Annotated in this window: 63 protein-coding genes and 3 pseudogenes (1 of these 66 running past the window's edge); 35 read left to right on the top strand and 31 right to left on the bottom strand. The window is 69.3% G+C overall.

The window, feature by feature from the left end; all coding sequences use genetic code 11:
- Window positions 1–772: the 5' portion of a S41 family peptidase gene (locus ACIRO3_RS30440; RefSeq protein WP_404142086.1), read on the bottom strand. Its footprint begins 134 nt before the window's first position; 772 of the gene's 906 nt are visible here — the first part of the coding sequence; its start codon is at window positions 770–772; its stop codon lies off the left edge, out of view.
- A gap of 57 nt (window positions 773–829) precedes the next feature.
- Between ACIRO3_RS30440 and ACIRO3_RS30435 the strand changes: the two genes are divergently transcribed.
- The gene (locus tag ACIRO3_RS30435; protein ID WP_361783584.1) at window positions 830–1,372 is read left to right on the top strand and encodes a winged helix-turn-helix domain-containing protein; all 543 of its coding nucleotides are present in this window, start codon (window positions 830–832) and stop codon (window positions 1,370–1,372) included.
- 78 nt (window positions 1,373–1,450) lie between these two features.
- Here the strand turns inward: ACIRO3_RS30435 and ACIRO3_RS30430 are convergent, their stop codons facing one another.
- Entirely contained in the window at window positions 1,451–2,395 is a 945-nt protein-coding gene (locus ACIRO3_RS30430) for a MerR family transcriptional regulator (RefSeq protein WP_404142084.1), read from the bottom strand.
- A 177-nt stretch (window positions 2,396–2,572) separates the two neighbouring features.
- Here ACIRO3_RS30430 and ACIRO3_RS30425 point away from each other — a divergent pair.
- Window positions 2,573–3,211: pseudogene (locus tag ACIRO3_RS30425) on the top strand (phosphatase PAP2 family protein); the annotation flags it as partial.
- Between the two features lie 39 nt (window positions 3,212–3,250).
- Here ACIRO3_RS30425 and ACIRO3_RS30420 read toward each other — a convergent pair.
- Window positions 3,251–3,946, bottom strand: a complete 696-nt coding sequence (locus ACIRO3_RS30420; RefSeq protein WP_404142082.1) for a response regulator — start codon at window positions 3,944–3,946, stop codon at window positions 3,251–3,253.
- Window positions 3,943–5,442: a sensor histidine kinase gene (locus ACIRO3_RS30415; protein ID WP_404142080.1), complete on the bottom strand. Its 1,500-nt coding sequence runs from the start codon at window positions 5,440–5,442 to the stop codon at window positions 3,943–3,945. The genes ACIRO3_RS30420 and ACIRO3_RS30415 overlap by 4 nt, the downstream gene beginning before the upstream one ends.
- 403 nt (window positions 5,443–5,845) lie before the next feature.
- On the opposite strand from ACIRO3_RS30415, the pseudogene ACIRO3_RS30410 reads away from it, so the two are divergent.
- Window positions 5,846–6,480: pseudogene (locus ACIRO3_RS30410) on the top strand (transposase family protein).
- A gap of 69 nt (window positions 6,481–6,549) precedes the next feature.
- Here ACIRO3_RS30410 and ACIRO3_RS30405 read toward each other — a convergent pair.
- Window positions 6,550–7,089, bottom strand: coding sequence for an SMI1/KNR4 family protein (locus tag ACIRO3_RS30405; RefSeq protein ID WP_404142252.1), 540 nt, complete (start codon window positions 7,087–7,089; stop codon window positions 6,550–6,552).
- A 339-nt stretch (window positions 7,090–7,428) separates the two neighbouring features.
- On the opposite strand from ACIRO3_RS30405, the gene ACIRO3_RS30400 reads away from it, so the two are divergent.
- The gene (locus tag ACIRO3_RS30400; RefSeq protein WP_404142078.1) at window positions 7,429–8,748 is read left to right on the top strand and encodes a hypothetical protein; all 1,320 of its coding nucleotides are present in this window, start codon (window positions 7,429–7,431) and stop codon (window positions 8,746–8,748) included.
- Window positions 8,749–9,701: 953 nt separating this feature from the next.
- On the top strand, window positions 9,702–10,097 hold the full coding sequence (locus ACIRO3_RS30395) for a hypothetical protein (RefSeq protein ID WP_404142076.1): 396 nt from the start codon (window positions 9,702–9,704) through the stop codon (window positions 10,095–10,097).
- A 1,503-nt stretch (window positions 10,098–11,600) separates the two neighbouring features.
- On the opposite strand, the gene ACIRO3_RS30390 is transcribed toward ACIRO3_RS30395, so the two are convergent.
- The gene (locus ACIRO3_RS30390; RefSeq protein WP_361783605.1) at window positions 11,601–11,951 is read right to left on the bottom strand and encodes a hypothetical protein; all 351 of its coding nucleotides are present in this window, start codon (window positions 11,949–11,951) and stop codon (window positions 11,601–11,603) included.
- 993 nt (window positions 11,952–12,944) lie between these two features.
- Window positions 12,945–13,433 carry a MarR family winged helix-turn-helix transcriptional regulator gene (locus tag ACIRO3_RS30385; protein ID WP_404142074.1) on the bottom strand — a complete coding sequence of 163 codons (489 nt, stop codon included), beginning with the start codon at window positions 13,431–13,433 and terminating at the stop codon, window positions 12,945–12,947.
- A gap of 128 nt (window positions 13,434–13,561) precedes the next feature.
- On the opposite strand from ACIRO3_RS30385, the gene ACIRO3_RS30380 reads away from it, so the two are divergent.
- Together ACIRO3_RS30380 and ACIRO3_RS30375 are read left to right on the top strand one after the other, a co-directional pair.
- Window positions 13,562–14,161, top strand: a complete 600-nt coding sequence (locus tag ACIRO3_RS30380; protein WP_404142072.1) for an SgcJ/EcaC family oxidoreductase — start codon at window positions 13,562–13,564, stop codon at window positions 14,159–14,161.
- Complete coding sequence (locus ACIRO3_RS30375) at window positions 14,158–14,928, top strand: SDR family NAD(P)-dependent oxidoreductase (RefSeq protein ID WP_404142070.1); 771 nt, start codon at window positions 14,158–14,160, stop codon at window positions 14,926–14,928. The genes ACIRO3_RS30380 and ACIRO3_RS30375 overlap by 4 nt, the downstream gene beginning before the upstream one ends.
- 217 nt (window positions 14,929–15,145) lie before the next feature.
- Here the strand turns inward: ACIRO3_RS30375 and ACIRO3_RS30370 are convergent, their stop codons facing one another.
- Window positions 15,146–15,895, bottom strand: a complete 750-nt coding sequence (locus ACIRO3_RS30370; protein WP_404142068.1) for an MBL fold metallo-hydrolase — start codon at window positions 15,893–15,895, stop codon at window positions 15,146–15,148.
- A gap of 78 nt (window positions 15,896–15,973) precedes the next feature.
- Window positions 15,974–16,954 carry a GlxA family transcriptional regulator gene (locus ACIRO3_RS30365; protein ID WP_404142066.1) on the bottom strand — a complete coding sequence of 327 codons (981 nt, stop codon included), beginning with the start codon at window positions 16,952–16,954 and terminating at the stop codon, window positions 15,974–15,976.
- 1,114 nt (window positions 16,955–18,068) lie between these two features.
- Here ACIRO3_RS30365 and ACIRO3_RS30360 point away from each other — a divergent pair.
- The 5 genes from ACIRO3_RS30360 to ACIRO3_RS30340 all read left to right on the top strand — a co-directional run bounded on the left by ACIRO3_RS30360 (window position 18,069) and on the right by ACIRO3_RS30340 (window position 23,132).
- Window positions 18,069–18,314 (top strand): hypothetical protein, encoded by a 246-nt coding sequence (locus ACIRO3_RS30360; protein ID WP_404142064.1) that lies wholly within the window; start codon window positions 18,069–18,071, stop codon window positions 18,312–18,314.
- A 55-nt stretch (window positions 18,315–18,369) separates the two neighbouring features.
- Window positions 18,370–20,010, top strand: a complete 1,641-nt coding sequence (locus ACIRO3_RS30355; protein ID WP_404142062.1) for a GMC family oxidoreductase — start codon at window positions 18,370–18,372, stop codon at window positions 20,008–20,010.
- 332 nt (window positions 20,011–20,342) lie between these two features.
- The gene (locus ACIRO3_RS30350; RefSeq protein WP_404142060.1) at window positions 20,343–21,179 is read left to right on the top strand and encodes an inositol monophosphatase family protein; all 837 of its coding nucleotides are present in this window, start codon (window positions 20,343–20,345) and stop codon (window positions 21,177–21,179) included.
- Between the two features lie 41 nt (window positions 21,180–21,220).
- Window positions 21,221–21,817, top strand: coding sequence for an NADPH-dependent F420 reductase (locus tag ACIRO3_RS30345; RefSeq protein WP_404142058.1), 597 nt, complete (start codon window positions 21,221–21,223; stop codon window positions 21,815–21,817).
- A 331-nt stretch (window positions 21,818–22,148) separates the two neighbouring features.
- Window positions 22,149–23,132 (top strand): helix-turn-helix domain-containing protein, encoded by a 984-nt coding sequence (locus tag ACIRO3_RS30340; protein ID WP_404142056.1) that lies wholly within the window; start codon window positions 22,149–22,151, stop codon window positions 23,130–23,132.
- Window positions 23,133–23,263: 131 nt separating this feature from the next.
- On the opposite strand, the gene ACIRO3_RS30335 is transcribed toward ACIRO3_RS30340, so the two are convergent.
- Window positions 23,264–24,280 (bottom strand): helix-turn-helix transcriptional regulator, encoded by a 1,017-nt coding sequence (locus tag ACIRO3_RS30335; protein ID WP_404142054.1) that lies wholly within the window; start codon window positions 24,278–24,280, stop codon window positions 23,264–23,266.
- Between the two features lie 96 nt (window positions 24,281–24,376).
- On the opposite strand from ACIRO3_RS30335, the gene ACIRO3_RS30330 reads away from it, so the two are divergent.
- A complete protein-coding gene (locus ACIRO3_RS30330) occupies window positions 24,377–25,615 on the top strand; it encodes an FAD-dependent oxidoreductase (RefSeq protein WP_404142052.1) in 1,239 nt (412 codons plus the stop codon).
- A 141-nt stretch (window positions 25,616–25,756) separates the two neighbouring features.
- Here ACIRO3_RS30330 and ACIRO3_RS30325 read toward each other — a convergent pair whose 3' ends face one another.
- The 5 genes from ACIRO3_RS30325 to ACIRO3_RS30305 all read right to left on the bottom strand — a co-directional run bounded on the left by ACIRO3_RS30325 (window position 25,757) and on the right by ACIRO3_RS30305 (window position 28,291).
- Window positions 25,757–25,912 (bottom strand): DUF6131 family protein, encoded by a 156-nt coding sequence (locus tag ACIRO3_RS30325; RefSeq protein WP_361783740.1) that lies wholly within the window; start codon window positions 25,910–25,912, stop codon window positions 25,757–25,759.
- Between the two features lie 151 nt (window positions 25,913–26,063).
- Window positions 26,064–26,651 carry a hypothetical protein gene (locus ACIRO3_RS30320; protein WP_404142051.1) on the bottom strand — a complete coding sequence of 196 codons (588 nt, stop codon included), beginning with the start codon at window positions 26,649–26,651 and terminating at the stop codon, window positions 26,064–26,066.
- A gap of 88 nt (window positions 26,652–26,739) precedes the next feature.
- The gene (locus ACIRO3_RS30315; RefSeq protein WP_404142049.1) at window positions 26,740–26,970 is read right to left on the bottom strand and encodes a hypothetical protein; all 231 of its coding nucleotides are present in this window, start codon (window positions 26,968–26,970) and stop codon (window positions 26,740–26,742) included.
- A gap of 128 nt (window positions 26,971–27,098) precedes the next feature.
- The gene (locus ACIRO3_RS30310) at window positions 27,099–27,755 is read right to left on the bottom strand and encodes a hypothetical protein (RefSeq protein WP_404142047.1); all 657 of its coding nucleotides are present in this window, start codon (window positions 27,753–27,755) and stop codon (window positions 27,099–27,101) included.
- On the bottom strand, window positions 27,746–28,291 hold the full coding sequence (locus ACIRO3_RS30305; RefSeq protein ID WP_404142045.1) for an RNA polymerase sigma factor: 546 nt from the start codon (window positions 28,289–28,291) through the stop codon (window positions 27,746–27,748). The genes ACIRO3_RS30310 and ACIRO3_RS30305 overlap by 10 nt, the downstream gene beginning before the upstream one ends.
- 278 nt (window positions 28,292–28,569) lie before the next feature.
- Between ACIRO3_RS30305 and ACIRO3_RS30300 the strand changes: the two genes are divergently transcribed.
- From ACIRO3_RS30300 to amaP, 5 genes are read left to right on the top strand one after another with little or no spacing between them, the layout of a single operon-like run.
- Complete coding sequence (locus ACIRO3_RS30300) at window positions 28,570–29,046, top strand: Asp23/Gls24 family envelope stress response protein (protein ID WP_404142043.1); 477 nt, start codon at window positions 28,570–28,572, stop codon at window positions 29,044–29,046.
- 51 nt (window positions 29,047–29,097) lie between these two features.
- The gene (locus ACIRO3_RS30295) at window positions 29,098–29,277 is read left to right on the top strand and encodes a DUF2273 domain-containing protein (protein ID WP_073907229.1); all 180 of its coding nucleotides are present in this window, start codon (window positions 29,098–29,100) and stop codon (window positions 29,275–29,277) included.
- On the top strand, window positions 29,274–29,684 hold the full coding sequence (locus tag ACIRO3_RS30290; protein ID WP_404142041.1) for an Asp23/Gls24 family envelope stress response protein: 411 nt from the start codon (window positions 29,274–29,276) through the stop codon (window positions 29,682–29,684). Before ACIRO3_RS30295 ends, ACIRO3_RS30290 begins: the two co-directional genes overlap by 4 nt.
- 34 nt (window positions 29,685–29,718) lie before the next feature.
- Window positions 29,719–30,369 carry a DUF6286 domain-containing protein gene (locus ACIRO3_RS30285; RefSeq protein WP_404142039.1) on the top strand — a complete coding sequence of 217 codons (651 nt, stop codon included), beginning with the start codon at window positions 29,719–29,721 and terminating at the stop codon, window positions 30,367–30,369.
- 47 nt (window positions 30,370–30,416) lie between these two features.
- The gene (amaP, locus tag ACIRO3_RS30280; protein ID WP_404142037.1) at window positions 30,417–31,016 is read left to right on the top strand and encodes an alkaline shock response membrane anchor protein AmaP; all 600 of its coding nucleotides are present in this window, start codon (window positions 30,417–30,419) and stop codon (window positions 31,014–31,016) included.
- Window positions 31,017–31,218: 202 nt separating this feature from the next.
- Here the strand turns inward: amaP and ACIRO3_RS30275 are convergent, their stop codons facing one another.
- The 4 genes from ACIRO3_RS30275 to ACIRO3_RS30260 form a co-directional block, all read right to left on the bottom strand.
- Window positions 31,219–31,446, bottom strand: a complete 228-nt coding sequence (locus ACIRO3_RS30275; protein ID WP_404142035.1) for a hypothetical protein — start codon at window positions 31,444–31,446, stop codon at window positions 31,219–31,221.
- A gap of 323 nt (window positions 31,447–31,769) precedes the next feature.
- The gene (locus ACIRO3_RS30270) at window positions 31,770–32,036 is read right to left on the bottom strand and encodes a hypothetical protein (protein WP_404142033.1); all 267 of its coding nucleotides are present in this window, start codon (window positions 32,034–32,036) and stop codon (window positions 31,770–31,772) included.
- Between the two features lie 499 nt (window positions 32,037–32,535).
- The gene (locus ACIRO3_RS30265; RefSeq protein ID WP_404142031.1) at window positions 32,536–32,808 is read right to left on the bottom strand and encodes a GlsB/YeaQ/YmgE family stress response membrane protein; all 273 of its coding nucleotides are present in this window, start codon (window positions 32,806–32,808) and stop codon (window positions 32,536–32,538) included.
- A gap of 80 nt (window positions 32,809–32,888) precedes the next feature.
- On the bottom strand, window positions 32,889–33,710 hold the full coding sequence (locus ACIRO3_RS30260) for a VOC family protein (protein ID WP_404142249.1): 822 nt from the start codon (window positions 33,708–33,710) through the stop codon (window positions 32,889–32,891).
- 233 nt (window positions 33,711–33,943) lie between these two features.
- Here ACIRO3_RS30260 and ACIRO3_RS30255 point away from each other — a divergent pair, with 233 nt between their 5' ends.
- A complete protein-coding gene (locus ACIRO3_RS30255; protein WP_404142029.1) occupies window positions 33,944–34,117 on the top strand; it encodes a CsbD family protein in 174 nt (57 codons plus the stop codon).
- An 84-nt stretch (window positions 34,118–34,201) separates the two neighbouring features.
- Here the strand turns inward: ACIRO3_RS30255 and ACIRO3_RS30250 are convergent, their stop codons facing one another.
- Both ACIRO3_RS30250 and ACIRO3_RS30245 read right to left on the bottom strand, forming a co-directional pair.
- Window positions 34,202–35,344 carry an SRPBCC family protein gene (locus tag ACIRO3_RS30250; protein ID WP_404142027.1) on the bottom strand — a complete coding sequence of 381 codons (1,143 nt, stop codon included), beginning with the start codon at window positions 35,342–35,344 and terminating at the stop codon, window positions 34,202–34,204.
- 3 nt (window positions 35,345–35,347) lie between these two features.
- On the bottom strand, window positions 35,348–36,391 hold the full coding sequence (locus ACIRO3_RS30245; protein WP_404142025.1) for a histone protein: 1,044 nt from the start codon (window positions 36,389–36,391) through the stop codon (window positions 35,348–35,350).
- 199 nt (window positions 36,392–36,590) lie between these two features.
- Between ACIRO3_RS30245 and ACIRO3_RS30240 the strand changes: the two genes are divergently transcribed.
- Genes ACIRO3_RS30240 through ACIRO3_RS30205 form a run of 8 tightly spaced genes read left to right on the top strand, consistent with a single transcriptional unit; the run spans window position 36,591 to window position 40,362 of the window.
- Entirely contained in the window at window positions 36,591–36,965 is a 375-nt protein-coding gene (locus ACIRO3_RS30240; RefSeq protein ID WP_404142023.1) for a gas vesicle protein, read from the top strand.
- 29 nt (window positions 36,966–36,994) lie between these two features.
- The gene (locus tag ACIRO3_RS30235; protein ID WP_404142022.1) at window positions 36,995–37,468 is read left to right on the top strand and encodes a gas vesicle structural protein GvpA; all 474 of its coding nucleotides are present in this window, start codon (window positions 36,995–36,997) and stop codon (window positions 37,466–37,468) included.
- A gap of 3 nt (window positions 37,469–37,471) precedes the next feature.
- A complete protein-coding gene (locus ACIRO3_RS30230) occupies window positions 37,472–38,188 on the top strand; it encodes a GvpL/GvpF family gas vesicle protein (RefSeq protein WP_404142020.1) in 717 nt (238 codons plus the stop codon).
- A 36-nt stretch (window positions 38,189–38,224) separates the two neighbouring features.
- The gene (locus ACIRO3_RS30225) at window positions 38,225–38,473 is read left to right on the top strand and encodes a gas vesicle protein GvpG (RefSeq protein ID WP_361783692.1); all 249 of its coding nucleotides are present in this window, start codon (window positions 38,225–38,227) and stop codon (window positions 38,471–38,473) included.
- Between the two features lie 21 nt (window positions 38,474–38,494).
- Window positions 38,495–38,902: a gas vesicle protein gene (locus ACIRO3_RS30220; RefSeq protein ID WP_404142018.1), complete on the top strand. Its 408-nt coding sequence runs from the start codon at window positions 38,495–38,497 to the stop codon at window positions 38,900–38,902.
- The gene (locus tag ACIRO3_RS30215) at window positions 38,899–39,750 is read left to right on the top strand and encodes a GvpL/GvpF family gas vesicle protein (protein WP_404142016.1); all 852 of its coding nucleotides are present in this window, start codon (window positions 38,899–38,901) and stop codon (window positions 39,748–39,750) included. Before ACIRO3_RS30220 ends, ACIRO3_RS30215 begins: the two co-directional genes overlap by 4 nt.
- Complete coding sequence (locus ACIRO3_RS30210; protein ID WP_361783698.1) at window positions 39,747–39,968, top strand: gas vesicle protein; 222 nt, start codon at window positions 39,747–39,749, stop codon at window positions 39,966–39,968. The genes ACIRO3_RS30215 and ACIRO3_RS30210 overlap by 4 nt, the downstream gene beginning before the upstream one ends.
- Entirely contained in the window at window positions 39,958–40,362 is a 405-nt protein-coding gene (locus tag ACIRO3_RS30205) for a gas vesicle protein K (protein WP_404142014.1), read from the top strand. The genes ACIRO3_RS30210 and ACIRO3_RS30205 overlap by 11 nt, the downstream gene beginning before the upstream one ends.
- A gap of 67 nt (window positions 40,363–40,429) precedes the next feature.
- Here the strand turns inward: ACIRO3_RS30205 and ACIRO3_RS30200 are convergent, their stop codons facing one another.
- Together ACIRO3_RS30200 and ACIRO3_RS30195 are read right to left on the bottom strand one after the other, a co-directional pair.
- Entirely contained in the window at window positions 40,430–41,071 is a 642-nt protein-coding gene (locus ACIRO3_RS30200; RefSeq protein ID WP_404142012.1) for a TetR/AcrR family transcriptional regulator, read from the bottom strand.
- A 145-nt stretch (window positions 41,072–41,216) separates the two neighbouring features.
- Complete coding sequence (locus ACIRO3_RS30195) at window positions 41,217–41,390, bottom strand: hypothetical protein (RefSeq protein ID WP_404142010.1); 174 nt, start codon at window positions 41,388–41,390, stop codon at window positions 41,217–41,219.
- Between the two features lie 236 nt (window positions 41,391–41,626).
- On the opposite strand from ACIRO3_RS30195, the gene ACIRO3_RS30190 reads away from it, so the two are divergent.
- From ACIRO3_RS30190 to ACIRO3_RS30180, 3 genes are all read left to right on the top strand, one after another.
- Window positions 41,627–42,067, top strand: a complete 441-nt coding sequence (locus ACIRO3_RS30190) for a hypothetical protein (RefSeq protein WP_404142008.1) — start codon at window positions 41,627–41,629, stop codon at window positions 42,065–42,067.
- Between the two features lie 39 nt (window positions 42,068–42,106).
- Window positions 42,107–42,310, top strand: coding sequence for a hypothetical protein (locus ACIRO3_RS30185; RefSeq protein ID WP_404142006.1), 204 nt, complete (start codon window positions 42,107–42,109; stop codon window positions 42,308–42,310).
- A gap of 73 nt (window positions 42,311–42,383) precedes the next feature.
- Window positions 42,384–42,860 (top strand): hypothetical protein, encoded by a 477-nt coding sequence (locus ACIRO3_RS30180; protein WP_404142005.1) that lies wholly within the window; start codon window positions 42,384–42,386, stop codon window positions 42,858–42,860.
- 274 nt (window positions 42,861–43,134) lie between these two features.
- On the opposite strand, the gene ACIRO3_RS30175 is transcribed toward ACIRO3_RS30180, so the two are convergent.
- The 4 genes from ACIRO3_RS30175 to ACIRO3_RS30160 all read right to left on the bottom strand — a co-directional run bounded on the left by ACIRO3_RS30175 (window position 43,135) and on the right by ACIRO3_RS30160 (window position 46,243).
- Window positions 43,135–43,401, bottom strand: a complete 267-nt coding sequence (locus ACIRO3_RS30175; protein ID WP_404142003.1) for a hypothetical protein — start codon at window positions 43,399–43,401, stop codon at window positions 43,135–43,137.
- A 407-nt stretch (window positions 43,402–43,808) separates the two neighbouring features.
- Complete coding sequence (locus ACIRO3_RS30170; protein ID WP_404142002.1) at window positions 43,809–44,828, bottom strand: hypothetical protein; 1,020 nt, start codon at window positions 44,826–44,828, stop codon at window positions 43,809–43,811.
- 444 nt (window positions 44,829–45,272) lie between these two features.
- Complete coding sequence (locus ACIRO3_RS30165) at window positions 45,273–45,602, bottom strand: hypothetical protein (RefSeq protein WP_404142000.1); 330 nt, start codon at window positions 45,600–45,602, stop codon at window positions 45,273–45,275.
- Window positions 45,603–45,985: 383 nt separating this feature from the next.
- Window positions 45,986–46,243 carry a hypothetical protein gene (locus tag ACIRO3_RS30160; RefSeq protein WP_404141998.1) on the bottom strand — a complete coding sequence of 86 codons (258 nt, stop codon included), beginning with the start codon at window positions 46,241–46,243 and terminating at the stop codon, window positions 45,986–45,988.
- 275 nt (window positions 46,244–46,518) lie between these two features.
- Here ACIRO3_RS30160 and ACIRO3_RS30155 point away from each other — a divergent pair.
- A pseudogene (locus ACIRO3_RS30155) lies at window positions 46,519–46,667 on the top strand (phosphoribosyltransferase); the annotation flags it as partial.
- A 768-nt stretch (window positions 46,668–47,435) separates the two neighbouring features.
- Here ACIRO3_RS30155 and ACIRO3_RS30150 read toward each other — a convergent pair.
- Window positions 47,436–47,642: a hypothetical protein gene (locus tag ACIRO3_RS30150; RefSeq protein WP_404141996.1), complete on the bottom strand. Its 207-nt coding sequence runs from the start codon at window positions 47,640–47,642 to the stop codon at window positions 47,436–47,438.
- Window positions 47,643–47,738: 96 nt separating this feature from the next.
- Between ACIRO3_RS30150 and ACIRO3_RS30145 the strand changes: the two genes are divergently transcribed.
- The 4 genes from ACIRO3_RS30145 (at window position 47,739) to ACIRO3_RS30130 (ending at window position 50,348) form a co-directional block, all read left to right on the top strand.
- Window positions 47,739–48,347: a Mu transposase C-terminal domain-containing protein gene (locus ACIRO3_RS30145; protein ID WP_404141994.1), complete on the top strand. Its 609-nt coding sequence runs from the start codon at window positions 47,739–47,741 to the stop codon at window positions 48,345–48,347.
- A gap of 428 nt (window positions 48,348–48,775) precedes the next feature.
- A complete protein-coding gene (locus tag ACIRO3_RS30140; protein ID WP_404141992.1) occupies window positions 48,776–49,138 on the top strand; it encodes a hypothetical protein in 363 nt (120 codons plus the stop codon).
- 113 nt (window positions 49,139–49,251) lie between these two features.
- On the top strand, window positions 49,252–49,674 hold the full coding sequence (locus ACIRO3_RS30135) for a hypothetical protein (RefSeq protein ID WP_404141990.1): 423 nt from the start codon (window positions 49,252–49,254) through the stop codon (window positions 49,672–49,674).
- The gene (locus ACIRO3_RS30130) at window positions 49,641–50,348 is read left to right on the top strand and encodes a hypothetical protein (protein WP_404141988.1); all 708 of its coding nucleotides are present in this window, start codon (window positions 49,641–49,643) and stop codon (window positions 50,346–50,348) included. The genes ACIRO3_RS30135 and ACIRO3_RS30130 overlap by 34 nt, the downstream gene beginning before the upstream one ends.
- 60 nt (window positions 50,349–50,408) lie before the next feature.
- Here ACIRO3_RS30130 and ACIRO3_RS30125 read toward each other — a convergent pair whose 3' ends face one another.
- From ACIRO3_RS30125 to ACIRO3_RS30115, 3 genes are all read right to left on the bottom strand, one after another.
- Window positions 50,409–50,975 (bottom strand): hypothetical protein, encoded by a 567-nt coding sequence (locus ACIRO3_RS30125; protein WP_404141986.1) that lies wholly within the window; start codon window positions 50,973–50,975, stop codon window positions 50,409–50,411.
- 18 nt (window positions 50,976–50,993) lie between these two features.
- Window positions 50,994–51,923: a hypothetical protein gene (locus ACIRO3_RS30120; RefSeq protein ID WP_404141984.1), complete on the bottom strand. Its 930-nt coding sequence runs from the start codon at window positions 51,921–51,923 to the stop codon at window positions 50,994–50,996.
- Window positions 51,924–52,076: 153 nt separating this feature from the next.
- The coding region (locus tag ACIRO3_RS30115) for a helicase associated domain-containing protein (protein ID WP_404141982.1) at window positions 52,077–53,123 on the bottom strand (1,047 nt) is incomplete at its 5' end.

Genomic DNA, 53,123 nt, shown 5'->3' with positions numbered 1-53,123 from the left:
GGACGGTGACTTCCAGGTGTGGATGCACCGTCCAGCCCTTGCACGGATGTGCGCCGCCACGGGTGCGCTCGCCGACGACCACGGCGCGGCCGAGCTGCTGGAGGTCGTACGCCAGCTCTTCAGCGGCGGAGAAGGTGCTGTCGCTGGTCAGCACGTACAACGGCTTGCTGCCACCGAAGCGCGCGCCGGGAACGTGCGGCAGGCTCCAGGACTGCTCGCTGCGATCGCCGTCGCGCCAGTGCATGGTGTTGAGGTGGGTGCGCTCGTCGAGCAGGTGGCTACAGACGAAGGCGACCGAGTCCGGGTCGCCGCCCCGGTTGGTGCGAAGGTCGATGATCAGCGCCCGGGCGCGGGAGGCCAGGGTGAGCGCGGCGCCCAGCGGTTCGGCGGCCCACTCCAGCGGAAACAGCATCGGTGCCAGCTCGACAACGGCGACCCCGCCGTCGAGCAACTGCACCCGGGGCGCACCGCCCAGCGAGGTGTCGAAGTCCCGACGCATCGCATCCAGGCTGGCAGCCCCCTCCTTCGGGGACACCGGGTCGGCGTGGTGCTTCAGCCTCAGGTGTCGGTCGCTGTTGGCGGACTGCAGGTCCGCGGTGACCAACCTGGCCAGCTCCTCGGCGCCGTCGACGTCGTAGGCGCCCTCGGCGAGGCGTCGTTGCAGCAGGCCGGCGAGCTGCTCCGCTATCTCGGGGAAGACGTAGTGCTCGATCAGGAGCCGGATCGTCTCGTCGATAACAGGCGCCGGCAGAAGCTTCGTTGAAGTCGTCATGGCAGGGAGTAGAGCACTGCCCTTGCGAAAGCGTCAACAAGTTTAGACACTTGCGGTATGCGTGATCAACCTCTCCACCCAGCACCCCCCGAGGACGTCCTGGAGATCGGCGCGCCGGAGCAGTTCGCGGCACTCGCCCACCCGTTGCGTCAGCGGTTGCTCTTCGCCCTGGGCCACCGGCCCGCCACCATCAGGCAGCTTGCGGGGCAGCTCGACGCGAAGAAGGGCAATGTGGCCCACCACCTCAAAGTGCTCCGCGAAGCAGGGTTGGTCCACGTCGCCGAGACCCGCCAGGTCCGCGGCGGGACCGAGCAGTACTACCAGCGCACGGCCCGCCAGATGGTCGTCGCCGAACCCCAAGCGGCAGGCACCGCCGCGATGCTCGCCGCGTTCGCCCAGGAGCTGGACCGCTCGCCCGCCGAGGCGCACCTGACACTGCGCCACCTGCGCCTGAGCCCCGCGAAAGCAAGGGAGCTCGGCGAGACGCTCGCCAAACTGGTCGACGAGGCCGAGGAGGATGCAGAAGGCCAGCCCCTGCACGGCGTGTTGGTAACCCTCTATCAGCAGGCCCTGCCGGCCGGCACCACCAGTTCCGCATAACGGCACCAACCTCACGATCGGGCCGCCCCTGGTAGAGGCGGGCGGCACCACGGCTCGCGTCGACTCGCCCCGCCCGACTCAACTCCTGCGAGGCAGGGGTGGTAGGGCCGGTGAGGCTTGATTCTGGGCACGCAGGGCTCGCGCCAGCCACTCCAGGTCCTCGGTCGCATCGGGAGAGGCGTACCGCCCGCGTACGCGGGCGGCGAGCGTGCGGTAGCGCTCCGCCCCTGCCTCGATACCGGCCTCCAGGCACACCAGCACGGCGGCACGATCGGCCTCGCCGAACAACCGGGACAGCACTTCGGCCGCCGCCGGGTCCCCGGGGGCGGTTCCGCGTTCCCTGACCTCCGCGACGGTCTGCACGACCTGCCTGGCCCACCAGATGGACGCCCCGGGGGGAGGACTCTGCCCGGGGACCGGGGTGCTCAGCTCCAGCAAGGTGCGCATTCGGGTGCGGAAGCCGGGGTCCCGCACCAGCTCGGCCAGTTCGATCCAGGCATCGACCTGGTCCGGTGTGGGGTCGTCGGGCAGTTCGATGCTGAAGGTGTGCAGGCGGTCCTGCAGGCGCGGGTCGAGGCCGAGACCGCCGAACACCTCCTCCTTGAACTCTTCGACGATCTGCTTGCGTTCGGCGGCCGACAGTCGTGCCAGACGGTTCATCAGTGCTGTCTCCTCAGCTGTCGAACCACGTTTCGAGACGGTGGACAGGACGGCCCGGCTCACCCTGAGGGAGCGGATCCGCGCGTCGAGTGCGGCCACGTGCGCGTCGGCGACCTCGGCCACCGTGATGCGGCCGCTCAGGACGCGGCACACTTCGTCAACCCCCAAGCCCAGCTCCCGCAAGGTGCGGACCAGTTCGACGCGGGCCACGGACGCGGCGTCGTACAACCGGTAGCCGCCCGCGGAGCGAGCCACGGGCGGCACCGCTCCCTTGTCCGACCAGAAGCGCAGGGTGCGCACGGGAAGCCCGGTGCGGTGAGCGAGTCGGCCAATGGTGAGCACGTCGGGGCGTTCGTCTTCCATGCGTCAGATCCTGGACCCTCCAGTCGCCGGAGACTCAAGAGACCCGGAAGCGGACCCGGACTTCGCGACGGCCTCTGGATCTGCGAGGCCAGTCCGGTCAACCCTGACGATCGTCGGGGGACCGGGCTGCCGTTCGGCCAGGGGCACCCGGCCCGCGGTGTCCCTACCGTCGGCGGCATGGAATCGATCAAGCGGTACGGGTGGAGCCGACGGCTGCCGGTGGCGGTCGCGTCGGCCGGGACGGGGGCAGCGGCCGTGGTCTGGCTGGCGCCCGGCGGCACACTGGGCACGAATGAACCGGTGCACGTCACGGCGGGCCTCTCAGCGAGGGCCTACCAGGCCCTGGCGGGAAGCGTGGCAACCGAGCCATCGTGGGCCGGGACCGCCCTGCGAGCGGCGAGTGAGGGCACTTTGCTGTTCCTGGGCCTGCTCCTGGCCTGGGTCGGCTGGACCGCTCTGCGCCGCCGTGACGTGTCGGGCCTGGCCGGGGTGGCAGTGACTGCCGCCGGGACGGTCGTCGCCTACGGGCTCAGCGAGGCGATCAAACTCCTCGTCGACGAGGAACGTCCTTGCCGGGCCCTGCCGGGTGTCGCGGCCCTCGCACCGTGTCCCGAGCCGGGTGACTGGTCGTTCCCCAGCAACCACGCCACCCTGGCGATCGCGCTGGCAGTGGGCGTGACCTTGGTACGTCCTCGGCTCGCGACGCTGGCGCTGCCAGTGGCCGGGGCGGCCGCCCTGTTGCGGGTGCTGGTCGGGGTGCACTATCCGCACGACGTCCTGGCGGCCACGATGCTCGGTGCGACGGCCGTGGTGACCGTACGGCTCCTCGTACAACCCATTGCCGTACGGGCGGTGTCAGCTTTCCTTGTACGGCAGCCGGTCGGACGGCACCGGGACCACGCCGGCCTCGTGCGCGACCACGGCGGCCGCGGCCCGATTGTCGACGCCGAGGCGGGCGAGGATCGAGCTGACGTGGGCCTTCACCGTTCCCTCCGCCAAGCGCAGGCGGCGCGCGATCTGCCCGTTGGAGAGACCGCTGCCGAGGAAGCCGAGCACGTCCCGCTCCCGGGCGGTCAGGGCGTCGACGCGGGCCCGGGCCGCGGAACGGCGGCCGGCATGGGCGCCCGCACCGCCTGCGGCGAGGTGCGCGACGACACGGGCCGCGACCTTCGGTGACAGATAGGCGGCGCCGTCGGCAACCGCACGGACACCGGCGATCAGTTCCTCCGGCTCGCCGGACTTGATGAGGAAGCCGGCTGCACCTTCGCCGAGGGCCCGCAGGATGTACTCGTCCTCGCCAAAGGTCGTCAGCATCACAACCCCCGTCCCGGGGACGGTCCTTCGTATCTCGGCAGCAGCTTCCATACCGCCGGTCCCCGGCATCCGGATGTCGAGGACGGCCACATGCGGGCGGTGGCGCCGGACGAGCTCCACCGCCTGGTGGCCGTCGGCCGCCTCGGCGACGACGGTGATACCGGGATCAGTGGCAAGGACCGCGCGGACACCCGCGCGGATCATGGGCTCGTCGTCGGCGATCAGAATCCGGATCATCGGACAGCCTTTCCGGTGTAGTTGTCGGTGGAGACCAGGCGGCCGTCCCGGAAGCAGAGACGGTAGATGTCCCCCGAGCGGTCGTCGAACGGGTCGCCGGTCTGTACGTAGAACTCGCAGGACGCATCTCGTGGCGCGGGCGTGGGTGCTGCCGGGCGACGCGTCGTCTGGCGCTCGGGCAGGTACGGGGCCACATCCGCGCGTGGCTGACCGACGCGCAGGCGGGCGTAGTCCTGGGGGGCGAGTACCGAGTCCCGCGCGGTCACGGTGTCCCACACCCGTACCCCGCCGATGAGCAACGCGGAGGTGCACAGCGGCACGAGGACGGCCGCGGCGGCGGTACGCCCCAAACGGCGACGGGCACTGCGGTGCTCAGGAGGCAGTGCCTCACTTGGACCAACGGGATCGGCGTGGCGTGGCGGGGGCACGGATCCGCGACCGTGCGGGAGCCAGGCCCGGACGGCGAACCCGCCGCCCTCGGGGCCCGATGCGAAGGCGCCACCAGCCAGGCGGACGCGTTCATCCAGGCCGATGAGACCGAAGCGGTGGCCCTGGCCGGGTGCGGAGGTCCGGGGCGCAGGAGCGGGACGGGCGGCGTGGTCACGGTGGGGCGCGGACTGGGCGGGCACCGGTTCGTTCGTCACACTGACCTCGGTCCGTTCTTCCATGCGCCGGACAACGACGGTCGCCCGGTGCCCAGGGGCGTGCTTGGCCACGTTCGTCAGCGCCTCCTGGACGACCCGCAGCACGGCCCGCTCGACGACCGGCAGCACGTCGCCGGCCGCAGCTTCGCCTTCCACACGCAACCGAACCTGAAGCCCCGCTGCGGCTGCCCGGTCCACCAGCCCCCCGAGTTCGGTGAGCCCGGCGCCGGGCTCGGGCCCCGGAGCCAGACCCGATGCCCCGTTCAGTACGCCGATCACCTCGCCGAGCCGGTCCACGGCGGCTCCCGCCCTGGCGCGGATGTCCCGGGCGGCGGCCCGGTGGTCCTCAGACAGACCAGGGGCCAGCTTCAATGCCCCCGCGGACAAGGCGATGAGGCTGAGGTCGTGGCCGAGGAGGTCGTGCATGTCCTGCGCGATCCGGGTCCGCTCGCGCAACCGGGCCTGTTCGGCGACCAGATGCTGCTCCTTCTCCAGCCTCGCGGCCCGCTCCCACCCAGCCCGCACGAGTGCGCGGTACTGGCGCAGGAACCGGCCCGCGAACCACGGCAGCATCGCCGCCACGAGCAACAACCCCACGAACCGGCTCGCCCAGCCCAACCATGCCGGCACCAGGAGCACAGCCACCACGGCGGCCGCGAGCACTCCGACCAAAGCCGCCCCCGTGCTCCGGTTGCGCCCAGGTTGTCGGCCCGCGAGGAAGGCGCAGACCGCAGCCGGTATGCCCCACCACAGGGTGGAGACACCGGTGCCAACGGCCGCCACCGCCCCGATGAAGAGGCTTGCGGACAGTACCGGTGCCGGCACCCGAGCCTTGATGATCACTGTTCTCACGGACGCGACCCTACGGAACTCCGCAGCCCCCGCGGCACTGCCGAAAGTCCACTACCGCAAGCCCGGGATCTACCGGTCCTTGCCGGGCAGGCCGGATCAAGGACTGCTTGACAACGATGTGGGAACCAGACACATGCCGCGAAAACACCACCAGGGGCCATCTGCGGACCTGCTGGGCGAGCGGAGGTCGATCCATACCGGGAGTGTCGAGTTCGCCCTGTGATCGCCTCCAGGCGCTGGGTGGGGCCTGTAGGCGGACTCTGACAGCCTCGTAATTGGCTTGCACGGAGCTCTTTCAGAGTGGCCACTGATCGGGTGACGGGCCGGCGACCCGCAACCCACGAGGCTCCCGTGCCGTTGAGAGAGATGCTCGACGTCTCAACTCCACAGCACAGGAACCTTGTTGGTGTCCCGTCCTGCCGCACTCGACCTGCCTCATGCTCTGGCCGACGGGGTATCGATGCTCATCGTCACCCGTGAGGGTGACCGACGCTGCAAGCTCCCGCCTCACCAGCGCGCCCTCGTCGGCCTGGTCTACCTGCGCCGGCACGACACGCTCACGCAGATCGCCGCCGGCTTCGGCATGTCCGTCGGGCCCGCCCACGCCTACGTCACGGCCGTCGTCGATCACCTGTCCCGCCGGGCAGCCGGTCTGCTGCGGGTCCTGCGCGAGACGGATCCTGATCACGTCCTGCTCGACGGGACGCTCGCCGAGTGCGACCGGGTCGGCGACAGCAGGGCCGACTTCTCCCAGAAGCACCGCCGTCACGGCGTGAACGTGCAGGTTGTGGCCGATCCCACCGGCAGGCTGCTGTGGATCTCACCCGCCCTGCCCGGCCGCACCCACGACCTGACCGCGGCCCGCACCCCCCGCATCATCTGGATCTGCGAACGCCAGGGCGTTCCCGTGCTCGCCGACCGCGCCTACAACGGGGTCGGCCCCTCAAGTCCTGGCAGATCCTCCGCCGGGCCCGCTGCAGCCCCGACCGGATGACCGTCATCGCCGCAGCCATCCTCGCCCTGGAACATCAACGCTGATGAATCTCATTGCCGTTCCAGGGTGAGGACGACGGATCGGCAATGGCCGTCATCCAGTTGGGAGCCGTCTCACGACCAGACAAGTCGACCTTCGGTGAACCGACAGACCGGTGAGCTTCCACCGGCGATCCTCGTCAGCGTCTCCGCCACGGAGTCGAAATACTCGGCCATCGATTCGTACTCGCCCGTGACCGTGGGGTCACCCACGAACCATCTGCCGACGCGCCCGTCCCGCACATCGATGAACTTCCCCATCCAGCCGTCCTGGTCCGACAGGAACGGGATCCACTCATTACGCCAGAACGGGTAGTCCGGCTGGTCCTGAGGGTCGAATCCGCAGGACGTGGAGCGGTTCGCGTGGAGCCTCTCCATCGCCCGGATTCCCAGAAAGAAGCTTCCCTCGTCGGGGAACCCGTCGAAGCCGCAGCATGCCACTTCGTCGTCGACGTCTCCCTCTGGCAGATCCAGGTTGTTCTGCAACAGCCACGTCCGCAGGTCCCCATGCAGGGAGATCCCCATCCGTTCCTCGGCTGCCGCGAGCATCTGCTCCGTGGCGGGCCCTGGCAGATCTGCGTGATCGGCCGGCGCGTGCTCCCGAAGAAGACCCATCACACGCGACCAACTCTCAGTCACACTCATCGCCCTCTGCCCTCTGCCCTCTGTCCTCTCTACGGGGATGTCTCCGTCCGACCACGCCACTGTGGAGGTTGGGAGGTGTCGGCCGGAGAACCTTGCAGGGATGGTACTTCGAGCGTGTGTTCCATCCCTCCCCGCGATCATCTTCCGCCCCGAAGCGCAGGGTCGGCCCCTCAGCGAAGTGACCGCCCGGGACTTTTCACAGACAACCCACTGTGCCCGGCGGGCCCAGCCGAGGAGCTTCCAGGACTCAAGCGAGGGCCAAGGCACCCCTCGGACCGTGTTGTCGGTGGTGGGGGAGAGGATGCAGGTATGACACTGCTGCCGATCACCGCGCCCACCTCTCTGCTGGACGTCCACCGTCTCGACCCCGAAGCCGACGGATGGGGATTCAGGGTCGATCACGCGGTGGCGACGACGGCCGGCGACACGTACGTGTTGACCGGCCTGCGCCGCTACCGCGATCGCGCGGCCGACTCGGCCGAACCCGCCGAGCAGGATTTCGGCTACCAGTTGATCACCCGCCACGGCCCCGACGGAAAGCCCACCGCCACCGCCGTCTTCGGACAGGCGGTCCCGGGCGGTGGCCCGTCGGCGATATCGGAGGGCGACGCGGCGACCCTGGCCGTCCTCCCGGACGGCGCGATCGCCATCAGCTCCAAGCCCGGCAGCACCCACCTCCTGTCCCCGGACTTGGACCAGGTCCTCGCCTCCTGGCCGATGTCCTGGGGTTGGGAGAAACAGCAGGATTCCGGGGACGACCCGTTCGCCGCGTCGATCGCCGTCACTCCCGCGGGTCGGCTGCTGTGCATGACCTCCGAGTACGGGCTCAGCAACTGGGCCGGCGCCCACCCCAACATCGTCGCCGTCTCCGAACCCGGTACGACCCTCGCCCCGGACCGCAAGCCCGAGCTGCGGGCCATCGCGACCCTGGACGCGCGCACCGACCGCCAGAGCGACACCGACTCGTACGCGCACGTACGGTACGGCGACGAGCCGGTGGGACGCGGCAACCGGCCCTCGCCCTCGTTGACCGATGCCCTGTCGGAACTCACCGGGACCAGCGGCAGCCTCTACGGCTACCTCGACTCCAAGATGACCCGCCCGGCAGCTCTCGGCGACGACCTGTTCGTCGTCCCGGTCTTCGGAAAGACCTACCGTTCGAGCAACCGGGGGCAGGAGTTCAGCTTCGCCCTCGTCGACGACCGAGGCGTGTTGCAGGGCCGGCTGGGAGGCCTGCACCTGCGCGAGGACAGCCCGTTCACCGGCTTCGACTTCACCGTCGTCGCAGATCCGCACCGCGCCCGCGCCTTCCACCTCAACCGATACGGCCTGTACGCGTGGAGCGCCGACGGGGTACTGCGCGCCAGGATGTCCACCGCGGACAAGCCGTTCAAGCCCCTCGTCCACTTCGCCCTGCTGGAGTGCACACCCGCAGGGGAGCTGCTCCTCGCACACCGCAAGCAGCGCCTGCTGCTGCGGGTGTCAGTGCCGCAGAACCTGGACGACCTGGCACCGGCGGTGGAGGCCGCGCTGAAGGACTACGGGCGCGAGCGCACCGCGCTGAAGAAGCAGTACGCGCCCGTGAACTGGCTCTGGTCGGACAGCGCGGCCGCAGTGAACCACCTGTGACGACCCACTCCGTCCAGCGCGTTCTTCGCTCTCCGAGAGCGACCGCCGCGGTGTGCCCGGTCGACGTGCGAAGGGCTCCCGGGCGGACAACGACACCGCGTACAGGGGTGCGTGGCCCGACGAATGGGACATCGCCGTCTTCGTGTGCGCTGCCCGCTCCGGATCGACCGTCTCCCCCTGCCTCTGCGCGGGGGCGCCTGCTCGTGGCCGCTTTCAGACGGCGTTGCCCCAGTCGGAGTGGGTAGCCCTATCCACCGTGCAGGGAAGGGCCGGAAAACGCCGTGTCGGCTGAGCTGCTCATGGGGAGAACGGGGCTGCGCGAGGAGTTGTCGGGTGCTGTGTCGCCGCGGGGACAAGAGGATCGCCGACGTGTAGGAGGGCCGGGAGGAAAGCGTGAGGAAATGCAGCAGCTGCGCGAGCTCGTCGGTAGGGCGGTACCCGAAGGCCGGTTCCGCAGCCACCATGGGATTCGACGGGGGACTGCGAGTTCGGGCCGAGGTCTAGGCTGGCGCTACCTCGACCCCGTCCAGGAGTAGCGTGCCGCCGGCCTTCGTTCATCGAATCACGAAGTACGACCCCGCCGACCGTGACGAGCACGGCAGTTACCGGGGCGCTGAGGATACGGTCAGCGACCCCGGACCGGTCGAAGCCGCGTATCTCGAGGCGATCTCCGCCTTCGCCGAGGCCGCAGGCATTGATCGGCTGGAGATCCGTGAGCCCTCCGTCGCCGGGCCGTATCATGCTCCGCGAGCAGGGCGCCTGGTGCCGGTTGGAGGCGGGAGACGTCTTCACCGTGCACGTCGGGCGGGACCAGTACGTGTCCGTGGGCAGCGACCAGCCCTGTACCGACGCCGTGGCCCGTACGCGGCCTCTTCCCGGAACCGCTGGCGGCCTCCCCCTACGCCGCGGAACCAGAAATATCAGAGGTCGCCGACGAGAGCTTCTGGGTGTCGGTGCGCAACGAGCTGGCAGCGCGGCAGGGCCTGCTCCTGGAGGAGATTCACATCGTCAACGCCACACGCCGGCACCGCCTCACCACGGAAAACCTCAACGCGGTCCGCGCCGGTCTCGGCCCGCGAGCCCTGCTGTCCGTCTGGCCCGACCTGCAACCCGATGTCACCGTGGTCCTGACTGCATTGCCATCCGAATGGCACATCGAGTTCGTCTGGGAGGCGCAGGACGGAACGATCAGAGGCGTGGCTCTCGCTGAGACCGAGCACCAGGGCCTCGCCGCCTTGGTGGCCAATGCGCGAGCGGCACGCGCCCTGCCCCTCTGCCTCGACGAACGCCACCCACTGCTCCACGCCGTTCTACCCGACAGCGACGGCGTGCTGCGCGCACGATGGTGATCCGATGCGCAAAGGCGGCCCAACGAAACCCGCACGTCAGGCACATTGACCGTCACCTGAGCCGCGCGTCCGCCGGAATTCGGCAACGACGGAACGCCGGCATCGACGCGACGTACGCGCAGGTGCTTGACAAGGCCCGCGCCTCTGGTCGACCCGTCGTAGGTACTTCCTCTGCTCCCACGTGCCGTTTCGTCCGGGGCGCTTCGTTTCTACCAAGCGTTCCAGAGTCCGTCGTGACGGTGGCGGACCGGAGGGATATCCGCGTCGGCAAGGTCGTGGCCGGCGAAGTGAAGTCCGCGGATCCGCTGGGCTTCGAGTCGACCCTGGAGCCGGGCCCGGCCTTCAGCCGTAGCGATCTCGGCAGAGAACGAGCCCTTTCTGCAGTCAAGCACCATCCAGTGCCAGGAGGTGATTCGGCGGAGCGTCTTCGTCGGGACAGGGCGACGGCCTTCGCGGGCGCCCTGGGCCATCGCAGCGTGTGTGTAACGCAGGTTGTACAGGGACATGGACTCTGACGCGCCCTTTTGGAGGCGGAGTCTCCTGGGAGTGGTGCGGACGGTTCGGGACATCGAGAGCCTCCGTAAGGCCTCTGGGCTTTCCAGAAGTACCTACGGAGGATGCGTAGTTGTCAGCACGGCTCAGCCCCCTCGTCGGTCGAACGATCTACCACCAGAACAGTAGTGGCGGCAAAGGCGTAGCGGCCGGGATTTTCTCCTCGCCCTGTTGCCAGATCATGCCGTTCCAAGATTTTTTCTGAACTGTGGGCAGAGCCATTCAATGGCCCCCGCTCCTCCAGTACACGACCACGGGATATGCCCGTCTGGCGTCCAAGGCCGACACACCACTCTCCCCGACGGGCCTACAAGGCCTCAGGTCACGGTCTTGGGCCTGGACTGGCGCTCACGTCGCCGCCTTCCGCTGCTTCGGGGGCGTCCCGCGCCGGCCGGTGCCGGACAACCATCCGGGACTCGTTCTGGCGGGTGGTGGACCGACCTGCACCAGGCACTGAACGTGCCGGCCTGGACGTGCCGGCCTGAACGCCGACGGAGCGGGGGAGGGGGTCCGTAAGGTGCGGATGCGCCTGCGCTGCACGTACCCGCTTGTCCTCGGCATCGACGTCCCGACCGAAGGGTAAGGATCGCTGGGCATGGCGACCTGTACTGGGCCAACCTCACCGGCACCCCGCCCTCGATCATGGACTGGGAACGGTGGAGCAGCGTGCCGGCCGGCTCAGCGTGCCAGTCGGCTTCGACGCGGGCCTTCTCCACGCCCGTAGACTGCGCGTCCCCGCGAACGCGGCGCGCGTTCGGGCTGAGTTTCCCAACGCCCCCACTCCTGGAGCCATCTGACTTCCCGTTGCCGCCATGATTGGCAGGCGTGCCCAGAAAGCTCTCATGCGCCGACATCTCTTCCTCACGCGGTAGCCGTGGGCGCCAAGCGCGTGAGGAGCCGCCCCCGCCCCAACGGGGGCGGCTCCTGCCTTCCGAGCGGATGCGCCTGTGGTTACACCACGCAGGCGAGCGGTACGTATCCCTTGATTCCCCGGTAGGTGATGTAGGACCACCGGTTGTCGTTCTTCCAGCCGCAGAACGAGTAGTTCTCGGCCAACTTCACGCCGCAGGTCACGTACGTCGCCTTCGCGCCCTTCGGCAGAAGGCCGAGGGCGGTGGCGTTCACCTTGGCAGTCTTGCGGATCTTGACACTCTCATGCGCAGTGGCCGGGTTCAGGACGCACCCGGCCTTCGCTTGCGCCACCGGAACCGTGCCGACGGTGGCAGCTGACGCGGTTCCGCTCGCGAACAACAGCAGCCCCGCCGCGGCGGCGGCCCCGAATATCGGTGACAGCTTCTTCATTCTCTGCAACAACTCCCTGTTCGATCAGCAACATTGATCATTGCCAACCTATGCCAGGCCCGTCAGCGCCACCCAATCGGTTAACGACACGCCACGCCCTACCGCGACCAGCGTGCTGCCGTACACCGTCGACACGACCGTGGTCAGCTCGACGCAACCCGGTCGCAGCGCAGATGCCGGCCTGTCCCGTCCTCGGCACTGCCCGCACCGTTCCTTGTTCCATCTGCATCTCGTGAGTGACCTTCAACGACACGGCCGCTCTCGGGCGGAACGTTCGGCCGGGGCGCCAGGCCGCCGCGCCGCCAGGCGCTCGTCCAGCGCGGCCGGCCGCTGGTGAGGCAGTGCGCGGGCACGATCCGGCCGCAGGGCGTCCGGCAGGTCAGCGGGGCGGGGTGCGAGTCGGCCGTCTCCGTGTGCAGCAGAGCTGTGTCTATGGCCTTGGCCGCGCTGCAGGCCCGCCGGCAAGGCCGCCGCAGCCGACTTCTCCCACATGCCGCTGCCAGGCCTTTCGCGCGCCGCCGCAGGGGCGGTCCCTCGAACAGCCCCACCGCGGGGCCGCCTGAGGCAGCTCCGCCCCGATGGCGCTGAAGGCGAGATCGGCGAACAGGGACCGCCCCGGCGAGCACAGTCTCACCGCCACCGCCACCGCCACCACCACCGCCACCGCCACCGCCCGGACCGATCAGGAGGATCCGTCGTACGCGGCACAGGGCAGGCCCGTCCAGGCCGTGCCGCCCATCGCCACCGCCGGGCTCCGCCTTGCGTGGGTACCCCGGGGGACTCGGTTCCCTATGCCCTGGCGCAGGAGGGAGCTGCGGCCCCCGTCACCCGGGTCCTCGTCGTAGGCCCGGCCGACTTTTCCCTGGCCGCCTGCATCGGGCTCAGGGCGCTGCCGGCCGACGTCCCACTTCCATGCGAGCGATCTGCGGTACGAGGCCCGCGCGCGCCTTCGCGAGCCCGGCCGGCTGCCCGCAGGCCGCGGGACCCCGCCCTCTATCGGCCGCCCTTACGCTCCTGCGTCGCCGCGCGGATCTCCTCCGTCGCCTCGCGGAACGCGGGGGCCGCACGGGAGAAGTAGTCGAAGAGCAGCTCCAGTTGGTCCGGCGTGTAGCCGGCGAGCACCTCGCCGATCCGTTTGCGGGCCGGGCCCACCGCCGCCTCGACACCCGCCAGCGCGTCCGGCACCGCCTCGACCACGACCTTGCGCCGGTCGGCCGGGTCCGCGGTGCGGCGTACGTACCCCGCGCGCTCCAGCCGGTCGATCAAGCGTGTCGTCGCCCCGGTGGTGAGTCCCGTCCCGACCGCGAGGTCGCCGGAGGTGAGCCCGCCCGCCAGGGTGATGCGGCTCAGGGCGTACCACTCGGACGCCTGGAGGCCCGCGGCCTCCGCACCCGCCATGCCGTGCAGCCCCACGGCGTCGACGTACTCCCGGAAGACCGCCCGCCGGTCTCCCTGCTCCTGTTCCTGCCCTTGCTCCGTCATCGCGGCACCCTTCCCCTTGCCATTTATCTGCATACGTGCAGATAATGCACGTGTGCAGTTGTTGCGCCAGTGTAGTCAACGCGGTGGCTGCCGTCATCCAATCGTTCCGTCGATCGAGAGGCACTTCCGTGAACAGGAAGACCGTCAAGCGCGCCGCCCTCACCACCGCCGTCGTCCTCGCGTTCGGCGCCGCCGCCGCGTACGTCTACCTCGACACCACCTCCGGCATACGGCGCACCGGCGAGGAGAACTGCGCCGACGTCATCCCGGCGGGCGCGAACACCGCCGACGGCGAGGCCATCTGTGCCACCCTCGACGCCCTCATCGACGCCTGGGCCCGCGGCGACGCGGACGCGTACGGCCGCCTGTTCACCGAGGACGGCACTTACACCACGTACGTCGGCAGTCACTACGAGGGCCGCGCCGACATCACCGAAGGGCATCGCGCCCTCTTCAAGGACTTCGTCAAAGGCACCAAGCTCGCCGCGAGTTACCTCGACCTTCGCTTCCTCGGAAAGGACGCGGCCGTCCTGACCGGCCGCGGCGACGATTACACCGGCGGCAGGCCCGGCCTCGCCGACCTGTCCAAGGTCCAGACGTACACCCTGGTCCGCGACACGGACGGCGCCTGGCGCATCGCCGCCTTCCACAACACGCAGCGCCAGAACGTGATGGAGCGCTTCTCCTTCCTCTACTCGCCCGCCACTGCACCCAAGGCGGAGAAATGACCGCCCTGATCACCGGCGCCACCGAAGGTATCGGCCGCGCCTTCGCCCTCGCACTGGCCGCCGAGGGCCACACCGTGACCGCGGTTGCCCGCACCGAACGGCACCTGCGGGCCCTCATGACCGAACTCGGCCCCGGCGGGTCCGACGGCGAACACGACTACCTCGTGGCCGACCTCGCCACCCCCGGCGGGGTGCGCACCGTGGCGGACGCGTTGACGGCCACCCCGTACGACCTGCTGATCAACAACGCCGGCCTCGCCCGCCCGGGCCCCTTCGCCGACACCCCCCTCGACCAGTCCCTGCCCGCACTGCGCCTGAACTGCGAGGCGGTCGTCGCCCTCGCGCACGCCTTCCTCGCCACCGCCCGCCACGGCGCGGCCCTGGTCAACGTCGCCTCCACCCTGGCCTTCGCCCCGCAACCCGGCCAGGCCGTCTACAGCGCGACCAAGGCCTTCGTCGCGTCGTTCTCCGAGGCGCTCTGGTACGAGCAAAGGCCGCGCGGGGTGTACGTGATGGCCCTCTGCCCCGGACCGACCGCGACCCGCCCCGGCCTGCACGCCGACATCCCGGCCGCCCTGGTCCGAACCCCCGAGGCGGTCGTCGCCGCCGCCCTCACCGCCCTGCGCCGACGCCGTCGCCCCACCGTCGTCCCCGGCCGGGCCAACGCCCTCCTCGCCGCAGTGACCCGATACCTCCCTCGCACCACCACCCTCTCCCTCCTCGCGGACGGGCGGGGGGCCACCGTTCCGCAAGGACCTCGCGGCTGACGTTCCGCGCAGCGCGGGCGCTGAAGGCGGGCGATGGCCGGTGCTCATACTGCGCAATCCCCAGCTGTTCCAGCCCGGCGGCCCGGCGGCCCGCCCGGCCAGACGCCCGTCGTCTTCCCGGACCGGGAGGCGTGGCGCTGATCGGAGAACCAGCGCCCGAACGGGTATGCGCCTTTCGACTGGACGGGCTCGTAGGGGACGTCCGGTGTTCCTCGTGTCAGGTCATGGTGCGGGTGCGCAGGCGGCCCCGGTTCGCCCGAGCGGCCAGGCGCCGCTGTTCCCGTTCCGCCCAGCGGTGGACGCGTTGCGGGTCGAGTGGGGTGCCATGGCCGACGTGGAGTTTCGTCGGGTTGAGGGCGAGCATGGCGCGCAGGCTGACCAGGTTGCGCAGGGGGTCGTCGTGGAAGGGCGGGTTGGCCGGTTTGCCGGGGATGAGGCCCATGAAGGAGTTGGCCACGAGGTCGCCCGCCACGAGGTCTCCGTCGTCGGTGAGGACAGAGATGGAGCCCGCGGTGTGGCCGGGGGTGGGCATGATCCGGGCGCGGAGCCCGAAGTCGGCCAGGTCGGTCTCACCATTGACCAGGACCCCGGGTTCGAAGGGGTCGGCCGGCAGGTGCAGCTTGCGGTTGCGGTTCATCAGGCGGCCCATGGGTCCGGTCGGCGCGTGAGGCATGCGGGCCCGGCCGGTGCGGAAGGGTTCGAGGTCGGCGACGTGGCCGGCGATCGGGGCGCCGGTGAGGTGGTGGAGCTCAGCCGCGGAGCCGAAGTGGTCGATGTGGCCGTGGGTGATGACGATCAGAGCGAGGTCGCGGGGGTCGATGCCGTGTCCGGCGATCCGGTCGCGGATCATGCGTCCGCTGCCGGGTGTTCCGGCGTCGACGAGTACGGGACGGCGGCCGAGCAGGAGGTAGGCGTTGACCGCGTGCTTGCCGAGCACCGGAATCGGAATGATCTTCGTGCGGGACATGGGGGCCTTCCATTCAGGGACCGCGCGTGGGCATGCCTCGGCGTCCACCGGACGATGGGACGGGAAAGAGAGGGAGCTTCAGCGGAAGCGGCGGCGGTATTCGGCCGGCGTGGTCTTGAGGTGGCGCTGGAAGACCCGGTGGAGGGTCTGGAGGGAACCGAGCCCGCTGGCGGTGGCGATCTGCGGCAGGCCCGCATCACCTTCTTCGAGGAGCCGGCGGGCGGCCTCCAGCCGGGCGGATTCCACGTACGCGGCGGGCGTGGTTCCGGTGCGTTGCGCGAACACCCGTGAGAAATGACGAGGGCTGAGGCTGACCCGCTGGGCGAGCGCCTCGGCGGAGAGGTCTGCTTCGGGGTGTTCCGTAATCCACTGGCGTAGTTCGCCGATGCGGTCGCAGGCGGGTTCCTGGACGGAGAGCGGCACGCTGAACTGGCTCTGGCCGCCGGAGCGTTTGACGTACATCACCATCACGCGGGCGGTCGCGAGCGCCAAGGCGTGACCGTGGTCCTCGGCGACCATCGCCAGCGCCATGTCCATCCCCGAGGTGATGCCTGCGCAAGTCCACACAGAGCCGGACCGGACGAAGATCGAATCGGGGTCCACGCTGATCTCCGGATGCTCGGCGGCCAGTTGTGCCGAGGTGAGCCAGTGTGTTGTGGCGGACCGGCCGTTCAGCAGGCCCGCGGCCGCCAGGAGGTGGGCGCCGGCGCACACCGATCCGGTGCGGCCCGCCCGCGGTACCGCCGTACGAAGCCAGTCGGTGACCACGGGATCGACGACGGCCCGGGTCCCGCCCTCCTTCGGGTGGACGACCGCGCCGGACACCAGCAGGGTGTCGACACGGCCGGCCACCTCGTCGAGGCGCAGGTCCGCGAGCAGCCGGACACCGCTGGAGGTGGCCACGGCGCCCCCGTCCGCCGACGCGATCTCAACGGTATAGCGGGGGCGTTCGCCGTCGGCCACCCGGGAGGCGACCGAGAAGACCTCGGCGGGCCCTGTGACGTCCAGGAGTTCCACGCCGGGGAAGGCGACGATGACGACACGGTGGGGAGCGGGCATGCACCGATCCTCGCCTCCACGCACCCGTGTCCACAATGACGAGGTCGTCTCAGATCCAGCCATCAGTTCGACGGACATCGGGCGGACCTCTACACCGAGCGGGGCAACGCCTCCGCGCTGCCGGTGCGCTTCAAGTGGCTGCGTCTGGACGTCACGGTGGGGACGTGCCGGGGATCGGGACCAATCCGGCAGCGCCGGCCGAGGCCCAGCGGCCGCCTCCCCGGCGGTGACCGCTAGAGTCACAGGCCATGGGGGATCGGACACGTGTGAAGCATTGCAAGCAGTGCCGTCGGCCGCTCGACGGGCGCAGCCGGTGGCGGCGCCCGAAGCGGTTCTGTAGCCGCCGGCACCGCCTGAGGTACTGGGTGGAGGAGATCCTGGACGCCATCCTGAATTGATCCCGCCGCCACTCCGGTACCGGAAACCAGGCACCGCGCACTGACGAGGCTTTCGCGCGTCACAGGGTCGGTCATAGCCCCAGCTGACCGCCCAACACCTCGACAGGGTGCCTCGATGCGCACACACGCCACCACAGCTCGAGTCGTGCGCCCGCCCGTGCGGCCGTTCGTTCCGCCAGGCTCACGCCGCGCGTTCCTTCGGGCACCCCGAACAGGTCGGGCCTGGGTCCGGCCAGGCTGAGGCCCATGAGACCAGTCGCGTCACGCCGTCGTGGTCTGCCCAACTCTCCCAGACCAGGCCCGCCCAGCCACCCTTGCCACCCGTCACTGATCTCCCTCCGCGGTGGACCCGGCCGGGCTCCTGCCACCGCCCCGTACGCGCAGCATCACAGGCGGGTCTGACGAACGCCGACGATCGTCGAAGGGCCGGTGGGTGACGTGGTGGGCGGATGCAGTGCCGCTTCGCCGGTGAACCTGCCTCCCCACCCGAGTGAACCGCCGCCCGAGCGCCCGTTCCGATCGCGACCGAGGGCCACACCCGGCTACCAGCGCATTCCTTCAAGCACTGGAACTCCGGCGCCAACGCCACCGACGTCTGCAACACCGGCGTATGGCGCTGAGGTTCCGAACGAACGTCGCGGAGGTTCAAGTACGTGCGGTGCCGGTGTCCCTACGATTCGACGACAGAAGGGGAGCCCGCGGCTGTTCATGGACGGGTGCACACCAAGGACAAGAAACTCGTGAAACAAGTGAAGCCCAGCCGCGCGGCCGTCATCGCGGGTGCCGACGCCGACATGGGCATCCCCAACGGGGTGATCGGCCATGGCCGGATCGGGCGCGCCCAAGTGCATCGGATCAAGGCGAACATCTGCCGCCGGGCCCCCTCGGCGCCCGTCAGCACCAGCATCGCGCGCGGCCTGCCTGCGGACAGCCCTGCTCTGTCGGAGTCCGTTCGCCGCTGATCAGCCGGTTCCACGCCTTCCGCGCGCCGAACGCGGAGGCGGCCGAGCGCGGCACATGGCCGCCCTGAAGGGAACCATCCCAACTCTTCGGCCCCTTCAGTACATGCAAGCGATCAGCTCCTTGATCGTCGATGAGCCTTTTTCTGAAACCCGGTGGCTGGACAGTGCTGCCGTGGGAAGCGGAGACATGATGAGCCAGAGTCCTTATGACTATGTCGTGGTGGGAGCGGGAACAGCGGGTTGCGTGATCGCCTCCCGACTCACGGAACGCCCCGACGTGCGGGTGCTGTTGCTGGAGGCGGGAGCCCGGGACGCGACCGAGGCGATGGCATCTCCCTGGGGGTTCCTGGGGTTCGACCCGTCATTCCTCTGGCTGGGCGCCTCGACCGTGCAGGCCGGTACAGGCAGGGCCGCTGACGTGCTGCGCGGCAAGGCGCTCGGCGGATCGTCGAGTATCAACGGCCTCTACCACTTGCGGGGGCACCGCTCCGGTTACGACGAATGGCCCGGACTCGGCGCTCCGGGCTGGGATTTCGACGATCTGCTGCCCTGTTTCCGCCGCAGCGAGAGCACTCGCAGTCGTGATGCCTCCCTGCGGGGCACGGACGGGCCGGTCGTGGTCGCCCCGGTTGCGGAACCCCATCCCCTGGCAACGGCGGGCATCGAGGCCGCGGTGCAAGCCGGGTTCGCACGCGCCGATGACATCGGCGGCGGGTTGGAGACCGGGTTCGGGTGGAGTGACATGAATCTGCCCGGGGGTGCTCGCCAGAGCGCGGCCGACGCCTACATCCGTCCGTACCTCGACCGGCCGAACCTGGACGTCGTCACGGACGCGACCGTGCAGCGGCTGCGCATCAGCGCGGGCCGCTGTACCGGCGTCGAGTACACCGTGGCCGGCGAGCACCTGTCCGTCGAGAGCGCCGAGGTGATATTGACCGCGGGGGCCATCGGTTCCGCGCACCTCCTGATGCTGTCGGGGATCGGCCCGGCACGACACCTTGGCGAACACGACATCGACGTTGTCGCCGACCTGCCGGGAGTGGGATCCCATCTGCAGGACCATCCGCTGGCGGGCGTGGTGTACGAGGCCGGCCGGCCCGTACCGTTCGTTCCTGCGAACCCGCCGGCCGAAATGATGGGCCTGCTGTACAGCGACCCCGCCGCGGTCCGGGCGGACCTTCAGGTCTACATCGTCGCCGCACCGCTCCCGTCGGCATGGGGCCGGCCGCCGGCCAACGGCTACTCCATCGCCTTCTCCGCGATGGCTCCGCACAGCAGCGGCACCGTGCGCCTGGCGAACGCCAATCCGGCCGGCGCTCCCGTCGTCGATCCCGGCTACCTGAGCGACGACCGTGACCTGGAGGTCATGCGCAGGGGCCTGGCAGTGGCACGCCGCATCGGGGAGGCCGACGCGTTCGCCGACTGGCGCAAGCAGGAAGTGGTGCCGGGCTCCGGCACGAGCGGCGAATCCGTGGACGAGTTCATCCGCAAAGCCACCGGTCCCTACTTCCACTTCACGGGCACCTGCCGCATGGGAACCGACGCCGATGCCGTCGTCGACCCTGCGAACCTCCGCGTACACGGGATCGCCGGGCTGCGGGTCGCCGATGCCTCGGTGATGCCGTCCATCCCCTCGGCCAACACCAACGCGACCGTCTACGCCATCGCCGAACGGGCTGCCGAACTGCTCGACTGAGCCTCCTTCCGCGCCCACGGCGCTTCCAGCACGCGCTTCATCCGCCGTCGTGCACCACATGCGGCCCCAACTTCAACCCCTCGCAGGCGGGTTGACACGCCGACACGCGGCTGTCCCGGCCACACCGCCGTCTTCCGACAGCGCGGCGAGCGCGGCGGGGCAGTCCACATTTGAGTTGCATGCAAGTAATCCCTGCCGTTCTTCACATGCATTTGAAGGTAATGGTGGAGCTGTATACCTTCGAGGCGAAAGCGCAAGCAGTAGCGCGAAGTTCGGCCCCGACCGGCCCCATCACCCCTCCCCGTCACCCCTCCTCAGACAGGAGCACCACCATGTCCGAATCACTTCAGACCACCGACGTCGCCACCTCCGACACAGATCTGGTCGATCACGCCGACCTGCTCGATCAGACCGCGATCGCCGTGCGCGCAGCAGGTGCGGCGCTGCGCGAGCGCTTCGGCGACGTGGTCCGCTACCAGACCCGTGAAGAGCTGATGCACGCACTTGCCCGCAACGACAACACGGCCCTCGACATCCTGCGTCCCGCCCTCACCGGCCTGCGCCCCGACGCGGGCTGGGTGGAGGACGAGCTGGACGGTGGGGCGCTGCCGCCCGGCGAATGGTGGGTCGTGGACCCGGCCGAAGGCAACGTCAACCACCTGCACGCGCTGCCGGACTGGGCGGTGACCGCCACCCTCGTGCGTGACAACCAGCCGGTGCTCACCGTGGTCCACCTGCCGTTGACCGGCGAGACCTACACCGCCTTCACCGGCGCCGGCGCCCACCTCGACGGTCGGCCGCTCCACGTCTCCCCGTCCGCGGACCTCGGCCTGAGCATCGTGGCCACCAGCCAGGCCCGGCCCGACGAGGACGAGAAGGTCGTACGACGCGTCGGCTCCTCGATCACCGCGATGCTCTTCGACGCGCTCGTCGTTCGCACCTCCGTGCCCGCGACCCTGCACCTGGTGAACGTGGCCGCGGGCCGGATCGACGCCTTCTGGCAGTTCGCCGGCGCCCGCGCGGACCTGCTGCCCGGGGCCCTGCTCGTCACCGAGGCAGGCGGACAGATCTCCGACGCCGAGGGCCGCCCCTGGACCCCGCAGAGCGAGAGCTTCCTGGCCGCCGCCCCCGGCGTGCACGCCGAAGCCGTCGCCACGCTCACACGCTGACCGCGCACCACAACCCGCACGTACGGAAGGACCAGATCACCATGACCACGATCGCAGTACTCGGAAACGGCCGCGTCGGCGGCAACCTGACCACGGCCCTCACCCGAGCCGGGCACGAGGTGACCGTCGCGGACCGTGCCCCTGGGGCCGCCGCCGATGCCGCCCGGGCGGCCCGGATCGTCATCAACGCGACCCCGGGCGCCGGCTCCCTGGAACGTCTCGCCGCCCTGAGCGAGGAACTGCGGGACAAGATCCTCGTCGACGTCTCCAACGCCACGATCGACGGACCGGACGGACTGCCCGCCGGCCTGATCTACCCCGGCTCAAGCCTCGCCGAACGACTCCAGGAAGCGCTTCCCGAAACGTACGTCGTCAAGACACTCAACACCATGCTCTTCCCGGTGATGACCGCGCCGGTCACGCTCACCCAGGCTCCCAACGTCTTCCTCTCCGGCGACGACCCGCAAGCCAAACAGGCCGTCGGTGAACTGCTCGTCGACCTTGGCTGGCACAAGGAGTGGATCATCGATCTCGGCGGCATCCAGACCGCCCGCGCCACGGAGGCCGCGATCCTGTTCGTCCCGCACGTCATCCGGTCCAACGGATTCACCCCCTTCGCGATCTCGATCGCCCGCTGACTGCCGACGCCTCGCACGCCTCCTTGGCAAGCGGGGGTGGGGCCGGTCCAGATACTGCTTGTCGGCCGCCGGGTCAGCCGGCTCGCCCCGGCTGGACCGGCCGGTACCCGCGTGCAGGTGCACACCCGCATTCGCCGGCCTCGGGCGCTCCTCTCGACCGTTGTCATGCGAGCCGTCCATAGGAAGATTGGCCCGGTGTCCACATGAGTCATGGCGGCGTCCTAAGGAACACGATCACCACAGGACGGCGTTGACGCAATGCATACGAGGGGATCGCAGAGGGATGCACGGTACGGGAGCGGCGGTCGACGGTGCGCGCGGGGTCTTCGCAGTGGACTCGACCGCCCGGGGCGCCGCACCGCGGGGGCTCGACGCTTTTCGCCGCGGGTGGGAGACACAGGTAGGCGACGATGTCTTCCAACTGCCGGCGTTCAGCACGGACACGGTCGGTGATTTCCGAGTCAAGGGCAGGGTGGCCAAGGTGCACGGCGCGGCGATCGCCGATCTTCACGCCGCGTCGGCAACCCGTACCGCTGACGTCCCGGGCGGCGATCAGGATCTGGTTGCCATGTACGTCGTGCGGCGCGGCGCATGGACCCTTGGCGGCCCGCCCGGTCACGGCGACCAGACCGTGTCGGCCGGACAGTTCCTCGTTCGGCACCTCGGGCGCCTGACGGCCTTCGAGACGACGGCGCACCTCACGGCGAAGTTCCTCGTCCTGCCCCCCGGCGAGCTGAAACCCCTGCTCGGGACTCGGGTCGTCACCGGGCCGGCGGACTCGGCCGAGATGCGCTTGCTGACGGCCCTCACAGACGTGATTCACACAACCGTGGCCGACCTCGGCCCGGCCGGCGTGGCAGCCGCCCAAGGCACCCTGGTCGAGTTGGCCAAGGCGGTGGCGCAGGGCCGGTTCGACGACGTGGAACCCCGGTTGGCCCCCGCGCTCACGCAGGCTGCCAAGGACCTCGCGGACCGTCGGCTCGCTGACCCCGAACTCGCTCCGGCGATGCTTGCGCGTGAACTCAACGTCTCCGTCCGCACGCTGCACCGGGCATTCGCCGCGGTGGGCGAGCAGGTGACCACGTACATCCGCCACCGGCGACTGCATGAGGCCCGGCTCGCCCTTGCCGCGCCGTCAGGGCGCCTGAGCATTACGGAACTTGCCGCACACTGGCAGTTCGCGGACGGCAGTCACTTCACCCGAGCCTTCAAGAAGCAGTACGGCCAGACTCCCACCGAGTACGCCCGCTCGGCCAGAGCAGCCTCGCTCTCACACCGGCACCCGCCGGGCCGCGGTCCGGCCGAAAGCGCGTGACCAGGGGGACGGCCGCAGCTCAGCGGATGCCGCCGACCCGTGTCCCAAGCAAGAAAGTACGGGCGCTGTCGCGACCCGCGGACAACGAGGGCTGTGCGGCGGCTCCCGGCGCCCGGCGCGGCGGGGACTGCTCATTCATTTGAAGGACCGAGGCTCTCGGTGTCGGCAATGGTGGACCACCGGCGTGTGAGACGGCGGCATGCCTGGACGAGTTCGGGTGGGCGGAGGTCGGTGAGTTCGGTGTCGAAGGTGGCGAGGATGCCGGCGATGCCTGCCCAGGACCAGGCGCCGAGAGTGAGCCGGCAGTACTCGGTGTCGATGTGTTCCACGACGGAACCGCCCGGCGCCCAGCGGGCCACGATGTGAGCGGGCAGGTTGAGCCGGGCCGTGCCGGTGCACTGCCAGACGGCGGGGGTGTCGCCGCGGTCGTGGGTGCTCATCACGAACTGGGCGAGGTCGGGGTGGGGAAGCGCACGGGCGGCGAAGCACTGTGTGGTGGGGCGGGGGTGCAGTCGATCGACGCGACGCACTCGCCATTCATTGTCGGTGAGGTCGTAGGCGACCAGATACCACCGGGCGGCCCAGAGAACCAGGTGGTGCGGCTCAATGCGGTGAGCGGGCAGGTGGTCGGGGTCACCGGGTTCGGGGCGTGTGCCGTCGGGACGCAGTGTTTCGGTGACGAGCAGGTGGCGGTGGCGTACCGCGGTTCCGACGGCGGTGAGGGCGGCCGGGTCGATGGGGGGCGCCGGGAACTCCCAATAGTTCTGCAGCCGAGTCAGGCGCAGGGACTCCATGGACGCCCGCAGCGCAGGGGGCATGACCTGGTGCAGAGCCGCCAGTGCCCGCGCCGCGTCGTCCCTCAGGCCGAACATCGTGCTTGGCGCGGTCTGCAGGGCCACCGCGACCGCGAGGGCCTGGTCGTGGTCGAACAGCAACGGCGGCAGGGTTCGCCCGGCTCCGAGCCGGTAGCCGCCATCGGGGCCGTGGATGGTGGCGATGGGGTAATCGAGCGCGCGCAGAGTCTCGATGTCGCGACGGACCGTGCGTTCGCTGGTCCCGAGCCGGGTGGCGAGCTCGCGCAGCGACCACCGCCGTCCTGATCCGAGGAGAGACAAGAGCCGCAGAGCCCGGTGTGAGGTGTTCGCCATCGTCCCATCATGACCGGTAGTGGCCACTCGGTGTCCACTACCGGTGCCAGGGTGGGCTCTGTTCAGTGAACAACGGCGGAAAGGACGGTGTCGGGCATGCGGGTACTCGTGGTGGGTGGCGGGATCGGCGGGCTTGCATTGGGGGCGGGGCTGCGTCGCCGGGGGTTCGATGTGGCGGTGTTCGACCGGGACACCGATGTGGCGGCGACGGGCGGCTACCACATCACCCTGGACGAGCGGGCGCAGTCGGCGCTGAGAGATCTGGTGGAACCGCAGATCATGCAGCGGCTGCTGGCATCGGGGTCGGCGCTGCGACTGCGCGAGCGCGACGCGTTCTGGGATCGCCGCGGCCGGCTGCTGGGGCACGGGCCGGACCTCAACGACAGCGCGAGTATCGACGTCGATCGGATCACCCTGCGGATGCTGCTCGCCGAAGCTGTCGGAGATGGCCTGCACTTGGGACGCAATGTGTCCGGCGTCGGCCACGATGACCACGGCGCGCCCCAAGTGCTGTTCACCGACGCGGCGCCGGTCTCAGCGGACCTGGTGGTGGGCGCGGACGGCACCCACTCCTTAGTCGCCCGCCACTTGGCGGGAGGCCCGACCAACAGCCCGGCGGGCATCATCGGGTTCTCCGGCCGCACCCTCCGGCGAGATCTCAGCCCCGGCGAGCACCGGCGACTCGGGCCGCGATCGGGGCTGGCGATCGGCCCGCGCGCAGGAGCGCTCTACGTCGGCTTCCTTGACCCGGTCGGCAACACCGCGCTCGACGCCCCCGAGTTGCGGATGTCGGTCACGACCGGACCCACCTACATCTGGGGCGCCATGTTCCCCGAATCCGCCGGCACCGATTCCCTGCGCACCCTGCGTGGCGGTGAACTGCAGGCCGCGCTGCTCACCCGATTCCGCGAGCGGGGTTGGGCCGAGCACACACTGGAGGTCATCGCCCGAGCCGACCCGCACAGCGTGGCCGGATTCCGTTTCAACGCCGCTTCCACCCGCGCGGAGGATCTCGCGCCCTGGACTGCGGGTCGTATCACCGCCTTGGGCGACGCTGTCCACGCCACACCGCCCACCGCCGGAATGGGAGCGGGCGCGGCCATCCGCGACGCCGCCAGCCTGCTCACGCACGTCAGCGCCGTCGCCCACGGCACCGCCACCCTCACCGACGCCGTGGACCACTTCGAGGCCGGCATGCGCCGGCGCGGCAGCGAAGTCCTCACCCTGGCCATGAAGACCGTCCGGTGGATCCTGGCCACCGACACCACACTCGGCGCCGCGGCCACCGTCGTGAGCACCCCCATTCTGGCCGCAGCCGCCCGGCTACGTCACTGACGAGCCGCGCGACGCCCATGCCCCGCACCCAGAACGGCGCGACGCCCAAGCCCTTACTCAGAAAAGGGGGTTGCGCACGCGTTGCGGTGACATGCGGAGGCCGCCGGGGAGCGATTTCTCCGCTGGTGGGGTGGCGATGTTTCACCAGTAGTGCTTGCGGCCGCCTACGGAGTGTCCGAGTGCGCCGACGATCCACAGGATGGCTCCGATGACGACGAGGATGATGCCGATCGTCCACAGGATGCTGATGCTCGTGAGGAATCCGACGATGAGAAGGATGACGCCGAGAACGATCATGGTGTCCTCCAGTTCGCGCATGGGGGATACGCTCCAGGGGTGGGGCGCTCAATGCCTGGGCGCCCCATCATCCGCAATGCGCATACCCCGATCTTGCGTGATCACCCTCATGGCGGTGGGGCCGTACGGGTAGGTGTGCATCCCCCATTCATCAGGGTGACCAGCCCCTTTTCCAGGAGATACCTCTACCGCGCGGGGCCGGCGAGTTTCCTGAACAGGGCCCGGAGTGGAAGGTGCGCTCCAGGGCCGTCAGCCGCATGGTTTCCAGGGCGTCCGCCTGCCGCTCCGCTCGGGCCAGCAGCCGACCTACGGCTTCTCCGTCGATTCGGGAATCGGTTCGAGACAGTGCTCGTAGCGTCCGCCACAGCTCCTTCTTGCCCTCCACCCCCACTCGGGCTGCCTCCAGTTCGAGGATATTGCTCAGCGGGGAACGGGAGACGAGGCGGCCGTTGAGCTTGAGCCGCCCCGCCCTCTCCGCGGCGATGCCCAGCAGGATCTTGTGATGCATGAGCGGTACGTCGAGCACCGTCATGAGCTCGCGCAGACTCTCCCGGTCTTCGGTGACTTCGGCGGCCAGTTCCGCCAGCCGGCGACCGGCGGGCGTTCCGGTGTGGGTCTGCGACATTCTGTGGAACAGGGCCACGCCGGCTCCTGCTCCTGCCAGGTGGTCGTTGAGGTAGACGCTCAGCATCCGAGCGGGATCCGGTGCCCGCTCGAAGCGCTGCGTTGTGCGGGTCATGGCCGAGTCTCCTGTCAATCGTGTGCGCTACGGGACGGGTGTTCCCGGGCCGGCCGGCAGGCGGGCGGTGCCATGCGCGGTCGGAGATTCAGACGATTCGGGTGACCGTGACCGTAACCAGGACGGGGACGACTTTTCGGTGCTGAGCCAGGTGGGCGGTGACGGCGTCCTTCACCTCATCGCGTACCTGGCGGGCGATGTCCACGACGCGGCGGTCGGTGCGCAGGATGCACCGCACTTCCACGTGGCAGCCCCCGTCCGGGGTGCGTTCGCAGCGGATGCCCGCGCCTTCGCAAGGCGGTGTGGTCGATGAGGTCATGGCGTGACGTGCGTGGGAGGCGGCGAGAGCGAGTCGGTCGGCCGGCGTGGGTTGAAGTGCCTCCACCCCTGGAACGCCGAGGACGGCCTCTGCCGCAGCCCGGTGAACGCCCTCCCAGGTGGAGGCGGTCATCGTCCGCTCGGTTCGAATGGTTCGAGCCTCGGCCGGCGGGAGCGTTCCAGCACGGCGGTGACTTCCACGTCGACGGCGGTGACCGCGATGCCCAGGACGTGCTGAGCCGCGTGGAGGACGGCTTGGCGTACCGCTTCGGCCCGCTCTCGCAACGGTTGGTCGAGCGTGGTGGACACGGTGATGGCGGCGACATGGTGTGGATGCACGCCCTGCGCGGGGATCAGCCGACAGCTGGCGGCGCGGGTACCGGGGACTGCGTCGGCCGCTCGGCGCAGTATCTTCGCGGCGGCGGTCTCGGCGATCCGAAGGTCGTGTCCCGCGTCATTGAGCAGCAGCATGGCGCCCAGCCTCGCCTCGGCACGCACGGCGTTGATCACTTTGGTGGCGAGGCTGTGGCCATCGGGCTGCTCCTCGCCGCGCAGGGCACGGGTGGCTCGCTCCAGGGACGTCAGTCCCTCGATGGCCTCGCGGCAGTAGGGACAGTGGCTGGTGTGAAGGTCCGCGGCACGGGCAGGACCGCGGGCCTGGTCCCAGGCGCGCTTGAGGAGGCGTCCGCAGGGCAGCAGCTCCGAGCCGGCAAGGCGCTCGGCATCGGGGCGTGGGGGAGGGTCGGCCTTGGTCGCGGAGGTCGGGTGCGGGTCGTCTAGCGCCATGGGCGCATCGCCTCCATCAAAGCGCGTCGTGCGCGGAAGAGTCTGCCGCGCACCGTTTGTTCGCTGGTGCCCACCACGATGGCGATCTCCTCGTAGTGCAGGCCGTGCAGCTCTCTGAGGACCCAGCACACGCGCAGCTCGGGTCCTATCTCCAGGAGCGCTCGTGTGAGGGCGGCTGCCGCGGCTCTCGTCTCGGCCATGCGGGGTGGTGAGCTGTCGGCGTCCACGGCGGGGGGCTCGGGGGCCGCTTCCAGGGGCAGAGGCCGAGGCCTGCGGCGCAGGGTGTTGAGGCAGCAGTTCGTCACGATGCGATACATCCACGTCCCGAAGGAGGCGGTGTGACGGAAACCCGGGAGCTGTCTCCAGGCGCTGAGGAGGGCGTCCTGGACCGCGTCCTCGGCGTCCGCCCGATTGCCGAGCAGATGCTGAGCGAGGGAGAGCAGACGGCTGCTGTGCCTGCGGACGAGGAGCGCGAAGGCTTCCTCGTCTCCTTCGGCAGCCCGAACCGTGAGCACCCCGTCGTCCGCGTCGCTCAAGTTGCCCGGGCCCGCGGCAACGCAGGCGAAGGTCTGCGGCGCCGGCCGCTGTGGGCGGGCCGTGCCGCTCAGGGACGATGCACTGGTCCGATTGCGCATCCGCCGCTGCCCTTCTGCCGAAGACGCCGGTCGCGGCCCGCGTACGCACTCTTCGATCGTAGGCGCTGTGGCCACAGCGTGAGGAGTCCACAGCGTGAGGAGTGAGGAAAGTGCGTGCGATGTGTCCAAGACATGAGGGCGCCGAACGGCGTCCGCCCGGACACCCTGGGGAGGTCCTCATGTCGGACACCATCAACCCCGCCGCAGGCGGTGAATCCCGTCCTGCGGGCAAGACGCTCACAGGCCACACCGGCGCCGGGACGGCGCCCGAGACGCGCGGCCGGACCTCGATCGCCGACAGCGTGGTCGAGAAGATCGCAGGGATGGCCACACGCGAGGTGCCGGGCATCCACAGTCTCGGCTCCGGGATGGCTCGCACACTCGGCGCCGTGACGGAGAAGGTTCCGGGGGGCCGGCCCAGCGTGTCGCGGGGCGTGAAGGTCGAGGTGGGGGAGCGGCAGGCGGCCGTCGATCTCGACGTGGTAGTGGAGTACGGCGTTCCCATCGTGGACATCGCCGCTGAGGTCCGCGACAACGTCATCACCGCTGTGGAACGCATGACCGGCCTCGAGGTCGTCGAGGTGAACATCACCGTCGACGACGTCCACCTCCCCGACGAGGAAGACGACGAGGAAGGCGAGAGTCGCGTGCAGTAACCCCTCGGCCTCCGAGTCGAGACACATCGACGTGAAATGCAGGTGAGTGAGATGAGCGCAGCAACCGTGGGCCTGCTGGCCGGCATGGCCCTGGGCTTCGCCGCCTTCTTCGGCGGCTTCTGGGCGTTCCTGCTCGTGGCGTTCCTGGGTCTGCTGGGTCTGGTGATCGGCCGCATGGTGCAGGGTGACCTCGAACTGTCCGACTTCACGCGTTCCCGGGACCGGCAGTGACCGCGCAACCCGCCCACCCCCCGTCCGAACCGGCGGCAGCCCCTTCCACGCCGCCGCTGCCGGCGGCCGAACGCGGCGCCACGGTGATCCCCGAGAAGGTGGTGGCCCGTATCGCGGCGCGCGCGGCACGGGAGGCGCTCGCGGGCCGCACGCACACCGCCGCCGGGGCCGTCCGGGCCAAGCTGCAGGCCCCACACGCGTCGGTCACAGCCGGCAGCGGTACCGCGCGGCTGGGATTGACGATGGACCTGCCCTACCCGATCGACGTCGCCGACGCCTCACGCCACGTGCAGCGGTACGTCAGCGAGCGGGTGGCCCACCTGACAGGGATGCGGGTCACCGAGTGCACCCTCGACATCGCGCACCTGGTTCCCGCCGACGGGTCGGACAACCGGCGCGTGCAGTGAACCGCACCGCAGGCCCACGGGAAGGAGAGCCGGGATGAAACACGAGCAAGCCCCCCCGGCCACCACGGAGCATCCCACCGAACCCGACACGGTCACCTCCCGCACCGTCGGGCCGGCGACCGAGAAACCTCGTTCCGGAGCGCACCCGACCGCGAAGCGCCCCTGGTCCGCCCGCCGCATACCGGCCGCGGTGACGGCCCTGCTCGTCGGGGCCGTGGCAGGAACACTTCTGTTCGACATCGCCAGAGTCCGCGCCGGCCAGTCGGCCGCAGGCTGGCGTACCCGCCTCGCCGACGAACTCGCCACCCGACCACTGGATGACGTCCGGATCCAGATCGCCGCCGCCGTCATCACCGTTCTCGGCCTATGGCTGCTGGTTCTCGCACTCAGCCCCGGCCTGCGCAACCAACTGCCCCTGCGAACTCCGGACACCGACCTGCGGGCCACACTGGACCGCGATGCCGCCGTGCTGCTCCTGCGGGATGCCGCCATGCGCGTCCCCGGTGTCAGCGCTGCGAAGGTACGGATCCTTCGAAACCGCGTCAGGGTGCGCGCGGACGCGCGGTTCCGTGGCCCTGCCGACGTCAAGGCCGATCTGCTGATTGCTCTGCAGACCGAGCTCGACCGCCTCGCCCTCGCCCGTCCTCCCCGGCTCGGCATTCGCGTACGTCCACCCCGGAGGTAGCTCGTCCACAGGCGCTCACTGCCGAGCGAGAGACAGGAACGGATCCCATGAGAAGGAAATCCGCAGTCAACCGAGTCCTGCTGGCCCTGACCGGCATCGTCCTGCTGGGAACCGGCATCCTGGTCCTGACGGGCAGCTTCGACCTGTACCGGATCTGGCGCATGAGACCACCCGAGGGCTGGCCCCTGACCGATCCGCGAACCGCCCTGCTCACCGACTCCGACCGGACCCGCTGGACGGACGAAGGATGGTGGTGGCCCACCGTCATCGCCGTGCTGGCCCTCGTTGTCCTGCTCGCCCTGTGGTGGCTGCTGGCACAACTGCGCCGCACCCACCCCGGCCGGATCCCCGTCGGCGAGCCGCCGGCGGACGGAGTGGAGCTGCGTGAGCGCGCCCTCAGCGACGCCCTGGCAGCCGACATCCAGCATCTGTCCGGCGTCCACCGGGCCCGCGCACGGATGGACGGCACATCTCGCCATCCGGTAGCCCATGTCGACCTCACGCTGACTCCCGACAGCGAGCCCGGAACAGTCCTACGGGCGCTCTTCGACGGCCCGCTGAGGCGCGCCCGCCAGTCCGCGGGGCGGACCTTGCCCGCCACAGGGCGGCTGCAGGTCACCCCGCACAAGGCGCACCGTGCCGAATAGACCGCACCCATCCGGCGCCGCGGACTGCCGGCGCGATCCCGGGACGCCAAGTCACCCATAGGCGGTTTCGAAGATCACCGCCCAGCGGGGCCCGCACAGTCATCGAGTTCGACACGTACGCCAGCCCCCTGAGCGGACGGACCTCGCCGGCATGCCGTGCCCGGACGAACCGGGCACGGCACTCCACAGCACGGCCTTCGCGTCAGGGACGCAGGGAACTCGTCGCGAGTTCCTTCTTCGCCGAACTCGGCCGGCCCTGCCGCGGGGCCGCGCCCCCCTTGACGAAGGGTCCGCCGGCAACCGGCTGGATGGTGACCAATTGCCAACTTCTCGGGGCCGTGGGGCTGCCACAGTCGAGGGTCGTGCCGTTGGAGGCGCACTGCAGCTCGTACACGGCCCCGGTCGTGGTCAGCACCTTGAAGTTCGTCACCTGACCCAGGGACGAGATGGTGGCATCACAGACGGTGGCGGGGGCGGGGTATCCGGGGTTCTGCGTGGGGGTGGTGAGGTCCTCGCGCTTGTAGTTCCCCGTCTGCGGGTCGTCCCGATGACCTCCGTAGGTGACGCCGTTGATGAGGAAGACGCTGAATTCCTCGGTGTTGTTGGAGAGGATGGAGTCGATCGAGTTTCCGCAGCCGCTGACCCCAGCCGGTCCGGGAGGTCCGGGAGGCCCGGGAGGCCCCGCCGGTCCAGGAGGCCCGGCCGGACCCCTGGCCCCCCTGCACCTGTCCCGATCGAGACGGTCGCCGCCCCCTACTCCGGACCGATCCTCGTCTTCTCCCCCTCTTCGTAGTCGTAGTCGTAGTCGTCGTTGCCCCGCCCGTCGTGGCACTTGTCGCCGCCCGACGCGGTGATGGGCGCTGCGACTCCGGCTGCCCGCGGCGGCTCGGGGGCCGCCTGCGCTGGGCCGGCGAGGCCGAGGATCACTGCGGCCAGCGATGCCGCCGCGCCTCCCGCGAGTCGGCCGCCCTGACAGGACAGGGGGCCGAGCCGCGAGACTGGCCTTCTCTCAGTACTCATGCCGTTGTGCTCCTCATGGAACCGAACGAAGTGATCTCGAGGAGCTTGATGCGCCTCAGTCGGCATGGTTCATCCACAGGTGGAGCACGTGAGCCAGCCACGCGGGCCGATCAACATATTGGCCCACTGTCACTGATCCGATCGAGGTGGAGCGCGCGGGCCAGCGATGGGCCCTTTGTCGGTGCCTGTGAGGGCCGGGTGGCCCACCAGGGCTGGTCTGCCGGCCCTCGCCTGGGTACACGACCGCATGAGGAGCCAGAGAGCCCCTGAGGCCGCCCTGCTGCCCCGGTGGCCCCGCCCGGTGCCGAGTCGGTCCGTTCCCGATGTCTCGGGGGGCCACCTGTGTGGGCGCCGTGGATGCCCGCCCTCGGCTGCGGGTAGGGCGGATTCGTTCATCCGGGCGGTACTACGGGTGCCGCTGCAGGCGGCAACGGAAACGGCTCCCACTTTGATCAGTGGGAGCCGTTTCGGGTGGCCGGTTCGCTACCCGGAGACCGCGTCAGGCGCGGCTGTGCCTGCTTCGGGTGAGGAGGCGGTACAGGACCAGGAGGATGAGGGAGCCGATGATGGCGGCGATCCAGGTGGAGAGGTCGAAGAAGCCGTCGATGGAGTCGACGCCGAAGATGACCTTGCCGAGCCAGCCACCGAGCAGACCGCCCGCGATGCCGATGAGGATGGTGATGATGATGCCACCCGGGTCCTTGCCCGGCATCAGGGCTTTCGCGATGAGGCCCGCGAGCAGCCCGATGAGAATCCAAGCGATGATGCCCATAGTGTGCGCTCCCACCTGGTCGTATAAGGGTTGTGTCAGTTCATCGTCTTTACTGTTCGGGGACGGCTAAACGTCCTGGGCTAAACGTCCTGGGTCTCACCGGAAGGCGGGCGCGGGGAAAGATCGATTGCGCGGTCAAGGGTGAACAGGCCGCCCTCCGGGTCCCGTACCGTGAGGTGCTGCTCTCCACTGCCGGGCGCCGGGTCGTCAGCGACGATCGTGCCTCCGTGCCGGAGGACCGCCGCTTTGGCGGTCCGCCGGTCGGGGACCGCGAAGTGGACTCGCCAGCGGGGGCGCAGCTGCGGGCTGGGTGACCCGCTTTCGGCCGGGCCACTGTTCAGGCGTGCCACGACCTGTCCCTCGTGGCGCAGTACGACCTGGTCCTGTTCGTAGGAGACCTCGCAGCCGTTCGGGTTCCTTTCGTCGGCCCACTCCAGCACCCGGCCGTAGAAGAGGGCGGCGTCGAAGGAGTTCCTGGTGTGCAGTTCCAGCCACGCGGGAGTTTCGCCGTCGCCCACCCGCCAGTCGGACAGGACGCGCCCTTCCCAGACGCCGAAGGACGCGCCCTCGAGATCGGTCGCGAGCGCCGCCCGGCCACCGGGCGGGAAGGCGACCGGCCCGATCCCGACGGTGCCGCCGGATTCGCGGATGCGAGCCACCGCCGCATCCGCGTCGTCGACCGCGAAGTACGTGGTCCAGGCGACGGGAACCGCGAAGTCGGCGGCCACCGCCCCGATGCCCGCGACCGGTACTCCGTCCAGGACGGCGACCGAGAAACCCTGCCCCAGGCCGGTGGGCCGGAAGGTCCAGCCGAGCACGGCCCCGTAGAACTCCTGCGCCGCGTGCAGGTCGCGCGCCATGAGGCTCAGCCAGCACGGCGCGCCCGTGACGTCCGTCGTCATCTGCACCACGCGATTCATCTCCCACCGTCCGAGATACCGTCAGCGGCCGTCTGGGCGCGGCTGAGGGGGACCACGCTGTCGCACCTGGTCCACCGGCCGTCTGCCCGCTACCGAACTGCATATTCTTGCGACATTTAGTACCAGTTGTCCGTAACGCGTATGTGTTCTCGCGGCCGGGGTAGACGCCGAACAAGCTCGTACGCCGCGCGTCGGGCCGTGTGGAGGTGAGAGGCATGGGTGCAGGCAAGAAGGTCAAGAACGTTGCGAAGACGACCAAGGGCAAGATGAAGGAGACCACGGGCAGGGCTGTGGGGAACGAGAGTCTGGAGGCGAAAGGGCGGGGTGAGCAGGCGATGGCCGACGCCAAGCAGACCGTTCAGAAGGCGAAGGACACGCTGAAGCACTGACTTCGAAGGAGCGGCTTCTGCTGAGGGACGTGGGGGTGAGGGCTGGCGGGAACCCGCCGGCCCTCACACGTGCCGCCGCTGGGGTCATGCGGAGCGTGACCGCCGGCGCCGCCGAGGCGGGGAGGTCTCGTACTCCTCATCCTCGTCTTCCTCCGCTTCGTCCCCTGCCTCCTCCTCCGGTTCGTCTTCCTCCGCTTCGTCCCCTGCCTCCTCCTCCGGTTCGTCTTCGTCCGCGTACTCCGTGTCCTCGTAGTCGTCCTGGTCGTCCTGGTCGCCCTCCTCACCCTCCTCGCCTTGTTCGTCGTTCTCGTCCTGCTCTTCGTCCGCTTCGTCCCCTGCCTCCTCCTCGTCGGAGTACTCCTCGTCGGCTTCCTCGTCGCCGTCCCCTTCCTCGCCCTCTTCTGCTTGTTCTTCTTCGAGGGCTTCCTCGTGGGTTTGGACGACTTCGCCGTCTCGGATCTCGCCGCGCCAGCCTTCCGGCTCGTCGGTGGTGAGCATGGCGTGGCGCAGGAAGTTCTTGAGGTCCAGGCGCAGGCGGCGGCCCTGGGCCCGCCACAGGTTGCCGGTCTTCTCGAACAGCCCGGAGGGGTAGTACTCGACGACGATGACGATGCGCGTCAGGGACGGGGCGAGTTCGTGGAAGGTGACGCAGCCGCGGGTGGTGCCCTTGGCGCCCTCGGACGTCCACACGATGCGGTCGTCGGGGATCTGCTCCTGGACGGTGGCCTTCCAACTGCGGGTGGACGGACCGACCTTGACTTTCCAGTCGCTGGTGGTGTCGTCGCCGCGGGAGACGTCCCGGACGCCCTTGGCGAATCCGCTGAAGTCCTCGTACTGCGTCCAATGGTCGTAGACTGTGCGCAGGGGAAGACCGACGTCCAGGACCTCGACGATGTTCATCAACTTGCCGCCGCCGCTCTTGCGGCCCTTGCCCTTACCGCCCCCGAAGGCCTCGGTGACCTTGTCCTTGAGGTTGCCGAGTTTCTGCCCGGCGAAGGCCTTCAGGGGGGAGTCGCCCTGCAGCAGCCGTCCGCCGATGCCGGCGACGTCGGAGAAGCTGCCCTTGTTGTCGGAGACGTCCTTGAGCTGGTCGGTGACGTCGGAGAGCTTGTCGGTGGCCTTGTCGGCCAGTTGGTCGGCCTGGGCGGAGAGAAATCCGGAGAGTTCGTTCAGCAGCTGGTCCAGTCCGGAGGACTTGGAGGAGCTGGTGCTGTCTGACGATGCCATGGCCTACCTCCGCGTGGACGGCTTGCGGGCCGCCGTCTTCTTGGCGGCCGTCTTGCGGGCCGGGCTGCGGCCGGCGGTCTTCTTGGCGGTGGCCTTCGCAGGCGTGCTCTTGCGGGCCGGACTCTGACCTGCGGCGGTCCTCTTGCGCGGCGGGCTGCTCTTCTTCGCGGCAGTCTTGGCGGGCGCGTTCCCGGAGGCGGCGCTCTTTCTAGCCGGCGCGGTCTTCGAGGCCGGCCTGCTGCCCGCACTCTTCTTCGCCGCCGCCTTCTTCGCCGGTGCGGCCTTCTTCTCCGGCGCCTTCTTGGCCGGTTCCTTCCTGGCGGGTGCCGCCTTCTTCGCGGGCGCGCGCTTGGCGGGTGCGGCCTTCTTCGCGGGCGCCGCCTTCTTCGCCGGTGCCGGACGCTGCCTGACTTCCCGGTCGGGAGCGGCGCGCCTGCCGGTGCGGGCGCGGGCGGCGGATCGGGTCCGGCGTGGCGGCGGGGGAGGTTCTTCCTCTTCCTCCTCGGGTTCCTCCTCCTCGTCCTCGAACTCCTCGTCCTCGTCCGCCCCCGCCCGGGGCTCCTCCTCTTCGTCCTCGCCCTCTTGGTCCTCCTCGTCTTCCGGGGCGTAGCCCTCCTCGTCCTCGTCCTCGTACTCCTGGTCTTCCTCGTCCTCGTACGGTTCCTGGTCCTCGTCCTCGTACTGCTCCTCGTCCTCCTCCTGCTCGTCGTCGTCCCGTCCGCCGCCGGTGCCGCCGCGAGAGAGTTCGAGGGTGCGTTCGTGCAGGGTGTCAGCGAGGTCGGCGAGCTTGCGGTTGGCCGCGGTGGTCAGCGCCTTGCGGCCGGCGTCGAGAGCCTCGCCACGCAGTTGCTCGCCGAGTTCGGCGAACTGGGGCATCTCCTTGAGCTGGGAGGCCCCTTGCTTGAGCAGTTGTCCGGGGTCGAGTCCGAACCGCCGGCCGGCGAGATAGGTCGCGAGGCTGAACGCCAGGCGCCCCTTCTTCGTCCGGCCGAGAACGTATCCCCCAGCCACAGCGGCTGCGAGCGCGATCTTGGTGGTGTCCTCCATGATCATCCCCTACCAGGGCGTATACACGGGTCTGCTGGTCTCGCCTGCCGACAGGGGCGTCACGTGCCCACTGCCCGCCGACGAAACGGGTCCTGCTCGGGGCCGGTCCTTGGAAAATCCGTCCGCCCCATGCGGGACTTATCACGGAATATAGTGACATTCTAGTTTCTGTGAGGCCGTCTCCCCAAGGGAGGGCCATATGGCCGCAGCGGAACCTGCACGCCCCCGGCGGGCCTCTCCACAGGCTGCCGGTGAGGGCGCGGAGCAGGACAGGAGAACGCCCAGGCGCACCCCGCCCCGGCGCCGTCCCGCGGCGCCCGGCCCGGCGGTGGCGATGCGAGCCGCGGCCCAGCAACTCGCCGAACTCCTCGGCCGCCACCCGGACTCCGTCTCCTCACTGAAGCCGACCGAGGACGGCTGGGAGGCGCACGTTGAGGTGGTGGAACTGGAACGCATCCCCGACACCACCAGCGTCATGGCCAGCTACCGCGTCACGCTGGACGGAGAGGGCGAGCTGATCTCCTACGAACGCACCCGCCGCTACACGCGCGGCATGATCGACCGGCCGACCTGACAACGGTACGGCCGACGGAAGGAGACGCCATGACCATGGTGCCGCAGAGCGGCAGCCCCGTCGCGCGGGGACAGGCAGGCGGGTCGAGCAGCCTCTACGACGTTCTGGAACTCATCTTGGATCGCGGGCTGGTCATCGACATCTTCATCCGTGTGTCCTTGGTGGGCATCGAACTCCTCAAGATCGACGTGCGAATCGTCGTGGCCAGCGTCGATACCTATCTCCGTTTCGCGGAAGCCTGCAACCGCCTCGACCTCGAAGCCGGCCGCAAGGCGCCCGCCCAACTCCCCGACGTCATGGGAAAGGTGATGGAAGGCGGGGCCCACGGGAAGTCCAAAGGAGCGCTCACCGGCGCCGTCGAAGCCGTGACCGACTCCCTGACCGGCAAATCCTCCACATCCCGCGACTCCGACGAAGACGAAGACGACGACGAGGTGGTGGAAGAAGCACCCAGGCGGCGCCGACCCGCCGCCCGGCGCCCGGCCCGGCGGGAGAGGGAGTAACCCATGCCGCTCTACGTGTACTCCATCACCGCGAAGGACCACCCGCGGCAACTGGACGGCGTCAACGGAATCGGCGCCGACCCCTCCCCGCTACGCACGGTGGCACAAGGGCAGCTGTGCGCGGTGGTCAGCGACATCGACGAGGAGATTCGCCCCAAACGCCGCGACCTCGCCGCGCACCAGGAGGTCCTGGAACGCCTGATGGTCGACGGCACCGTCCTGCCCCTGCAGTTCGGCTACGTCGCCACCGACGACCTCGCGGTGAGCGAGGCCCTCCAGTCCAACGCGGAGGCCTACCTCGCCGCGCTGCAGCGCCTGGAGGGCTGCGCCGAATACCACGTCCGGGCCTCTCAGGAGGACGAGGCGCCACTGCTGCAACAGATCCTCCAGGACTTGCCCCAGGCGAAGGACCTCAACGACCGGATCCGCAGCGGCGACCGGGATCCCGGCCTGCCGCTCGCCTTGGGCGAAATGGTCGCCCGAGAGGTCCAGGTTCGACAGGAAAGCCTGGCGGCCGAGATGACCGAAGCACTCATCCCCCTGGCCCGCGAGCATCTCCTGCGCTCGCCCTCCGGCACCGACTTCCTCAATCTCTCCCTCTTGGTGCCCCATGAGCACCAAGGCCGGCTGCGCACCGCGGAGACGAACATCGCCCGCGAGATCGGCAGCGGCGTCGACCTGCGCTTCTCCGGCCCCCTGCCCCCCTACAGCTTCGTATGACCCGCATGCCCCCGGGCGGGAAAGGAGGACAGACCCATGGGACTGCTGACCTACCTGCTGACGCTCCCCGTGGCGCCGGTACGCGCTGTCACCTGGGTCGCGCAGCGCGTCGTCGACCAGGCCGAGGAGGAGTACTACGACCCCGCCCCCGTTTGGCGCCGCCTCGCCGAACTGGAACAGCAACTGCTGCGCGGAGAGATCGACCAGGAGACCTTCGACCGTCAAGAGGACGAACTGATCGACCGCCTGGAAGAGATATCGGAATTCCGCCACCGTCTCCCCTGAACGCGAGGAGGGAACATCACCGTGACCGAGCCCCTACCCGGCCGACCCGGATCCTTCTCCTCCCGCGCCCCGATGCCGTACGGACAGACCTCCACCTCCAGTCTCGCCGACATCCTTGAGCGGGTCCTGGACAAGGGGATCGTCATCGCCGGCGACATCCGCATCAATCTGCTCGACATCGAGCTGTTGACCATCAAACTCCGGATCCTGATCGCCTCCGTGGACAAGGCCAAGGAGATGGGCATCGACTGGTGGGAACACGACCCGTCCCTCTCCAGCCGGCACACCGGCAGCCCCCTGGAGCAGGAGAACCGCCGCCTGCGCACCGAACTCGACGCCCTGCGGGCCCAGCTCGACCCCGGAGACGAAACTCTCCACGGTGATGAGCCCGGCGAGCCACCGCCCCGCCGACGGGGGAGCACACGGTGAACACCACGAATCTCACCTACATCTACGCGGTCACCCAGCCGACCCTCTCGCTGACGACGGCCCTCACCACCCTGCGCGGCATCGCCGGCGCATCCCTGCGACTCCTGCCTCCCGCCCCCGAGGCGATCCCCCCGGCCATCGGGGAGGCACAACTGGTGTTCGTGGCGGCCGACGTGCCCGAACACGACTTCAACGAGACCGCACTCAAAACCCACTTCGAAGACCTCGACTGGCTCGAGGACGTCGCCCGCACCCACCACGACATCGTCCAGGCCGTGGCCGCTCACGCAACCGTGCTTCCCCTGCGCTTGGCCACCGTCTACCAGGACGACCACAGCGCCCGCCAAGCCCTCGCCCTCGGCCGGCCGGCCTTCTCCGAGAGCATGGATCAGCTTCGAGACCACACCGAATACGGCGTGAAGATCTATCTCGCGGCCCCCACCGGGCCCGACCTCGCCCCACCCCCCGCGGAACCCCGCGCACCGACCGCCGGCCCGGGCAAGGCCTACCTCCGGGCGCGCCGAACCCAGCACCACGCCCGCGAAGCCGTCCACCAGCAAGCCCAGCACGCAGCCGCAACCGTCGAAGCCATCGCCGCCCGACACACCACCCGGCGCGTGCGCCACGCCCCCCAACGCGGCGCCCTCACCGGACCCGAGGAGAACGTCCTGAACGACGCCTACCTCATCCCCAACGACCAGGCCGAGGACTTCCAGAGCGCCATCGATGACGCCGCCCAAGGCTTCCCGGACCTGCGCGTGGAGGTCACCGGTCCCTGGGCCCCCTACTCCTTCGTCACCCTGGCGGATGCCCCCGACCCGAACGCCCACCACGAGTCCCCGCCATGACCCTCAGCGGACGCGACGAGCCCCTGCCCGACCGGCAAGTCGCCCTCGTCGACCTCCTCGACCGACTCCTGAGCGGCGGCGTCGTCCTGACCGGCGACATCGTCCTGTCCATCGCCGACATCGACCTCGTCCGGATCTCGCTGCGCGCCCTCATCGTCTCGGTCAGCTCCGAAGCCACCCCCGGCCCGGCACAGGGTGGGGACCACGATGAACCCTGAATCGACCCCGCCCCCGCAGCCCCGAACCGGAGCCCTCCAAGACGTCGGCGCCAACCTTTCCCAGGCCTTCCGCCTCACCCAGGCACCCCCACCCGTCCACGGAGAGACCTCCGGCCCCGCCCGGCATCTGCACACCAACCCCGAAACCGTCGGTGAGGACCTCCTCAAACTCGTCCTCACCCTGGTCGAGCTCGTGCGCCAGCTCATCGAACGCCAAGCCCTGCGCCGCGTCGACGCCGGCGACCTCAGCGACGACCAGGAAGAGGAACTCGGCGCGACACTCATGGCCCTGCACGACACCCTCTCCGACCTGTGCGCCGAGCACGGATACGCCTTGGAAGACCTCAACCTCGACCTCGGACCCCTCGGTACCCTCCTGCCGCCCCGCGACTGACCCGGTCCGAGGAAACAGCGCCGGTTTCGGCCTGCCGAGGTCAGGCACTGGGCCTTGCCCCCTCACGTCAGCCGGTCGCAAGCAGGTCGAGTTCGGCTTCGTAGAGCGAGGAGGGGTCGATGTCCATCCCGGCGAAGTGACCGCTGAGCTCCAGGGACAGGACCCCGTGCAGCCGCGTCCAGAAGGCAACGGCCCGCCGCCGCGCAGACCCGGGCTGCAAGCCCTCCCCGGGCTTCGCAAGGGGTGTGGACGCAGGCCCGGAGTGGTCCTCCCGAGCCTGCGCATCGCACGCGGCAAGGATGCAGCTCATGATGTCCGACATGGTGGACGTGAGATCGACGGGACCGTGATAGCCCGGCACCGGCGGGCCGTAGACGAGGAAGTAGCGTTGTGGATCGGCGAGTGCCCACGCGCGCAGGGCGCGGGCCAGACTGCGGAGGTCGCCTTCACCGCCGTCGGCCGCCGTTCGGAAAGTGTCCGCCAGGCTCTGGTAGGCATCCCGAACCAGTTCAGTGAGCAGCGCGTCCCGACTCGTGAAGTAGCGGTAGAGACCGGCACCGCTGAGACCCATGATCTTCGCGATCTTGTTGAGTGAAAGCGCCGTGGTTCCGGCAGAAGCGATCTGCTCTCGCGCCCGTTCCTTGATCTCGGCACGCACCTGCCGCCGATACCGTTCGCGGGGGGTGGTCGTAGCAGCTGCTTCGGTCATGACAGCCTCCTCCTCGCGTGTTACACCCTATCGCTCGCGAGGAACCGCCGGCGCTTTCCGGTGGCCTTAACATCGGCGAGAGGCCGCTCAGGATTTCGCCGCCCGGACGCGTCGAAACCCACTGAACCGCCCACCGGGCCACACTTCAGAATCTGAGCCTGTCTTTCCCCTTTTCCTTGAGGCGCCGGGCTTTTCCCCGTGCCTCCAGAGCGGCACCTTTTGCCGCCGTCGTCCGATGGCCGATGGCGTGTGCGATCTTGCGCACCGTGCGGCCGACAACCTGCTCGACTGCTGCCTTGGCCTTCTCTTTGGCGCTCATCTCGCCCCCTCCTTCCTCTCACATGCCTCTTACCCTGTAAGAGCACAAAGACGTCGGGCCGGGCGCGGCGCAGAAGCGTTCGCCGACACTGGAGGAAAAGCCCGCACACGTACACGGAACGACGTCGACGTGGAAAGCGGTTGCCCCCGGGTGGGAGGCGCCTGCAGTCACTCCAGCACGCAACAGATCTTTGCCGGAAACACCCCCGGGGGCCTTAAAGGGTTGCGGAGAATTACATGTCAAGGAGCACTGACCAGCGGACCAAGGTCACCCTGTACGGTGCGGCCCACTTTCAGGGTGCCGCTGTCGAGCTCTCGCCGGATAAAGGGGACGAGGGCGAAAGCATGGTCGTCCACTCGCTCGCCCACCTCGGACTGAGCCGGCTGGGCTCACTCACTGCTCCGGGCGAGCCGGCCAACCCCGACCACCTGTTCAGGCAGCACACCGGGCGGATCACTCATGTCACCGTCTGGTCGTCCAGGCCGCAGACCTGGCGCCTCGACCCCAAGGAACGGGGCAGGACCTGGCAGCAGTACGACGCCGATACGGGTGATCTCGGAGCCTGGGCTGCCCGATCGAAGTACGTGCGTGTCTGGAGCCAGGAGGACGGCGCCGAAAGCAACGCCGGCCCGCTCTCGTCGACAGGTCCCTCTCGTCTCATCACGGTGGTCGAATAGGACTCGGGCCGCACGACACGCTGGGAACAGGGGAGGGTGGTGGCCGCCCGCTTCTTCGAAGCCCGCGGGAGCCTCGTCGCGCGCTACGGCCACACCATCTCCGGCTTCGACATCGACCTATGGATGGCCGAACACGCCCCCGACTACGCCCGCCGGACCGGGGCGCTGTCGCGCACGTGTGCGGTCGTGGGGGAGGGGCGTCCTGAGCGCACGCTCCCGACCGGCCATCCGCAATCTTCTTGAGCGTTCGATCAAACTGAGCCAACTTGCGGTTCGAGCGAACGCTCAAACCAAGGGACGGGCGAGGGGGGCGGCCATGGGGTTGTACGTGGAGACCGTGATCGACGCCGATATGGAGGTCCTCTGGGAGCGGACCCAGGACCCGGCGCGGCACCAGTCCTGGGACCTGAGGTTCACCTCGATCTCCTACCTGCCCCGCGTCGAGGGAGAGCCGCCGCGCTTTCGCTACGCGACCCGGCTGCTGTCCGCCCTGTGGATCGCCGGCACCGGAGTCAGCGGGGGCGAGCGGCAGCGGCCCGACGGCACGCGCGTCTCGGCGCGGCGCTTCGCCTCGGATCACCCGCTCTCCCTGCTCGCCGACGCCGGGCTGGCCCGTGCCGCGGCCGCCTCCTTCGTCGGCATCGAACTGTACGAGGGCGTCGACCCCGAAGGTGCCGCCCGCGCCCTGGACTCGCTCGAACAGCTCGCCGTCCTCGCTCAGGCCCTGGAAGGACTCGGCCCCCTGTCTCAACGGGCAGTCACCCACCAGCTGCGCCGCCGCACCCGAGACTGACCCGGCGTCGCCTCGCTCGGCCACCGCGGCCCACCCACTCGTCGGTGAACGCAGGCTCGGCCGGATGGGCCAACTACGTCTCAGTCACCGAAAACCGATGCCGTCGCCGTATACACCGGCACCGCTGCCTGCAAGGCATGTCGGAGACGCTGGTCAGCGTGCTGGAGCGGGATTCGATGGGCGTCGAACACGGAACGGGTCGGACTGCCGAGTGCGAGTGGAGCCGCCAGGTACCGGCCCGTGCCTGGCGGCTCCACCGCGGGGGCGGGTGTTGTCAGTTGCCGAGGAAGCCGGCGATGGGTCCGAACAGGCCGGTGAGCGCGATGGCGCGCACCGGGTCGGGCTGCTGGGTCTGGGCGGGTTTCCAGGCGGCGAGGGTCCAAGCCTGGGCGGGGCCGCCCTTGCTCTTTCCGACCAGGTATCCGGCCTCGTCGGTCCAGTAGGTCCGCTCGGTCGGTACGGTCTTGCTGTCCGCGCCGTAGATGTGGGTGCCGTCGTACGCCCACCGTAGGTGCTGCCGTTGGCACGGTTCGCCCCGCATCCGTGCATCCGCGTCGATGTCCTGCCGGACTCCACCTGCGGCGGGTGGATTCCCTCCTCCGCCGCGGCGTCCATGTAGGACTGCGCGGCTTCGGGTCCCTCCGGATCCTCCTCGACGTTGTGCTGCGGAGGTCGAGCCGTCCAGGTCGATCGCCACCTGGTGGACGGTGCGCCCGTCCGCGTAATCCTGCCTCGACATGGTCCCTCCGATTCGGGGCCGCCGGTCGTGCGGCTGCTTCAGCACGTGGGGTCCCGGCTGTCGGCCTCGAAATGTGCGGGGCCGCGTCGAGCAGCGAAGGGTGCTTGTGGCGCGCTTCGCTCATCCCGGATGACTAGGTCTCGCCCTTGTTGTCAGGGCCAACCGGATCCTCCGTGGCCAGTCGGTGGGATCTGACTGGCCACGAACGGTCACTCTGTGACAGCAGTCATCTGGCAAGCGGGACGCGTCCGAAGCCAGTACGAGCGGGCCGCGATGATCAGGGCGATGCCGTAAACGGCGAAGGCGACCATCCCGATCCATCCGACCAGCACCGCGTCGCCCCAGGAGTGGAAGTCGCCGCGCCGCATCGTCACTGCTCCGGACGTGGCCAAGGCCAGGTATCCGATCCCCACGACGCCGTACGGGGCGAGTGTCGCAGCACCGAGCAGAGCCGGGGCGAGCGGGAGCCAGCGCGGCACCCGTCGGCCGCGAAGGAACGGCGTCCAGCGCGGGAAGACCTGTCCCCACGGCCGGACCAGGCCCCAGAGCAGTAAGACGCCGAGCACGGCCAGCAGCGCGGTGGGATCCAGGCCCCAGGACTCCAGGGTGAGGAAGATTTTTGAGGCGCCGTTGCGCTCCGAGGCCGCGAGCATCTCCTCGCCGGTGATTCCCGCGAACGTCCCGCCGAATGCCCAGACGAGTTTCATCGCCGCGTACGGGACAAAGGCCAGCGTTCCTGCCCAGGCAGCCCGTTGGATGAGCCGCGGTGCGGCGGACGGCGCTCGTACGGCAGTACCGGCGGGCCGGCGGTCGGACTGGGCCGTGGCCGCGAGCAGGACCGCCCCGACCGCCGCGAGGACCTTGTTTGCGGTGGAGGCCCGACTGTCGACGCCCTGACCGAACATCAGCGTGATCACATCCATCAGCAGGCTGAACGCGGTGACCCCAGCCAGGGCGCAGACCACCCGGAGCAGCCCCCGCAGCACCGGCCGCAGCCCGTACAGCACCACCGCTCCACTGGCCAACGCAGCCAGCACACCCACTGCCACGACCACCCAACCGAACCTGGAAGAGCCGTGGCCGAGCAAGGGGGTCCCGCTCAGCGCGCATACCAGGCCGAAGCCGGCATAAATCACCGCCCACAGCACCGTGGCCCTGGCCGCCCAGCGCGGCCATCGCTGCCACCAGGCGCTCCAGAGTGCATCCATCGTCCGTTCATCACTGGTCATGTTCTGAACGTCGCATCAAGCACGGCGGCGTGACATCGGCCGCCGGAACGACCTCCCTCCCCCAGCCGGGTGAGCTCAGCGCTTCCGGCAGTAGGGCATCCAAGTGAGCAGGTCCGTCCCACCCCCGAGCTTCGGTGGGGGACGATTCACCGAGTCCCATCAGCGGAAGGCCCCGGCGGACCGTGAGGGCTGCCGGGGCTGTGTGGGGCCGGTGTACTGCATTTCGAGGGGCGAGCTCGTCACGCACGGCCCTACCTAGCACACTCCGTGTCGGCGCGGGTGCGGCGAGCCTATCGGGCACCGGGGCAGGACTTCCCCGATCGCCGGCCGCGGGGCGAGACCCCCCGGGACGGCGAGGGGTGCGGACCCCGGTCGCGGTGGGCGTGGTGGCCTTCTGGCGGTCTCTGACGTACCTCTGCGATCCTTCGGCCGGGTGCCACCCGCTCACTCCGAACTCTCTGCGCCTCCGAGGACGCCGACGCCGACGGTATCCAGGTTCGCGAGACCGTGTTGTTCGTCGGCGTCGCCGCCGGTTGGCATGTCGGCTCCGCCGCATTTGGTTGAGGGGCTGCCGAGGAGGCTGCCGTCGGCGGCGCCGGTGCCGGTGGTGGTGGCCCCGGCGGCGTGGGGGACGGTGTCGTGGTTGGCGCAGTTGGTGCCGAAGGCGGGCGACAGGATGTCACCGACGCCTCCGGCGGAAGCCGGTGCGGCGGCTGCCGCTACCGCCGCACCGGCCGTGAGTACGAACGTCGTGGCTGCTTTGTATGTGGTCACCCCGGGGGAACGACCTCCGGCAACAGCGGGTGTGCATCCCAACCGCTCCGGCCGGGTGCCACCGAGCCCAGTCGATGCCGAGGTCAGCCAGGCGCTCGCGCTGCCTTGCCTGAGAGGGCCTGACGTGTAGGGCTGCGAGCCAGCTGACAACCTGTGGGCCCGCGCCTCCCTTTGGGGTGGCGCGGGCCCGGTGCGTTCCGGGGGCCCGTTCCGTGCCATTCGGCACGGGCGGGCAAAAACGCTGCCCTTCGGGCCGGTCGCTTTGCTCGCGGCCCCTTTGGAAGGCGCTTCGCGCCGGGCCCGCCCCCGTGGCGCGCGGAGGAACAACCCCTTGCGGCTTCCGCCGATCCATTCAGCGGCTGTGCACCGTAGAGGGGTTTTACTTATTCGATTCCGGCAGTATTGAGGCTGTCCAGATATTTCCTCAGGAATCGTCGGGTCTGCTCAACATCGGCAATAGAGTTTTCGTCGAAGCGGCTGTCTGCCCAGGACGATTTGCCCGTCCGACGCATGTGAAGTTCGCCGCCCGTGATGGTGTATTTGATGTCCTCGGTGAAGTTCTTCTGACTGTCATGCGTGGTTCTTGTGAACCCCTCATTCTGGTCGAGTAGCTGTTGGCGCACGATCACTGTGAGGCGCATTCCAACCCCCCCTTGTCCCTTGACGGTTGCTTGCCCGTTGGTTGGTGGTGCCGTAACGGTCGTTCGGCAGCGCGGTGGCCACAGCCAGACTTACCAGCGGATCGATACCACTTCAACCGTTGGCCTGCCCCAGTAGCTCTTAGCACCTGCATCGAGTCCACCGCAGCACCCGGCATGATCGACAACGACCGGAACGCGCAGGACCAGCCAGTACCGCAGCCCGAGACAATGGCCGTCTGCTGGACATGGATGGGTTGCTGGCAGCCGTCACGGACATCGCGGATGTCGAGTGCTACACCGGGGTCACCACCCTGGAGATGCCGGTCATGCTGACGCCCGTCCCCCGAGGCGTGGCTTCGGCAACAAGGTGCTGATCGTCGACAGCATCACCTGCACCGGCAAGGTGCTCACGCGGGTGCACGATATTGCTCCTGGACAGGAACTACTTCCGGGAGTTCATCGAGATGAACCTGCGATGCGACCAGGCGCACTGCCGGCCACTTCGGTTTGAGCAGGGGTCCGGCTGCCGGGCCGCGGAGTCGGTGTCGCTGCCATCGCCTGGGGTGGAGTTCACCGACTCCACCCCAGGCTGTTGCAGGGCCTTGCACGTCTGTCAGGCGCGCTGGCTGTACAGGAGTACAGCGCTGAAGGCGATGCCGCCCGCCGCGGTGCCCGATACCTCGCGCCAGGCCCAGCCCCGCTTCGTTGCGCAGCTTCCGCGTCCGGCGCTTCCACCGGGACGGCGGCCGCGGCACCGTCTGCTGCGCCCGCTCGCTCTCGGCCGGGGCGATGGGCTCGGGCGGCGTAGCAGCGCTGCCGGCCGGGGAACTACCGGCCTCGAACCCGCACGCTGCGCCCCACGTCGTCGTCGGTCGAGCACGAGGTGACGGTCGAACGGGACGACACCCTCCCGTCGACGTCGGCCGCGCCATCCGAACCGGTCGCTCTCGCGCAGCCGGAGCCCGGTGGGGGAGTCCCGGTCGAGGCGTACACCGGACCGACACCGATCAATATCCGATGTGTGCGAGTCAGCCGCATGATTGGCTGGAGATCCCTTGCTTCGGACGCGGCCGGACATGCTTCAGCGAGGTGCCTTTGGCCAACCTCGACGACTACGCTGCGCACGTTGAGCGGCCGAGTCCAGCCACGCCCAGCGCGAAGACCAGCTCTCGATCGTCAATCGCGTCTGGTCCTACCGGGACCTGCTGTCCTCAGCCTTGAACGCGGCTGCGTCGAGCGAGACGACGCCCACGATCTGGTTCTGCTGCGCGGCAGACATGGGAAAGGCGTCCGCGACGATGCCGGTGACAAGAGGCTCGAGGGCGAGATCCGGGCCGCCGACCCGTGGGTCGTCACCGAGGTCGTCGCCGCCGCCGTTGCCGCCTTGGAACGGCTGCACACGAGCACCTGGCTGCTCCCGGCGACGTCGCCCGCTGGGTCGACGTCGGGCTGCGCGGGCTGGACCTGCGCGGTTGGGAGGTCGCGCCCGTGCCGGATGGCGCGCCTCGACTCGGGCGTTGGAGCGGGCGCCGCGCGCCGCACGGCCCGAGTTCGGAAGATCACCACGAACGGGATCAGCTGGCGACGTCGTGCGTATATCGCGCCGTGGATGGCCGGGCACGTGGGCATGCGGGTGCGGCTGCGGTATCTGCCGCACTACGACGGGCAGATCGAGGTGTTCTCCACCGAGGAGAGGGGCCGTCACCTGGGCAGCGCATATCTCGCGGAGGCGGCGACGGTGGAGCAGCGTCGTGCGCTGAGCTCGGTCAGGGAGAAGAAGGCCCGGCAGTTGAAGGCGGATCTGAAGGCGGCGGAGAGGCTGCGCAAAGCCCGCTACACGGCCATGACCACGGCTGACGCTCCCCGTTCGCGGCGCACGGTCACCTCCTCGCAGGCCGAGGCGGAGATCGCCCGGGCCAGGGGCACAGATCTGGCGGCCCGGGCGCTGCCGGACTTGATCCCTCCTCGTGAGGCCCCGGCTTCCTGGGTGCGTCCGGTTGTCCGCCCTCACCGGCCTGCCAGCCGGCAGGCGGATGCCGGACAGCCAGACGATGGCAGGCCACCGGGGAAGCCCGATGTACGTGACGACAGCGGGGAGCGTTGAGCGATGGTGACTGCTGAGCGACAGAGCCGGCTGCCCCGGGAGCGGGAGGACCACTTCATGCGCCTGCCGGGCGCCCAGGTCGTCTCCACCCGCGCCCTGCTCATGGTGAGGGAGAACATCCGTGCCGCGATCGAGGCCAGAGCCATGATCTATATCTACGGGCAGGCGGGGCGGGGCAAGTCGCTCCCGGTAAACACCTCGCTGCGCGAGTTCGCACCGAAGCTGACACGCCGGATCCAGTTCCGCTCCCGCCCCACCACCCGCGACCTGCGCCACGACTGTTCCACGCCCTCGGCCTGCAGGGCCGCCCGCCGGGGCAGCCGATCGAGTTCGACCGCACGCTGCGCGGCGCCCTGGAGGAGACGCACGTCCTGGTCTGTGACGAGGCGCAGTGGCTGTCGAAGATGTGCTTCGAGTACCTGCGCTAAGTGTGGGATGACATCGGCTCGGACCTGACGATCGTGTTCACGGGCGGGGACGGCTGTTTCGAGATGCTGCAAAGCGAGCCGATGCTGGAGTCGCGGGTGTACGCGTGGCAGGAGATCGACCCGATGCCGCTGGAGGAGGTCCTCACCGTCATCCCGGCCTTTCATCCCGTCTGGGCGGACGCGGACGCGGACCCTGACCTGATCTCGATGTGCGATCACGAGGCCGCGCACGGCAACTTCCGTGCCTGGGCGAAGATCACCCATCACCTGACCGTCGGGATGAAGGAGTCCGGACGCGCCGGCGTGGACGAGGACCTGCTGCGCTGGGCCTACAGCAAGCTTCGCCACCGCCGGGTGGCCTGATGCTTGACTGCCCGAATCCGCCGCCGGTCACGGTAGTCCTGGACCCATTCGACGATGTCGTCCACACCCGGGCCGCTTTGGCCTCCCATGCCCCGGCCCAAGGGCGGCTCACCGTGCATCCCACCCCAGGAGCGGACGCCTCGATCGCGCTCGCCTACGACGTGCTCGCGGCCCTGGGCAAACCCGTTCTCCCGTCCGGTCCCCAACGGGTCGATCCAGCCCGGGTGTGGTTGCTTGCCGCCACCTGGATCCTGGCCACCCCCATCATCGACCTGACCCTGCTGCGGGCACACCTGCTCACCCCGCCCCGCTTCCGAGCCCTCCACGCGCTGCGCCGGCGCACGGGCGTCCGCCTGGTCCTCGTCTGTCACCGCGCGGACATGCGCACCTTCTTGGAGCGCGAGCTGAGGCAGGTGGAACACCGCATCGCGGAGGCCCGCGCGATGCTGCCCGAGACCGTACCCGCCGCCGAGCGCCTGCGGACACTCCAGACAGTCAGGCCTTGGCGAATCGCTGGATCAACCTGCCCGCGCTGACCACTCTCAAGAGCGTCGACGAAGCCTCAGACTCTTGTCACTGCCTCGCACCGATGGCGCCCGACCGGGACTTCTTCCCGCCCGTGATGCCGGCGGTCACCGAAGCGGAGGTCGCCCGGCGACTCCACAAGGCCACGGCCCACCCCCACCTGTCGGCCCAACTCGCCACGGCGCTGTTCACTGCGGCTTCCACCACCCAGCTCGACACCGCGCACGTCGGGGACCTGGGCCCGGACGGCACGACGATCACACTCCACGACCACGGCCTCCGTCAAGGCTGCACAACCCACCCGGTACCCGCCTGGGCCCGCCCCCTGCTGAGAGCTGCCGCGTACGCCTGGAGCATCGAGACCGGCATGAACGGCCCGCTTTTCAGCGACCCATGGGGAAGCACGGGACAGCCTTACCTGACGGCCTTCGCCGAAAGCTGCGCCCGCCCCAGCCACCACGCCCCAAGCATCGCCGTACAAAAAAACGCGACGACCCAGAGCCCGCAGCAAGCCGAGACGACCATCTGGCCTGTGTGCACCGCCCACTACCGGACGGCCTGGGCCACAGCGGAACCCGATCTGATGCGGGGCTGCCCGTATCCGCCTCCGCACACCCGAAAGACCATCGACCGAAGGAAGAAGGGATGGCTGCCACCGGACTACGGGCTCCGGCATCTGCGCTGAGAAAGTCGTGAGCTGTCCGCATGGTCTGCTGCCCCAGGCGGACTTACCGCAGTTCCAGGGCTACGGGTTGCTGTCGTGTTGGCGGCGACGGCGTTCGAGCCAGTTGGGGTCGCGTGCAGGTACGGCTACGGACGGTCCTTCCTCCACCAAGTCAGCGTCGGAGACGGCCATGATTCCGTCGAAGAGCCAGACGAACCGGGCGAACCGGAACGCGGCGAAGACCATGGCGTACTCGAAGATGAAGCGCGCGGAGAGGGGATCTTTGTCGCGGTCCAGTGAGAAGGCGGTCAGGATCAAAAGACATGCCAGCGCGGTGCCCTGCAACAGGCTGCGCCAGGTACGCCTGAGCTCACCATGACGTTGCTGCCGCACGGCCCGCAGACGTTCGCCGTTGGCGGTGGTGTAGATGGCGATGGCGATGGCACTGAGACCACCGATGGCCGACACGACGCCAGTTGCCGCGGCGTACATGTCGGTGCGTTGGGTGGTGCCGATCCAGGTGAGCCAGTCTCCCGAACCACATCCCCGGACGATGAGAAGGTGGGCCCCGATGACGATCACCGCGATCAGGTAATCGGTCCAGGCGCGCTCGGCCCACTTGTCGATGACACTCGTACGGACGCCCACACGATCCCCCCGCCTAGGTCATGAATCCCCCGCGTCCACCGCGAGCCGGAGCGCATCCTCGTGCTCCGCCGCTGCCACGAGGATGGCATCCACCGCTGACACGATCCGGATCGAGTTCCCTTCCGCATCCGTGGCTGGGACCCGCTTCTTGGCAGTAATGCTGGGCTCGACCAGCTCGACCAGCTCGACGAGTCGTGTCTGCTCCGGGCCACCCGGGTCCGAGTAGACGAGCCGCGCCCGCGCGCGCTCGGCACCTGTCACGACGTCGGAGATCTCGTCGAGGTCCGCAAGCAGGTGCTCCCGGTGCTCCTTCAGTTCCTTCCCTCGGGGCACGGAGATGACCATCGTGACGCTGATCTCCCCGTACGCGTCACCAGCGACGCGCAGGAGTCGGGCAAGGCCACCCTGCCGCTCTCGCAGCGCGCCCATCTTGTTGCCCATGACCTTGACCTCGACGCGGCTCGCCCCCACCGCGGACTTGAGCTTCTCGATCTCGGAGTGCGCAACGACAGGGCGCAGCTGCAGCCTGCTGCCGGGGAACATCTCGATGCCGTTGATCCAGGTCTCAAGGGACTTGTGACTGGGCGCGGATACCCCACCCTGCATGATGCCCACCACGTTGCCGAACGGTAGGAAGCAGACGACAGAGGTATCGAGGTATCCCTCATGAGCCGACTGCTCGAGCTCACGAAGATCGCCTGTGTCGAAATTGATGACAGACAACCACTCACCGGCATCCTTCACTCGGTGCAGGAGCAGGTGATCTTCCATGTTGTGCGGGAAAGCCGTCCCCACGATCCGGTGCTCGCCCTCATGCGTACGAGCGCCAACCGGAGCCCGGGCGAGATCTGCAAGTGCCCCATCCCAGTCCATAGGCTCCGGAATCCGTTGAGCCTCACCGTCCTTGACAACCACGATCTCGAAGAAACCGAGCGTGCGTTCCTTCATGTGATTCAGCGTGGCCAAGACGATGCCCCCTCAGTCCTACGGCTCAGTGCAGCAGCCTCCCAGCCGCGAACCCAGCCTCCTCAGAAGATCGTAGGCCGCTGCTGGAGGGAACAGGTCCGCATTTGCTGAGATCAGGAGACCACTAGCCTCTCCTCACGCCACAGGTGCCCACTCCACACCGAGTTCGGTGAGGGCGGTGAGTTGTGCCGGGTCGAGTTTGTCGCGGCGCTGTTTCTGGTTCGAGATCCAGATTCCGGTGTGGTGCTCGCTCCCGTCGGCCAGGACCTGCACGACGCCGCGCCCTGGGAACCGCCCCTCCCGCGCGACGTACTGTGCGAGGGCCTCCAACCCTTTCTGGAACGCCCCGCCGCCCGCGCCCGGCCCGGACGCCGCAGCCGCCTTCGCGGGCGCCTTACGTGCCTGTGCGGCCTTCTTCACGCCCAGTTCGGCGAGCCTGCGTTGCTGCTCGGCGTTGAGCTTGCTGAAGTCGCGTTGTTGGGTGGTGAGCCAGCGGCCGATGTTGTCGCCGTGGAGGGTGACTCCGGGTACGACGTCGGCAAGGCGGGTGCCGCCGGCGAGGAGCTGGGTGAGGTAGGCGTGGTGCCGTTGCCAGTCGACGGTCCATCCGTTCTCGCGGGGGTTCCAGTCCGGGTCGATGGCCGCGAGTTCCCGGGCCCGCCGCGCGGCGCGTTCGGGGTCTTTCCCGAGCCCGTCGGGGCGTCGGATGTTCGTCAGCCACTGCCCGATGGCCCGGTCCAGGGCGGTTGCGTGCCGCGGGGCCGCCAGGGTTCCGTGGAGCTCGTAGTAGGCGCGCGCGGCGGCGAGGTTCTCGGTGAAGCCGGCGTCGGCGGTGTCCCAGACGATGCCCAGCTCTTCCAGTTCGGCCGCCCGTTCCCCGGTCATCTGGCCGGCCCGGTAGGCGCGGCGCTGGTCGGAGAGCCACCGGCCCAGCGGATAGGCGCCCTCGGTGTGCTCGTAGGGGACGTCGAGGTGTTCCTCGCGTTGCCGGTAGCGGTACGCGGCCTCGACGCCCCGCTTCCAGTCCTGGCGTTCGGTGTTGATGACGGTGTAGCTGATCCACTTCGCGATGAGCCCGGGATCGCGGGGTGCGATCTCTTGGTTTGGGGACAGTGGTTTGAGAGACAGTGAGTGGCTGGGGTGTTGTTGCTGGTCGGGGTCTGTTTCGGGGTTTCGTGTCAC

Source organism: Streptomyces sp. NPDC102278 (assembly GCF_044766345.1).
Lineage (GTDB): Bacteria > Actinomycetota > Actinomycetes > Streptomycetales > Streptomycetaceae > Streptomyces.
The sequence above is the reverse complement of the archived record's forward strand: the minus strand, read 5'-3'. Positions and strand labels throughout refer to the sequence as shown.

Bases quoted from the DNA above. Each gene is read 5' to 3' on its own strand.
- ACIRO3_RS30435 (WP_361783584.1), top strand. From the start codon at position 830: ATGCGTGATCAACCTCTCCACCCAGCACCCCCCGAGGACGTCCTGGAG.
- ACIRO3_RS30430 (WP_404142084.1), bottom strand. From the start codon at position 2,395: ATGGAAGACGAACGCCCCGACGTGCTCACCATTGGCCGACTCGCTCAC.
- ACIRO3_RS30420 (WP_404142082.1), bottom strand. From the start codon at position 3,946: ATGATCCGGATTCTGATCGCCGACGACGAGCCCATGATCCGCGCGGGT.
- ACIRO3_RS30405 (WP_404142252.1), bottom strand. From the start codon at position 7,089: ATGGGTCTTCTTCGGGAGCACGCGCCGGCCGATCACGCAGATCTGCCA.
- ACIRO3_RS30400 (WP_404142078.1), top strand. From the start codon at position 7,429: ATGACACTGCTGCCGATCACCGCGCCCACCTCTCTGCTGGACGTCCAC.
- ACIRO3_RS30390 (WP_361783605.1), bottom strand. From the start codon at position 11,951: ATGAAGAAGCTGTCACCGATATTCGGGGCCGCCGCCGCGGCGGGGCTG.
- ACIRO3_RS30385 (WP_404142074.1), bottom strand. From the start codon at position 13,433: ATGACGGAGCAAGGGCAGGAACAGGAGCAGGGAGACCGGCGGGCGGTC.
- ACIRO3_RS30375 (WP_404142070.1), top strand. From the start codon at position 14,158: ATGACCGCCCTGATCACCGGCGCCACCGAAGGTATCGGCCGCGCCTTC.
- ACIRO3_RS30370 (WP_404142068.1), bottom strand. From the start codon at position 15,895: ATGTCCCGCACGAAGATCATTCCGATTCCGGTGCTCGGCAAGCACGCG.
- ACIRO3_RS30365 (WP_404142066.1), bottom strand. From the start codon at position 16,954: ATGCCCGCTCCCCACCGTGTCGTCATCGTCGCCTTCCCCGGCGTGGAA.
- ACIRO3_RS30355 (WP_404142062.1), top strand. From the start codon at position 18,370: ATGGCCGCCCTGAAGGGAACCATCCCAACTCTTCGGCCCCTTCAGTAC.
- ACIRO3_RS30350 (WP_404142060.1), top strand. From the start codon at position 20,343: ATGTCCGAATCACTTCAGACCACCGACGTCGCCACCTCCGACACAGAT.
- ACIRO3_RS30345 (WP_404142058.1), top strand. From the start codon at position 21,221: ATGACCACGATCGCAGTACTCGGAAACGGCCGCGTCGGCGGCAACCTG.
- ACIRO3_RS30335 (WP_404142054.1), bottom strand. From the start codon at position 24,280: ATGGCGAACACCTCACACCGGGCTCTGCGGCTCTTGTCTCTCCTCGGA.
- ACIRO3_RS30330 (WP_404142052.1), top strand. From the start codon at position 24,377: ATGCGGGTACTCGTGGTGGGTGGCGGGATCGGCGGGCTTGCATTGGGG.
- ACIRO3_RS30325 (WP_361783740.1), bottom strand. From the start codon at position 25,912: ATGATCGTTCTCGGCGTCATCCTTCTCATCGTCGGATTCCTCACGAGC.
- ACIRO3_RS30320 (WP_404142051.1), bottom strand. From the start codon at position 26,651: ATGACCCGCACAACGCAGCGCTTCGAGCGGGCACCGGATCCCGCTCGG.
- ACIRO3_RS30315 (WP_404142049.1), bottom strand. From the start codon at position 26,970: ATGACCTCATCGACCACACCGCCTTGCGAAGGCGCGGGCATCCGCTGC.
- ACIRO3_RS30310 (WP_404142047.1), bottom strand. From the start codon at position 27,755: ATGGCGCTAGACGACCCGCACCCGACCTCCGCGACCAAGGCCGACCCT.
- ACIRO3_RS30300 (WP_404142043.1), top strand. From the start codon at position 28,570: ATGTCGGACACCATCAACCCCGCCGCAGGCGGTGAATCCCGTCCTGCG.
- ACIRO3_RS30295 (WP_073907229.1), top strand. From the start codon at position 29,098: ATGAGCGCAGCAACCGTGGGCCTGCTGGCCGGCATGGCCCTGGGCTTC.
- ACIRO3_RS30285 (WP_404142039.1), top strand. From the start codon at position 29,719: ATGAAACACGAGCAAGCCCCCCCGGCCACCACGGAGCATCCCACCGAA.
- amaP (WP_404142037.1), top strand. From the start codon at position 30,417: ATGAGAAGGAAATCCGCAGTCAACCGAGTCCTGCTGGCCCTGACCGGC.
- ACIRO3_RS30270 (WP_404142033.1), bottom strand. From the start codon at position 32,036: ATGAGTACTGAGAGAAGGCCAGTCTCGCGGCTCGGCCCCCTGTCCTGT.
- ACIRO3_RS30265 (WP_404142031.1), bottom strand. From the start codon at position 32,808: ATGGGCATCATCGCTTGGATTCTCATCGGGCTGCTCGCGGGCCTCATC.
- ACIRO3_RS30260 (WP_404142249.1), bottom strand. From the start codon at position 33,710: ATGACGACGGACGTCACGGGCGCGCCGTGCTGGCTGAGCCTCATGGCG.
- ACIRO3_RS30255 (WP_404142029.1), top strand. From the start codon at position 33,944: ATGGGTGCAGGCAAGAAGGTCAAGAACGTTGCGAAGACGACCAAGGGC.
- ACIRO3_RS30250 (WP_404142027.1), bottom strand. From the start codon at position 35,344: ATGGCATCGTCAGACAGCACCAGCTCCTCCAAGTCCTCCGGACTGGAC.
- ACIRO3_RS30245 (WP_404142025.1), bottom strand. From the start codon at position 36,391: ATGGAGGACACCACCAAGATCGCGCTCGCAGCCGCTGTGGCTGGGGGA.
- ACIRO3_RS30240 (WP_404142023.1), top strand. From the start codon at position 36,591: ATGGCCGCAGCGGAACCTGCACGCCCCCGGCGGGCCTCTCCACAGGCT.
- ACIRO3_RS30235 (WP_404142022.1), top strand. From the start codon at position 36,995: ATGACCATGGTGCCGCAGAGCGGCAGCCCCGTCGCGCGGGGACAGGCA.
- ACIRO3_RS30230 (WP_404142020.1), top strand. From the start codon at position 37,472: ATGCCGCTCTACGTGTACTCCATCACCGCGAAGGACCACCCGCGGCAA.
- ACIRO3_RS30225 (WP_361783692.1), top strand. From the start codon at position 38,225: ATGGGACTGCTGACCTACCTGCTGACGCTCCCCGTGGCGCCGGTACGC.
- ACIRO3_RS30210 (WP_361783698.1), top strand. From the start codon at position 39,747: ATGACCCTCAGCGGACGCGACGAGCCCCTGCCCGACCGGCAAGTCGCC.
- ACIRO3_RS30205 (WP_404142014.1), top strand. From the start codon at position 39,958: ATGAACCCTGAATCGACCCCGCCCCCGCAGCCCCGAACCGGAGCCCTC.
- ACIRO3_RS30200 (WP_404142012.1), bottom strand. From the start codon at position 41,071: ATGACCGAAGCAGCTGCTACGACCACCCCCCGCGAACGGTATCGGCGG.
- ACIRO3_RS30195 (WP_404142010.1), bottom strand. From the start codon at position 41,390: ATGAGCGCCAAAGAGAAGGCCAAGGCAGCAGTCGAGCAGGTTGTCGGC.
- ACIRO3_RS30190 (WP_404142008.1), top strand. From the start codon at position 41,627: ATGTCAAGGAGCACTGACCAGCGGACCAAGGTCACCCTGTACGGTGCG.
- ACIRO3_RS30180 (WP_404142005.1), top strand. From the start codon at position 42,384: ATGGGGTTGTACGTGGAGACCGTGATCGACGCCGATATGGAGGTCCTC.
- ACIRO3_RS30175 (WP_404142003.1), bottom strand. From the start codon at position 43,401: ATGCGGGGCGAACCGTGCCAACGGCAGCACCTACGGTGGGCGTACGAC.
- ACIRO3_RS30170 (WP_404142002.1), bottom strand. From the start codon at position 44,828: ATGACCAGTGATGAACGGACGATGGATGCACTCTGGAGCGCCTGGTGG.
- ACIRO3_RS30160 (WP_404141998.1), bottom strand. From the start codon at position 46,243: ATGCGCCTCACAGTGATCGTGCGCCAACAGCTACTCGACCAGAATGAG.
- ACIRO3_RS30145 (WP_404141994.1), top strand. From the start codon at position 47,739: ATGGCGCGCCTCGACTCGGGCGTTGGAGCGGGCGCCGCGCGCCGCACG.
- ACIRO3_RS30120 (WP_404141984.1), bottom strand. From the start codon at position 51,923: ATGAAGGAACGCACGCTCGGTTTCTTCGAGATCGTGGTTGTCAAGGAC.